Annotated in this window: 58 protein-coding genes (1 of these 58 cut by a window edge); 26 read left to right on the top strand and 32 right to left on the bottom strand. The window is 44.9% G+C overall.

Features of this window, described 5'->3' with window-relative positions:
- Positions 1-78: 78 nt before the first annotated feature.
- Positions 79-978 (bottom strand): N-acyl homoserine lactonase family protein, encoded by a 900-nt coding sequence (locus tag VPNCDNU1_RS20540; protein ID WP_104402055.1) that lies wholly within the window; start codon positions 976-978, stop codon positions 79-81.
- Between the two features lie 125 nt (positions 979-1103).
- Between VPNCDNU1_RS20540 and VPNCDNU1_RS20535 the strand changes: the two genes are divergently transcribed.
- The gene (locus VPNCDNU1_RS20535; protein ID WP_104402054.1) at positions 1104-1988 is read left to right on the top strand and encodes a LysR family transcriptional regulator; all 885 of its coding nucleotides are present in this window, start codon (positions 1104-1106) and stop codon (positions 1986-1988) included.
- Positions 1989-2019: 31 nt separating this feature from the next.
- Here VPNCDNU1_RS20535 and VPNCDNU1_RS20530 read toward each other — a convergent pair whose 3' ends face one another.
- The 3 genes from VPNCDNU1_RS20530 to VPNCDNU1_RS20520 all read right to left on the bottom strand — a co-directional run bounded on the left by VPNCDNU1_RS20530 (position 2020) and on the right by VPNCDNU1_RS20520 (position 4944).
- Entirely contained in the window at positions 2020-3153 is a 1134-nt protein-coding gene (locus tag VPNCDNU1_RS20530) for a flagellin (protein WP_104402053.1), read from the bottom strand.
- A gap of 260 nt (positions 3154-3413) precedes the next feature.
- Positions 3414-4313, bottom strand: a complete 900-nt coding sequence (locus VPNCDNU1_RS20525) for a Dyp-type peroxidase (RefSeq protein ID WP_104402052.1) — start codon at positions 4311-4313, stop codon at positions 3414-3416.
- A gap of 178 nt (positions 4314-4491) precedes the next feature.
- Positions 4492-4944, bottom strand: a complete 453-nt coding sequence (locus VPNCDNU1_RS20520; RefSeq protein ID WP_104402066.1) for a DUF2919 domain-containing protein — start codon at positions 4942-4944, stop codon at positions 4492-4494.
- A gap of 74 nt (positions 4945-5018) precedes the next feature.
- Between VPNCDNU1_RS20520 and VPNCDNU1_RS20515 the strand changes: the two genes are divergently transcribed.
- On the top strand, positions 5019-5366 hold the full coding sequence (locus VPNCDNU1_RS20515) for a DUF2956 domain-containing protein (protein WP_104402051.1): 348 nt from the start codon (positions 5019-5021) through the stop codon (positions 5364-5366).
- A complete protein-coding gene (locus tag VPNCDNU1_RS20510; protein WP_104402050.1) occupies positions 5359-5700 on the top strand; it encodes a DUF4156 domain-containing protein in 342 nt (113 codons plus the stop codon). The genes VPNCDNU1_RS20515 and VPNCDNU1_RS20510 overlap by 8 nt, the downstream gene beginning before the upstream one ends.
- Positions 5701-5912: 212 nt before the next feature.
- On the opposite strand, the gene VPNCDNU1_RS20505 is transcribed toward VPNCDNU1_RS20510, so the two are convergent.
- The gene (locus VPNCDNU1_RS20505) at positions 5913-6194 is read right to left on the bottom strand and encodes a winged helix-turn-helix domain-containing protein (protein WP_104402049.1); all 282 of its coding nucleotides are present in this window, start codon (positions 6192-6194) and stop codon (positions 5913-5915) included.
- A gap of 354 nt (positions 6195-6548) precedes the next feature.
- Here VPNCDNU1_RS20505 and VPNCDNU1_RS20500 point away from each other — a divergent pair, with 354 nt between their 5' ends.
- From VPNCDNU1_RS20500 to VPNCDNU1_RS20485, 4 genes are read left to right on the top strand one after another with little or no spacing between them, the layout of a single operon-like run.
- Positions 6549-6896, top strand: coding sequence for an ArsC family reductase (locus VPNCDNU1_RS20500; protein ID WP_104402048.1), 348 nt, complete (start codon positions 6549-6551; stop codon positions 6894-6896).
- A gap of 16 nt (positions 6897-6912) precedes the next feature.
- Complete coding sequence (gene dapE / locus VPNCDNU1_RS20495) at positions 6913-8052, top strand: succinyl-diaminopimelate desuccinylase (protein WP_104402047.1); 1140 nt, start codon at positions 6913-6915, stop codon at positions 8050-8052.
- On the top strand, positions 8049-8723 hold the full coding sequence (locus VPNCDNU1_RS20490; RefSeq protein WP_104402046.1) for a M15 family metallopeptidase: 675 nt from the start codon (positions 8049-8051) through the stop codon (positions 8721-8723). Before dapE ends, VPNCDNU1_RS20490 begins: the two co-directional genes overlap by 4 nt.
- 1 nt (position 8724) lies before the next feature.
- Complete coding sequence (locus VPNCDNU1_RS20485; protein ID WP_104402045.1) at positions 8725-8901, top strand: DUF2897 family protein; 177 nt, start codon at positions 8725-8727, stop codon at positions 8899-8901.
- Between the two features lie 67 nt (positions 8902-8968).
- On the opposite strand, the gene bamC is transcribed toward VPNCDNU1_RS20485, so the two are convergent.
- Both bamC and dapA read right to left on the bottom strand, forming a co-directional pair.
- Positions 8969-9991 carry an outer membrane protein assembly factor BamC gene (gene bamC, locus VPNCDNU1_RS20480; RefSeq protein ID WP_104402044.1) on the bottom strand — a complete coding sequence of 341 codons (1023 nt, stop codon included), beginning with the start codon at positions 9989-9991 and terminating at the stop codon, positions 8969-8971.
- Positions 9992-10060: 69 nt separating this feature from the next.
- Positions 10061-10939 (bottom strand): 4-hydroxy-tetrahydrodipicolinate synthase, encoded by an 879-nt coding sequence (dapA, locus tag VPNCDNU1_RS20475; protein WP_104402043.1) that lies wholly within the window; start codon positions 10937-10939, stop codon positions 10061-10063.
- 302 nt (positions 10940-11241) lie between these two features.
- Here dapA and VPNCDNU1_RS20470 point away from each other — a divergent pair, with 302 nt between their 5' ends.
- Both VPNCDNU1_RS20470 and bcp read left to right on the top strand, forming a co-directional pair.
- Positions 11242-11784 (top strand): glycine cleavage system protein R, encoded by a 543-nt coding sequence (locus tag VPNCDNU1_RS20470; protein WP_104402042.1) that lies wholly within the window; start codon positions 11242-11244, stop codon positions 11782-11784.
- Positions 11785-11802: 18 nt separating this feature from the next.
- Positions 11803-12273, top strand: a complete 471-nt coding sequence (bcp, locus tag VPNCDNU1_RS20465; RefSeq protein ID WP_104402041.1) for a thioredoxin-dependent thiol peroxidase — start codon at positions 11803-11805, stop codon at positions 12271-12273.
- A gap of 63 nt (positions 12274-12336) precedes the next feature.
- Here the strand turns inward: bcp and VPNCDNU1_RS20460 are convergent, their stop codons facing one another.
- The gene (locus tag VPNCDNU1_RS20460; protein WP_104402040.1) at positions 12337-13413 is read right to left on the bottom strand and encodes an AI-2E family transporter; all 1077 of its coding nucleotides are present in this window, start codon (positions 13411-13413) and stop codon (positions 12337-12339) included.
- Positions 13413-13643 carry a sulfurtransferase TusA family protein gene (locus VPNCDNU1_RS20455; protein WP_104402039.1) on the bottom strand — a complete coding sequence of 77 codons (231 nt, stop codon included), beginning with the start codon at positions 13641-13643 and terminating at the stop codon, positions 13413-13415. The genes VPNCDNU1_RS20460 and VPNCDNU1_RS20455 overlap by 1 nt, the downstream gene beginning before the upstream one ends.
- A gap of 234 nt (positions 13644-13877) precedes the next feature.
- Between VPNCDNU1_RS20455 and VPNCDNU1_RS20450 the strand changes: the two genes are divergently transcribed.
- From VPNCDNU1_RS20450 to VPNCDNU1_RS20435, 4 genes are all read left to right on the top strand, one after another.
- Entirely contained in the window at positions 13878-15335 is a 1458-nt protein-coding gene (locus VPNCDNU1_RS20450; protein ID WP_104402038.1) for a beta-barrel assembly-enhancing protease, read from the top strand.
- Positions 15336-15451: 116 nt separating this feature from the next.
- A complete protein-coding gene (gene arsC / locus VPNCDNU1_RS20445) occupies positions 15452-15802 on the top strand; it encodes an arsenate reductase (glutaredoxin) (RefSeq protein ID WP_104402037.1) in 351 nt (116 codons plus the stop codon).
- Positions 15799-16389 (top strand): NAD(P)H:quinone oxidoreductase, encoded by a 591-nt coding sequence (wrbA, locus tag VPNCDNU1_RS20440; protein ID WP_104402036.1) that lies wholly within the window; start codon positions 15799-15801, stop codon positions 16387-16389. Before arsC ends, wrbA begins: the two co-directional genes overlap by 4 nt.
- Before the next feature lie 24 nt (positions 16390-16413).
- A complete protein-coding gene (locus VPNCDNU1_RS20435) occupies positions 16414-16830 on the top strand; it encodes a DUF2069 domain-containing protein (RefSeq protein WP_104402035.1) in 417 nt (138 codons plus the stop codon).
- Between the two features lie 184 nt (positions 16831-17014).
- On the opposite strand, the gene VPNCDNU1_RS20430 is transcribed toward VPNCDNU1_RS20435, so the two are convergent.
- The gene (locus tag VPNCDNU1_RS20430) at positions 17015-18355 is read right to left on the bottom strand and encodes a DUF2066 domain-containing protein (RefSeq protein WP_167404845.1); all 1341 of its coding nucleotides are present in this window, start codon (positions 18353-18355) and stop codon (positions 17015-17017) included.
- Between the two features lie 207 nt (positions 18356-18562).
- Here VPNCDNU1_RS20430 and VPNCDNU1_RS20425 point away from each other — a divergent pair, with 207 nt between their 5' ends.
- A complete protein-coding gene (locus VPNCDNU1_RS20425) occupies positions 18563-19816 on the top strand; it encodes a uracil-xanthine permease family protein (protein WP_104402033.1) in 1254 nt (417 codons plus the stop codon).
- A 79-nt stretch (positions 19817-19895) separates the two neighbouring features.
- On the opposite strand, the gene VPNCDNU1_RS20420 is transcribed toward VPNCDNU1_RS20425, so the two are convergent.
- Entirely contained in the window at positions 19896-20522 is a 627-nt protein-coding gene (locus VPNCDNU1_RS20420) for a response regulator (RefSeq protein WP_104402032.1), read from the bottom strand.
- Positions 20519-21529 (bottom strand): sensor histidine kinase, encoded by a 1011-nt coding sequence (locus VPNCDNU1_RS20415; protein ID WP_104402031.1) that lies wholly within the window; start codon positions 21527-21529, stop codon positions 20519-20521. The genes VPNCDNU1_RS20420 and VPNCDNU1_RS20415 overlap by 4 nt, the downstream gene beginning before the upstream one ends.
- A gap of 214 nt (positions 21530-21743) precedes the next feature.
- Between VPNCDNU1_RS20415 and VPNCDNU1_RS20410 the strand changes: the two genes are divergently transcribed.
- The 3 genes from VPNCDNU1_RS20410 (at position 21744) to VPNCDNU1_RS20400 (ending at position 24738) form a co-directional block, all read left to right on the top strand.
- Entirely contained in the window at positions 21744-22748 is a 1005-nt protein-coding gene (locus VPNCDNU1_RS20410; protein WP_237322445.1) for a TRAP transporter substrate-binding protein, read from the top strand.
- Positions 22749-22859: 111 nt separating this feature from the next.
- Positions 22860-23366, top strand: coding sequence for a TRAP transporter small permease subunit (locus VPNCDNU1_RS20405; RefSeq protein ID WP_104402065.1), 507 nt, complete (start codon positions 22860-22862; stop codon positions 23364-23366).
- Positions 23353-24738, top strand: a complete 1386-nt coding sequence (locus tag VPNCDNU1_RS20400; protein WP_104402030.1) for a TRAP transporter large permease — start codon at positions 23353-23355, stop codon at positions 24736-24738. The genes VPNCDNU1_RS20405 and VPNCDNU1_RS20400 overlap by 14 nt, the downstream gene beginning before the upstream one ends.
- A gap of 183 nt (positions 24739-24921) precedes the next feature.
- Here the strand turns inward: VPNCDNU1_RS20400 and upp are convergent, their stop codons facing one another.
- Positions 24922-25548 carry a uracil phosphoribosyltransferase gene (upp, locus tag VPNCDNU1_RS20395; RefSeq protein ID WP_104402029.1) on the bottom strand — a complete coding sequence of 209 codons (627 nt, stop codon included), beginning with the start codon at positions 25546-25548 and terminating at the stop codon, positions 24922-24924.
- 248 nt (positions 25549-25796) lie between these two features.
- On the opposite strand from upp, the gene purM reads away from it, so the two are divergent.
- Entirely contained in the window at positions 25797-26837 is a 1041-nt protein-coding gene (gene purM, locus VPNCDNU1_RS20390) for a phosphoribosylformylglycinamidine cyclo-ligase (RefSeq protein WP_104402028.1), read from the top strand.
- Positions 26838-26840: 3 nt separating this feature from the next.
- The gene (purN, locus tag VPNCDNU1_RS20385) at positions 26841-27479 is read left to right on the top strand and encodes a phosphoribosylglycinamide formyltransferase (RefSeq protein WP_104402027.1); all 639 of its coding nucleotides are present in this window, start codon (positions 26841-26843) and stop codon (positions 27477-27479) included.
- A gap of 130 nt (positions 27480-27609) precedes the next feature.
- Here purN and VPNCDNU1_RS20380 read toward each other — a convergent pair whose 3' ends face one another.
- From VPNCDNU1_RS20380 to VPNCDNU1_RS20315, 14 genes are all read right to left on the bottom strand, one after another.
- Positions 27610-27882 (bottom strand): Lrp/AsnC family transcriptional regulator, encoded by a 273-nt coding sequence (locus tag VPNCDNU1_RS20380; RefSeq protein WP_104402026.1) that lies wholly within the window; start codon positions 27880-27882, stop codon positions 27610-27612.
- A gap of 64 nt (positions 27883-27946) precedes the next feature.
- Positions 27947-28690 carry a maleate cis-trans isomerase family protein gene (locus VPNCDNU1_RS20375; RefSeq protein ID WP_104402025.1) on the bottom strand — a complete coding sequence of 248 codons (744 nt, stop codon included), beginning with the start codon at positions 28688-28690 and terminating at the stop codon, positions 27947-27949.
- Positions 28687-29610 (bottom strand): fumarylacetoacetate hydrolase family protein, encoded by a 924-nt coding sequence (locus VPNCDNU1_RS20370; RefSeq protein WP_104402024.1) that lies wholly within the window; start codon positions 29608-29610, stop codon positions 28687-28689. The genes VPNCDNU1_RS20375 and VPNCDNU1_RS20370 overlap by 4 nt, the downstream gene beginning before the upstream one ends.
- A gap of 41 nt (positions 29611-29651) precedes the next feature.
- On the bottom strand, positions 29652-30794 hold the full coding sequence (locus VPNCDNU1_RS20365) for a cupin domain-containing protein (protein WP_104402023.1): 1143 nt from the start codon (positions 30792-30794) through the stop codon (positions 29652-29654).
- A 38-nt stretch (positions 30795-30832) separates the two neighbouring features.
- The gene (locus tag VPNCDNU1_RS20360) at positions 30833-31852 is read right to left on the bottom strand and encodes a carbon-nitrogen hydrolase family protein (RefSeq protein WP_201797143.1); all 1020 of its coding nucleotides are present in this window, start codon (positions 31850-31852) and stop codon (positions 30833-30835) included.
- On the bottom strand, positions 31849-32265 hold the full coding sequence (locus VPNCDNU1_RS20355) for an acyl-CoA thioesterase (RefSeq protein WP_104402022.1): 417 nt from the start codon (positions 32263-32265) through the stop codon (positions 31849-31851). Before VPNCDNU1_RS20355 ends, VPNCDNU1_RS20360 begins: the two co-directional genes overlap by 4 nt.
- Positions 32266-32267: 2 nt before the next feature.
- Entirely contained in the window at positions 32268-32957 is a 690-nt protein-coding gene (locus VPNCDNU1_RS20350) for an ABC transporter ATP-binding protein (protein ID WP_101115716.1), read from the bottom strand.
- Between the two features lies 1 nt (position 32958).
- Entirely contained in the window at positions 32959-33723 is a 765-nt protein-coding gene (locus VPNCDNU1_RS20345; RefSeq protein WP_104402021.1) for an ABC transporter ATP-binding protein, read from the bottom strand.
- Positions 33716-34732 carry a branched-chain amino acid ABC transporter permease gene (locus VPNCDNU1_RS20340; RefSeq protein ID WP_104402020.1) on the bottom strand — a complete coding sequence of 339 codons (1017 nt, stop codon included), beginning with the start codon at positions 34730-34732 and terminating at the stop codon, positions 33716-33718. Before VPNCDNU1_RS20340 ends, VPNCDNU1_RS20345 begins: the two co-directional genes overlap by 8 nt.
- Positions 34729-35646 carry a branched-chain amino acid ABC transporter permease gene (locus tag VPNCDNU1_RS20335; RefSeq protein ID WP_104402063.1) on the bottom strand — a complete coding sequence of 306 codons (918 nt, stop codon included), beginning with the start codon at positions 35644-35646 and terminating at the stop codon, positions 34729-34731. Before VPNCDNU1_RS20335 ends, VPNCDNU1_RS20340 begins: the two co-directional genes overlap by 4 nt.
- Positions 35647-35666: 20 nt before the next feature.
- Positions 35667-36806: an ABC transporter substrate-binding protein gene (locus tag VPNCDNU1_RS20330; protein ID WP_104402019.1), complete on the bottom strand. Its 1140-nt coding sequence runs from the start codon at positions 36804-36806 to the stop codon at positions 35667-35669.
- Positions 36807-36870: 64 nt separating this feature from the next.
- Positions 36871-38487, bottom strand: coding sequence for an AMP-binding protein (locus tag VPNCDNU1_RS20325; RefSeq protein WP_104402018.1), 1617 nt, complete (start codon positions 38485-38487; stop codon positions 36871-36873).
- Positions 38488-38567: 80 nt separating this feature from the next.
- Positions 38568-39044, bottom strand: coding sequence for a MarR family winged helix-turn-helix transcriptional regulator (locus tag VPNCDNU1_RS20320; RefSeq protein WP_201797142.1), 477 nt, complete (start codon positions 39042-39044; stop codon positions 38568-38570).
- Positions 39045-39048: 4 nt separating this feature from the next.
- The gene (locus VPNCDNU1_RS20315; RefSeq protein ID WP_104402017.1) at positions 39049-41358 is read right to left on the bottom strand and encodes a bifunctional salicylyl-CoA 5-hydroxylase/oxidoreductase; all 2310 of its coding nucleotides are present in this window, start codon (positions 41356-41358) and stop codon (positions 39049-39051) included.
- Between the two features lie 311 nt (positions 41359-41669).
- Here VPNCDNU1_RS20315 and VPNCDNU1_RS20310 point away from each other — a divergent pair, with 311 nt between their 5' ends.
- Positions 41670-42878, top strand: coding sequence for an alpha/beta hydrolase (locus VPNCDNU1_RS20310; protein WP_104402016.1), 1209 nt, complete (start codon positions 41670-41672; stop codon positions 42876-42878).
- A gap of 340 nt (positions 42879-43218) precedes the next feature.
- Here the strand turns inward: VPNCDNU1_RS20310 and VPNCDNU1_RS20305 are convergent, their stop codons facing one another.
- Positions 43219-44064: a class II glutamine amidotransferase gene (locus VPNCDNU1_RS20305; protein WP_104402015.1), complete on the bottom strand. Its 846-nt coding sequence runs from the start codon at positions 44062-44064 to the stop codon at positions 43219-43221.
- Positions 44065-44080: 16 nt separating this feature from the next.
- Entirely contained in the window at positions 44081-44656 is a 576-nt protein-coding gene (gene lpcA, locus VPNCDNU1_RS20300) for a D-sedoheptulose 7-phosphate isomerase (protein WP_104402061.1), read from the bottom strand.
- Between the two features lie 360 nt (positions 44657-45016).
- On the opposite strand from lpcA, the gene fadE reads away from it, so the two are divergent.
- Together fadE and VPNCDNU1_RS28870 are read left to right on the top strand one after the other, a co-directional pair.
- Positions 45017-47464: an acyl-CoA dehydrogenase FadE gene (fadE, locus tag VPNCDNU1_RS20295; RefSeq protein ID WP_104402014.1), complete on the top strand. Its 2448-nt coding sequence runs from the start codon at positions 45017-45019 to the stop codon at positions 47462-47464.
- Positions 47465-47898: 434 nt separating this feature from the next.
- Positions 47899-50463, top strand: a complete 2565-nt coding sequence (locus tag VPNCDNU1_RS28870) for a hemolysin (protein ID WP_104402013.1) — start codon at positions 47899-47901, stop codon at positions 50461-50463.
- Positions 50464-50536: 73 nt separating this feature from the next.
- On the opposite strand, the gene VPNCDNU1_RS20285 is transcribed toward VPNCDNU1_RS28870, so the two are convergent.
- Together VPNCDNU1_RS20285 and dnaQ are read right to left on the bottom strand one after the other, a co-directional pair.
- Positions 50537-51790 carry a TIGR03503 family protein gene (locus VPNCDNU1_RS20285; RefSeq protein ID WP_104402012.1) on the bottom strand — a complete coding sequence of 418 codons (1254 nt, stop codon included), beginning with the start codon at positions 51788-51790 and terminating at the stop codon, positions 50537-50539.
- Between the two features lie 8 nt (positions 51791-51798).
- A complete protein-coding gene (gene dnaQ / locus VPNCDNU1_RS20280; RefSeq protein ID WP_104402011.1) occupies positions 51799-52539 on the bottom strand; it encodes a DNA polymerase III subunit epsilon in 741 nt (246 codons plus the stop codon).
- Positions 52540-52603: 64 nt separating this feature from the next.
- On the opposite strand from dnaQ, the gene rnhA reads away from it, so the two are divergent.
- On the top strand, positions 52604-53068 hold the full coding sequence (rnhA, locus tag VPNCDNU1_RS20275) for a ribonuclease HI (protein ID WP_104402010.1): 465 nt from the start codon (positions 52604-52606) through the stop codon (positions 53066-53068).
- Between the two features lie 39 nt (positions 53069-53107).
- Here rnhA and VPNCDNU1_RS20270 read toward each other — a convergent pair whose 3' ends face one another.
- Positions 53108-53851 carry a class I SAM-dependent methyltransferase gene (locus VPNCDNU1_RS20270; protein ID WP_104402009.1) on the bottom strand — a complete coding sequence of 248 codons (744 nt, stop codon included), beginning with the start codon at positions 53849-53851 and terminating at the stop codon, positions 53108-53110.
- A gap of 39 nt (positions 53852-53890) precedes the next feature.
- Here VPNCDNU1_RS20270 and gloB point away from each other — a divergent pair, with 39 nt between their 5' ends.
- The 3 genes from gloB to VPNCDNU1_RS20255 all read left to right on the top strand — a co-directional run.
- Positions 53891-54649: a hydroxyacylglutathione hydrolase gene (gloB, locus tag VPNCDNU1_RS20265; protein ID WP_104402008.1), complete on the top strand. Its 759-nt coding sequence runs from the start codon at positions 53891-53893 to the stop codon at positions 54647-54649.
- A 71-nt stretch (positions 54650-54720) separates the two neighbouring features.
- Positions 54721-56295: a LysM peptidoglycan-binding domain-containing protein gene (locus tag VPNCDNU1_RS20260; RefSeq protein WP_104402007.1), complete on the top strand. Its 1575-nt coding sequence runs from the start codon at positions 54721-54723 to the stop codon at positions 56293-56295.
- Positions 56292-56418: the 5' portion of a YIP1 family protein gene (locus VPNCDNU1_RS20255; RefSeq protein WP_104402006.1), read on the top strand. 557 nt of this gene lie beyond the right edge of the window; the window shows 127 of its 684 coding nt (coding positions 1-127); it begins with the start codon at positions 56292-56294; the stop codon falls past the right edge of the window. Before VPNCDNU1_RS20260 ends, VPNCDNU1_RS20255 begins: the two co-directional genes overlap by 4 nt.

The raw sequence follows: 56418 nt of genomic DNA, 5'->3' as shown, positions 1-56418 counted from the left end.
ACAGCCTTATTGACTCAGTAAAAAATGCCGTTCTAGATTATAAACCCAAGTAACCTCAATTTAATTAGGTATATGCGGCTATTTGTACCAATACGGGGCGTGTTTTTTCTCGTGAAACTCCTCTGCATCATGCCCAATCCAAAGCTCTGCACCTGTGCTTTCTAAAATTTTATCTACTTTTTCAAAGGCGAGTTTGCTTTGGCTTACCTGATTAAAAATTGGAATGGCGCGTAACCTGCGATTTTCACGAGTATGGTACAGGTCACCAGATAAAATGATGGGGCCGTATTCAGGCAGATCAACATACAAAACTTGATGACCTGGCGAATGCCCGTATGCGGAGACAAGAACAACGGAGCCGTCACCAAACACTTGATGGTCACCCTCTATCACTTTTGCATTGGGTTTTAGGCTTGCGTAATCATCCTGATTGAAGCCGTAGTTTTTAAATTTTTCTTGATCGAAAGCGATGTCATATTCTGGTTTTTGGATTAACCATTGCGCATTTGAAAATTTATATGCATTACCGGAATGATCCCAATGAAGATGCGACAACGCGAGATGTTCGATGTCATTAGCATCGAGGTTTAGCAATTCCAATTGAGAAGATAGGGTTTTCTTCACTGAGAAATGAAATGCACCATCCATCACTTCAATACCTTCCTTCTGCGCGACAAATTTGTCGTTAATACCCGCATCCCAAAACAGTTTGCCTTTCGGGTGAGAGATAACATAGCAACTGTTCACCATTTTTATGGGGTTATCGTTGGTTGCTTTTGGGTTAAACATAGTGGGCTTTCGCGCCTCAATTCGACCACAGTCAATGATGCTGATAGCAACGTTCACGTTACCTTTAGTCGAAAATTGAGAAAAGTTGACAGGCTGAGGCGCTGAGTTAGGAGTAGGGTTTATCACGCTGGCTTGTACAGGCAAAACTGAAGCTGTTAATAAACCAAAAAGAATGCGGTGTAATGTCATTGTTTGAATCCTCTCATGAATTTCTCATCATGTTATAGACCCAAAAATGATAATTAAATACGATACATTGAAAGCAACATCCCATAAATGGGATTATAATTCTAGCTAATTTGAAAACACCTATAATGATTAATTTCAATGATTTACAAGTACTTAAAGCTATCGCCGATAAGGGGAGCTTTAGTGCGGCAGCACAAGTGCTCAACATGCCCACCAGCACAGTAAGTCGAAGACTTTCAGAGCTGGAAAAAGAATTGGGCGTCGCTTTGATTCAGCGTACCTCACGTACCGCGACCTTAACGGAAGCAGGCAGTATATTGAACCAACAAGCGAGCCCTCATATACAAGGGTTGATTGATAGTGTCTCTTTTTTGCAGGAACAAAGCAGTTCGATAAGTGGAAAGCTCACCGTCGTTTCACCTATTTTCATGTCCTATTTTCGCCTTTCGTCATGGATTGCCGAATTTCAGGCTCTGCACCCAAAGCTTGATATTGAATATCGCATCAGCAATAAACTTGATGACTTACTCAGTGATCAAATTGATGTGGCAATCCGACCCGGACCACTGAAAGATTCTAGTTTGGTTGCACGTAAACTTTACCAAACCAGAATGAGTATATTTGCGAGTCCTGCATGGCTTAAAAAACATAAACTGCCTAAACACCCATCCCAATTAAACCAAATTGAATCACTTACGATCCCTTACCTAGCCAAAGATTGGCGTGTTTTTAAGGGTAATCACAGTGAGGTCATCGCGACGCGATATCGTGTTTTCAGTAATGATTTTGGACCACTATCTGAAGCGTTAATTCACGGAGATCAACTAGGCGTTTTGCCGACAACGTTTGGCGAAGAGTTTGTGAAAAAAGGTCAATTGATTAAGTTGCTTCCGGACTACCAAGTGGAGACCCCGGGTCCGATTTACGGTGTGTATCCATCGAAGAAATACTTGTCTCAGAAAACACAAGTATTACTGCACTTTCTTGAGGTGAAGTTTTCTCAGCTTTAGATCTGAGTGCATTTATCGTTTGGTACAGGGATTAGCCCAATAGAGTCAAAGCAATATTTGGTGCTTGTTTGGCTTGAGCTAGAATGGTGGTACTGACTTGTTGCAGCATTTGCTGCTTTATCATTTCGACAGACTCTTTAGCAAAATCGGTGTCTTTGATTCGACTGTTGGAAGATGCGAGGTTCTCATTAATGTTATCTAAGTTACTGATAGCATGATCGAATCGATTTTGAAAAGCCCCCAATTGCGCACGGTGGCTATCCACATATTCCAACGCCGTGTCAATCACTGAAACCGCGCGTTGAGCACCACCAACGTTAGTAATATCGAGGTCATCAACCGTTTCTAGAGCTGGCCCAGACATCGCTAATTGAGAAGCCAAGCTGCCACTGAACGTAATCGGGCTGGCAACGACATCTGCCGAGGCAAAAATTTGTAATTGCCCATCTTCGTTAACAGACGCCGAAACGTGATCGGTTTGCCCGTTAATGTAAGTTGCCAGCTCTTCAATATCATCGCCAACTTTTGCCTGAACATTGACATTAACGAGGTCCCCTACCTTGTCGGTAAAACTGAGGCTAAACTCGTTTTGCCCTGCACTAACCGTCCAGCTTGAGTCCGCTTTTCCTGCCGCCATGTAACTTGCTCCCCCCATGGCAAGGGTATCCGAACGCATATTACTAAGTGATACATTGACAGCTTCACCAGCACTGGCTCCGATTTGAAAAGCGGAAGTGCCATACGTTCCATTAAGGAGTTTTTTGCCACCAAACGATGTGGTTTCTGCAATCCGATTGAGCTCGTCGTTGAGCGCACTCATTTCTTCTTGAAGAGCGATTCGTTCTGCTCGGCTGTTTGAACCATTTGAAGACTGCAACGACAAATCACGCATTCGTTGCAGAATATTCGTGGTTTCTTTCATCGCTCCTTCTGCGGTTTGCATAATGGAGATGCCATCGTTAGCATTGCGCACCGCGACATCCAAACCCCGCATTTGTGTTTCCAATCGATTGGAAATTTGCAAACCCGCAGCATCGTCTTTTGCGCTGTTAATACGACTCCCTGAAGCAAGCCGCTCCAAAGATTGATTCAACGCCTGAGTCGCCACCCCGAGATTTCTCTGGGCGACCATCGCTGAAACATTTGTATTAACCGTAACGGCCATAAACCTTCACACTCAAAATAAGGGTATTCAGCTCTATAGCGGCAGTGGAAAAGAAACCTTTAGCAAAAATTTGAATATTTTTTATCCAGAGGGAAATTTCAGTACACGGACTGGGATTGTCATGCCCAAGCTGACGCTAAAGACGCTCTGTAGCCAACATCGCTTGGGCATATTTCGACATAACAAAGCTTTGTTATCAAAAGGCTTTGTTAAGATAAAATGGCAGCCTTAAACCAAACCAACATTAAGGCTGAATAACATTACGAAAATTCTAGAGAAGACAACATGGATTGCGAAGGTGCAAAGAAATACGCCCCTGTCACTGCTGTTGTGAAACGCAGGAGTTGGTCTGTTTTTCCATCTGTTTCACCGTACATACTCTCAAGCATGGCTTTAAAGTTATGAAGCGTATGGCAGTAAGCAATAAACAACAAACCGTGATCACCAGACACACTGCCATAAGGCAAACTATGGCGAACAATCTTAAGCCCTTTCCCTTCTTCTTTTATATCAACACGTCCAACGTGAGATGCCGCCGGAACGTCATCCAATTCAATTGAATCAGGCTTAGTTCTTCCTACCACTTTTTCTTGCGCTGACACGTTGAGTCGATTCCAAGCAGGCAAGTTATGCACGAAGCGCTGAAGCATCACGTAGCTGCCACCAGAAAACTCCCCTTCAGGGATAATGGCAACCTCATGGCGCTGCTCACCTTCTGGGTTTTCTGTCCCATCAACAAAATCCGTCATATCACGCGAGTCGAGATAGCGATAACCATAAGTTTCATCGACGAGATCTACGTATTCAGCAATTGGTGTTAAGAACTTACGTAGAGCAAAAAAGTGCAAGTCGTGACGATCGGAATGGCAGTGAATCAGAAAATCGACATCTGTCGACGGTGCAATCACCTTGTCTTTTCCCAGTTCGCGAAAGGGTTCTAACTCGCTAGGCATAGGTTGATTCAGCTTCGACCAGAATTGATGCGTGAAAGACACGGTCAGTTTTACATTAGCACCTTGCTGCTGATTGATCTCGTCCACTAAGGCTGGCAGCGTTTGAAGCGAAGACAATACCGTTTGAGGTTCGCTCGTGATTTTAAATAAAGAGTAAAGCGCGAAAGGGCTTCCTTCCGGTACAATCGCAGTTTGCGGATTCGACATATTTATTCTCACATTTAGTTAGCTTTATTGTTCCGTTTCTTGATGAACGGATGTACCCAAGTAATATCAAGAGGCTCTGAATCCAGCATCTTGAGGTCACTTGGGTATAGGTATATAAAAATATAGTGCCATAAACGTGAGTCACAAAAGTGCAAGCAATATCAAAGAAGTGTGATCTTTATTTCATTATTTTCAAACATTCTTTCAATCGGCGGCTTTTCCAAACAAACAAAAAAAACCACACGAGCAAAACTGCCGTTATAGAATGCGACCAGCTAAACACCCCGTTGTCGAGTGTGATTTGATAGATGACCAAACCAAAATGCCCGCCAATCAGTAGTAAGGTGAGCCCTCTCCCCCAACTAATGAAGCGATTTATCCATGTTCTATCTGGGTTTCGAAAGCCAATTAGCCACATCAGTAAAATGGAAGGAAGACCAATGGCTAACCCAAGATATAATGTGTCTTTTACTGGATAAATGATTTCAAGAAGCTTACTGCCAGACTCTCGGCTGACCCCTGCTACAACAAATACTACCCATGCCTTAGCTAGAAATATCCAACCGAGCCAAAGCCAAATCGGCGCTTTTAGATAACCATGTTTGTCGTAGTCTTCAATTGGATAGCGCACTATCACCTCTGCATTTCATAATGGTAGACTAGGGTTTCACCCTATAGGCCAAACATATCAATCCCCGGTTAGCAATGAAACAGAAAAAAAACACTCCATCTGCAGAAACACAATCTGATGCGCAAAAAATTGCTAAAGCTACGCAAAAGCCTGGTCAAACAAAGGAACAGACCAAGCTAATTGCGCAAGGTATCGAAAAAGGCATTGCGCTGTACAAAAAACAACAGAAAGAAAGGCAGCGTGAAGCCGATAAAGCGAAGAAAAAAGCACAAAGAAGCAAACAGCAAACAGATTCGGTTGAAGAGCATCAACCGACCGAGCCAATGACAACAGAAAAGTCATCCAATCTATTGCCTTGGATTCTTCTTATCGTGAGTTGGGTAGGCTTTATTGCGTATGTAATGGGCAACCAATATGTATAAGCTAGGTTGGCGCTGTCTTGCTTTTGCCATCATTCCTTTAATAACGGCGTGCTCTACACCATCGGAGAAATTGATTTCAGATGCTCAGAAGGTATCTGTGTATGCCGATTCAGCCATTGTCGCTTCGGGCTGTGTATGGAAAGGTGAAGTCACTGGCAGCGAGGGCCATTGGTACTCATTTTTGTTCTACAACAATGACGCCATGATTCAGGGTGCGGTAAATGACATAAAAAATCAGGCAGTAAGCCTAGGTGCGAACCGGGTTTACCTGAACAGCCCAATTCACTTTAAAACATCCGTTACTTTTCTAGGCAACGCTTACCTTTGCCAGTAACTCATTATTGATTGATTCGCGAATACCAAAAAACCAGCCTACAACGTCGTGGGCTGGCTTACGGATTTTTTAGCGATCAAACGCTATCTACCTTAAACTCTGTTCTATCTTACAGATCTGTTGTCCCGAGTAATCTTGTTTTTTATCTAGGTTTCTAGTCACCTTACATGCTCCTAGTCCCCTTATTTTCCCGCTAATAACCCGCTTTCCCCCTAATACCCTAGGGTCGATGCAATCTCTTTTTGTCTATCTAAAACCCATTGGCTATCAAATGGTCCCCAATCAGATAATTGATAATACCCGTCGTTATGGCGACGTCCATCCTGCACAAACATTAGCTCGATACCCAAGCCTGGTAAGGCTTTCAATACATCTTGGATTGTTCGTCTAGGCCAACCTGTAATTTCTATCAGCTTAGGAACATTGGGTCTTTCTAGGCTTTCAACCAACAAAGCCAAATATAGTCGTCTTGCAAATACAGGATTCAATTCCATTGATGCCTCCTACCACTGTATTTTTTGCTAGAGCTAATCGCCCTAGAGACCTGCTACTGAGGTCTTGATTATTTCCCCACGCCAACTGGGTCTATTCACATTATTGGTTTTCTGGCACGCGGAATGTTGCGCGTGATCAAATTTGATGAGATTGGAGGTGATTAACTTCTCGTTTATCGTACGTGAACCGATTTGTTTCTATTGGGAATAGCCGATTTCACTGATAAACACCAATTACTTACTAAAAGCTCAATATGGAACGTCAATTTTGCTCCTACACACGGTTTCCTCTTGCCCCACTTTTTCAACCTGATAGGATTTGGGCTTCGAAAGAAAAAAGGACAAGAAAACGCTATGGCAAACACTATGTATGGCATTCCTAACTGCGACACAATTAAGAAAGCAAAAAAGTGGTTAGAAGCTGAAAGCATCGCATACGACTTTCACGATTACCGTAAACAAGGTATCGATAAATCCATGGTTGAGACTTTCTGCGAGAAATTGGGGTGGGAGCAAGTTTTAAACAAGCGCGGAACAACATTCCGTCAGCTATCTCAAGAGCAAAAAGATTCACTCAATGAACAAACCGCGGTTGAATTGCTGGTAGAACATCCAGCCATGATCAAGCGCCCTATTTTAGTGGTAGAAAACACATACCACATTGGTTTCAAAGCCGAACAGTACCAAACTATTTTTAAGTAAGTAAGGATTTTCAAGGATGACAGACAGCCCTGTATTGGCGCTTGCCAAAGATCTCATTAGCCGCCCATCGGTCACTCCGTTGGATGAAGGCTGCCAAGAACTCATGATCAACCGCTTAAAAGCGCTAGGGTTTGAAATTGAAATCATGGTGTTTGAAGACACCACTAACTTCTGGGCTCGCCGTGGCACGGAGTCACCACTGTTTGCCTTTGCTGGTCACACAGATGTTGTGCCAGCCGGTCCACTAGAGCAATGGCACACTCCACCATTTGAACCAACCGTCATTGATGGGCATTTGCATGGTCGTGGTGCCGCTGATATGAAAGGCTCACTGGCCTGTATGGTAGTGGCGGTTGAACGTTTCATTGCTGAAAACCCTGACCACAAAGGCTCTATTGCATTTTTGATTACATCGGATGAAGAAGGCCCATTCATCAATGGTACAACTCGAGTTGTAGATACCCTTGTTGAGAGAAACGAAATCATCGACATGTGTATCGTCGGTGAACCTTCAAGTACGCTGCACGTTGGTGATGTCGTTAAAAATGGTCGTCGTGGTTCAATTACTGGCGATCTTGTTGTTAAAGGCACACAAGGTCATGTCGCTTACCCTCACTTGGCGAATAACCCAGTGCACCATGCATTGCCTGCATTAGCGGAATTGGCTTCCACAAAATGGGATGAGGGTAATGAATACTTCCCACCAACCAGTTTCCAAATTCCAAATTTGCATTCTGGTACAGGTGCCTCGAACGTTATTCCTGGCGAATTCAATGTTCAATTCAACTTCCGCTTCAGCACTGAATTAACCGATGAAGAAATCAAACGCCGCGTACATTCCACGCTAGACTCTTACGGGTTAGATTACGACCTTAACTGGACTTTAAGTGGTCACCCATTCCTAACCGATACAGGTGAGCTTAAAGAAGCCATTGTGCGTGCTGTCGAAAGAGTGAATCACAAGAAACCGGAATTGCTAACAACGGGTGGCACTTCAGACGGTCGCTTCATTGCGACCATGGGCGCGCAAGTTATCGAACTTGGTCCAGTTAACGCAACCATTCATAAAGTGAACGAATGTGTGAGCGTAGCAGATTTAGAGCTTCTGACTGACATGTACGAAGCAACATTAGAAGAGCTATTGGCAAACAAATGACTCCAGCCCAACTGACCGGACAAACCCAATCCCACCTTATTGAGCACATCGTTGGTGCTCAAAAGGTACAAGCTTGCCCAGAAGCAGGAAAGGCATTAACTGCCCTGCACAAGGAAGCTAAGAATAAAGGGTTTGAACTGGCAGTCGCCAGTGGATTTCGAGACTATGAACGTCAAAAATCCATTTGGAATGCTAAGTATTCCGGTCAGAGGGCTATCTTAAATAGTCAATCCAACCCTATTGATCCCTCTACGTTGTCTGACGAAGAGAAAGCTGTCGCCATTTTGCGTTGGTCTGCATTACCGGGCGCAAGCCGTCATCACTGGGGGACGGATTTCGATGTGTATGCTAAGAACTGCTTGCCTGAAAATACACAGCTGCAACTTGAACCTTGGGAATACCAAACGGGTCATCAGCAAGATTTTTCAGAATGGTTACAAGAAGCGATGCCAGAATTCGGTTTTTTTCTTCCTTATCGTGAAGATTTGGGTGGTGTCGCAATTGAGCCTTGGCACATAAGCTACCGTAGTGTTGCGAGTAAAAATCTCGCTTCATTAACGACTGAAATAATTCGTGAGGCATTGCACCTCTCCCCTATTGAAGGACAAACAGTGGTGCTGCCTTTACTGGATACCCTATACAATCGCTTCATAATAAATGTGAGGGACTAAGATGGAATTTCTAACTAACCCTTGGGTCATTATCACCATTGTTTTGGCTGTCGTTATCGGTAACATTGCGGCATTAAAATACACCGCAAAAATGAAGTTTACGCCACCCGGAAAAGGGAAAAAAGACTTAGATAGGCTTAACGAGCTAGACAAAAAAGCCCACACCAAAGATAAATAAAAAGAGCCAGTCAATTGACTGGCTCTTCTGATTTTTTCATACCGATAGATTTATGATATCGACAAACTTAAAGCGATTTCTCTGCAATCTTAGCCAAGATTGGCGCTAAATCAGTAAGCAACTGTTCACTGATAGGCTTATCAGAACTGTCCGTTACGTTGATAGATGTTCTGTTGTCCAAGTCACCCATCAAGAACGTAAATGAACTACCACTCAAGTCTAACGGCTTAACACCAATTTCTTGCCAGAATTCATCATCTGGTTTGGCGTACTTCACCTTAATAATACCTTGGGACTGGTTGCGTTCTTCAATATTAAAACCAATTTGCGGCAAAATAGTTGGCATGTGTTGCCACAGTGTCGAGTATGGCGCTCGAGCGATAATAACAGGTAATCCACTGCGGTCTTTACCAAGACTGATAGGAATACGTTTCACTAACTCCTGAGCCTTTAACGCCGCTTCAGCACGCAAATTCTGATCATACGTTGAGGTTACTAAGTTAGTCATCAGAATGTTGTAGCGCTCTTTATCAGTCGCTTTAACAGGCTTAACTTGATTGCCTTCACGCCAATCAATAAGTGAAATTTTGAAGCCGTAGCGACGATTCGATTCCAACTTTTCTATTGAATAACGGCTGCCAATCTCAGAGTCTTCATCTTCCGACTTCCACGTTACCCATTCCGTTTCGATACGAGTATTTGTGTTTTCTCTCAACCTAATGCCTTGGTTTGAGAGCATCTGTAAAGCAGTTCGCCATACTTTCTCTTGTTCCGTTTCTCGAACCAACCACAAAGTTGCTTCACCGTCTTTCACTTCTGAACGTGCACCAGGAATTAAGTCCAAAATTTGTTGAGGTGGACGAATATCAACGTTTTTACCAATCCCACCTGTGTACTCACCCGCTGGAATATCGTAGTTAGGATAGAACTGCGGTGTGGCACCTTGTGGAAGCGACCACTCTTTTAGCGGCGTTGAATCAAGGTATGAAAAATCATCTTTAGCCTGGCGGCGAGATGAAGGATCACTTGAACAAGCAGCGAGAACAAAAACAGCCAGTGAACCGATCACTAGCTGACGTGAAAACTTCATTAAAACTCCTAAATACAACCCGAAGCTCTTGGCTTCGGGGTTAACTTTATTGGGTTCGTTGGTTTGACCCTAGCTGATCCCAGCTTCTGCTAGAGACTTTTCAATGACTGGCTGAGCCTCTTCAGAAAGCTCCGTCATTGGAAGTCTTAGGCTACCATTTGCAATCAAACCAAGTTTATGCGCAGCCCACTTAACTGGAATAGGGCTAGCTTCAATAAACAGGTTTTTGTGCAACGTCATCAAGCGTGCATTGATGGATTCCGCTTCTTCGAACTCTCCATCTTGAGCTAAGTGCATGATTTTCGCCATATCTGCTGCTGCGATATTGTTCGTTACAGAGATTACGCCATGACCACCTAACTTACAGAATTCGAGCCCTGTCGAGTCATCACCACTTAGTAAGATAAAATCTTCGCCACAAAGTTCACGGTGAATTGCAACTCTTTCTAAATCACCTGTCGCATCTTTCAAAGCAACGATGTTTTCAATTTTGGCTAAACGAGCCACGGTGGCTGGTTGAAGATCAACCGCTGTGCGACCTGGTACGTTATAAAGAATAATAGGCACATCACTGGCTTCAGAAATGGCTTTGTAGTGCTGGTATAAACCTTCTTGGGTCGGTTTGTTATAGTAAGGCGTAACACTTAGCACACCTACGATACCAGAGCCTTGAAGCAAGCGGCTGAACGTCACTGATTCGTGAGTTGCGTTTGCCCCCGTTCCCGCAACAACAGGAATACGACCATCGGCGTACTCTACTGCTTTGCTCACCACCTTGACATGCTCTTCGATTGTTAGAGTGGCCGACTCACCCGTAGTGCCAACAGCGACGATTCCATCGGTGCCCGCTTCTACGTGGTATTCAACAAGTTGCTTCAGGCTTTCGAAATCCACTTCACCTTCATTATTAAACGGTGTCAAAAGCGCAACCCAGCTTCCAGAAAACATGTCCATCTCCTTAATAAATTCTTATACCAAATGGCGTCACTTCAACGACCCCCAGCAGGTCTACCTCAGCTCAAATGGGCTTCTTGCATGGTACTGTAACATCCTTGAATAAAACAAGGGTTCAGAGCGCCTTAGATGACAATCTCACGTTAATAATTGGAGGTGAAGCATGGATTGGTCGAAAATTTATCGAATTGGGTAAGTTTTCAGGTTTGCACACTGAAATTCTCAGTCGGTATCCGGGCGAATAGTAGGAACTGTGCTAACATGCAAATTAACAGTTATTGAAAAATTGCCTCCTCATGTTACAACATTTAGTGATTACCGCTGTTGGTACGGATCGCCCGGGTATCAGTAATCAAATTACCCATTTGGTTACTGAATCGGGATGCAATATTATCGACAGCCGCATTGCACTCTTTGGCAGCGAATTTACGTTGATTATGTTGTTGTCTGGAAACAGCAACAGCTTAGCCCGAGTAGAAACTCGCCTCCCTCTTTTAGGTCAAGAACATGATCTGATTACGATCATGAAACGTACCTCTCCCCATCAGCACCCTGATCATGTCTATCGGATAGAAGTCTTTGTCGAATCCGAAGACAAACTAGGGTTGACTGAGAAATTCACTCAGTTTTTTGCTGACCGACAGATCGGTATGTCTTCACTTAGTGCGCAAACTATCGATAAATCCAAGGTCGAAAAAGAACAGAATCAATTTCATATTGCGTTGACAGCCCACGTCGATGGCGAATGTAACTTGATGCAATTGGAAGAGGATTTCCAATTACTGTGTTCGCAGCTATCGGTTCAAGGCTCACTAAATTTCATAAAAAACAGCCAATAAAAAATAAAGGATCGCTCAATGGAAACTTTGACTGCTGGCGCGCCTGCTCCAGCCTTTTCACTATTAGATCAAGACGGTAACACCGTGAAATTATCTGACTTTGAAGGCAAAAAGGTATTGTTCTACTTTTACCCTAAAGCCATGACTCCGGGTTGCACCGTGCAAGCTAAAGGTCTGAGAGATGTCAAAGCCGAACTGGATGCACACAATGTTGTGGTTCTTGGTGTTAGCATCGACCCAGTAAAACGCTTAGGTAAATTCATCGAACGAGATGAACTCAACTTCACCCTACTTTCTGATGAAGATCATGCCGTTGCTGAACAGTTCGGTGTTTGGGGCGAGAAAAAATTCATGGGAAAAGTGTACGACGGCCTGCACCGCATCAGCTTTCTTATTAATGAAGAAGGTGTAATTGAACATGTGTTCAACAAGTTCAAAACTAAGACGCACCATGAAGTTGTGTTGGATTATTTCAACCAATCTGCGTAAGAATTGACTGAAAAACCAAAAAGACCTCTGATATCAGAGGTCTTTTCTATATTTGTGCTCAAGCTAATCGGAATTAGGTATTGGAACTTTTGATTCCGTATTGGGCAGCGCGTTAATGACGGCTTTCACCAACGTTGCTAAAGGAATGGCGAAGAATACTCCCCAAAAACCCCACAGCCCACCAAACACCAGCACCGAAACAATAATCGCCACTGGGTGCAGGTTCACCGCTTCAGAAAACAGCACTGGAACCAGTACGTTACCATCAAGCGCTTGAATGATGCCATACGCAACAAGAAGCCAGTAAAACTGTGGTGTTAACCCCCACTGGAATAACCCGACAATGGCCACTGGTACAGTAACTGCCGCTGCACCGATATAAGGAATCAGCACAGACAAGCCCACCGCAACCGCTAGCAAAACGGAATATCTCAAATCTAGAATGGCAAATGTTACATAGCTGACACCACCAACAATTAAGATTTCCATCACCTTTCCGCGAATGTAATTCGAAATTTGTTGGTTCATCTCGCGCCAAACTTTGGTCGCTAAACGTCGATTTTCAGGCAGAAAGCCACTCAACATCGACATCATTTCTGCTTTGTCTTTCAACAAAAAGAACACCAATAAGGGCACTAAGATAAGATAAACCGCAAGTGTTGCAATGCTTACAAGTGAAGCCAGTGAACCTTTCACCACGCTTTCACCTAAGCCAAGAACTTTGTTCTTCGCATTCGAAACAATGGATTCGACAATTTGAAGGTTAGCTAGTTCTGGGTACTTTTCAGGAATTGAAGCAATAAACCCTTGAAGACCGTTATACATATTAGGGATATCGTTAATCAAGTTACCTACTTGGCTCCATATGGTTGGCATTAAACCAAAAACAGCCATTAGCATAAGACCTAGAAAAGCCAACACCACAATAGGCACTGCCGCCGCACGAGGCAGCCCCAAACGGATCATTTGCATTACCGGCCATTCAAGCAAGTAAGCAATCACTATTGCGACTAAAAGCGGCGCAATTAAATGTCCGAAAAAGTAGATGGTGGCAAAGCCAAACAGAAGGATGGCAACCAAGCTTACTGCGTGAGGGTCGGAAAAACGTCGCTTGTACCAGCGGCTGACCATATCGAACATTAGGAATCGCTCTCTCTTACTACGGTTAAAGTGGACACACACTCATTCTCTTCCAAATGGACCGAAAAGAGGGATGAAGAAAAGTATCGTAACATATCTTGTATTGAGCTTTTATCATGTACTTGAATGACCAAGGTTTCTTTCTCTTTTAAGCTTGCTGCGTGACGCTTCGCTAGAAGCAACGCCATTGGGCAGCGTTCTTCACATAAATCAAGCGTGTAGCTGTTCATTCTTAGCACCAATACTTACTATTGTGCCTGTATTGTAATAGCATTTGGACCTATGGTCTCCCACTTCATTCGCAGAAGTGGAGATGATCATACCGAAATGTTTGAGCTCTTTATGTTTTAAACTGCGCCCATTGATGAAATAAATAGCAATCAAAAATTGATAGGCGAACCATATCTGTGTTCAACAGTCCAATTACACGATACGACATAAAAATGACAATGTAATGGAGCAGAATGTTTAAATTTACTCGTTCAACCCTTTGCCTCAGCATGGCCGCTCTTCTGAGTCAGCCAACTCTGGCGCAGAATTCGGGGTATGAATTACCAGATATAGGAACGGCTGCTGCCTCGACACTGACGATCGATCAGGAATCGTTGTATGGCGATGCTTACATGCGCATGTTGCGCAGAAGCCAACCCATCGTACATGATCCAGTGTTAAACGAGTACATTAGTACCATTGGTCATCAACTCGTTGCTAATGCTAATGATGTAAAAACGCCGTTTAATTTCTTCCTTATCCAAGATAGAGACATCAACGCCTTTGCCTTTTTTGGTGGATACGTTGCGCTCCATTCTGGGCTGTTCCTACATGCGCAAACAGAAAGCGAATTGGCTTCTGTACTTGCTCATGAAATCGCACATATTACTCAGCGCCACCTAGCGAGAGCAATGGAAGACCAAGCTCGTCGTTCTCCGGCTACCATCGCTGCGTTAGTGGGTTCTTTGTTACTTGCCGTTGCCGCACCTCAAGCGGGTATAGCCGCGATTGCAGCCACTCAAGCAGGGATGATTCAAAGTCAAATTAACTACACTCGCTCTAATGAAAAAGAAGCTGATCGCTTTGGTATTGTCACCATGTCTAAAGCCGGTTTCGACCCTCAAGCCATGCCACAATTTTTTGGTCGATTGGCGGATGAGTTTCGTTATGTGAGCAAGCCACCTCCAATGCTGCTGACGCACCCATTGCCTGAAGACCGAATTACAGATTCGCGCGCAAGAGCACAGAGCATGCCTCCAAATCGATTGGGACCATCCATTGAATACAACCTAGCCAGAGCACGTATCATCGCACGGCACGCTGGCATCGATAGTGAAGCAGCTATTGATTGGATGGACAGAAGGCTCAAAAAAGCACATCGAGATATCGTACCGACATTGAAATACGGTAAAGCCCTCGCATTGCTCGATATGAAAAAACTGGATGAAGCAGAAACGCTGTTAGTGCAGTTAGACAAACAAGATCCAAACAACAATTTTTACCTAGACGCGCTTTCAGACTTGTATTTATATAAAAAAGAATACGATAAAGGGCTCGCTATGCTAAAAAAAGCATTAGATAAAAAGCCGAATAACCCCGTACTTGAAATCAACTACGCTAACTTGTTAGTTGAAAGCGAAAGATACGATGAAGCGACTCGGCTTTTACAACGTTACACCCATACTCACCCAGAAGACGTGAACGGCTGGGCAATGCTTGCGGATTCTACCGGTCAGCAAGGCAAACGAGACGAAGAGGCAGCGGCGCGAGGCGAGATTTTTGCTTTAAAAGCGGATTGGAAGCAAGCCATCAGTTTCTATGCCGAAGCCAGTAAACTGGTAGAGCTTGGAAGCCTAAAACAGGCGCGATATGATGCGAGAATTGACCAACTAGGGCTGCAACGCGATCGCTTTTACGCCCTTCAAAATTAGAAAAGATAGGCACTTAGAAAACATAGGCACTTAGAAAAGATAAGCACCACAGCCTGAGAACTCACCGTCTGTTAGCTCAAACCGTGTGCAAAATAAAAAGTTAATAAGGAATCCCCATGTCAGTATCGATTTATCATAACCCTCGCTGCTCAAAAAGCCGACAAACACTAGCTTTGCTTGAAGAAAAAGGCATTGCACCAGAAGTCATCAAGTATCTGGACACCCCTTTAAGTGTTGATCAACTGAAAACCGTTTACGCACAGCTGGGTTTGAGTTCCGTACGAGATATGATGCGAACCAAAGAGGCGATATACAAAGAATTGAGTTTAAGTGATGAATCCCTCACTGATGAACAGCTCTTTGAAGCTATGGTCGCCAACCCTAAATTGATTGAGCGCCCTATTGTCATTAAAGGCGGCGCTGCTCGTCTTGGCCGACCACCAGAACAGGTTCTGGAAATTTTATGAGCATAAAGGTTGTTGTCCTTTATTACAGCCGCCACGGAAGCACCAAAAAGCTGGCTCGCCAGATTGCCCGTGGCATTGCCTCTGTTGAACAGTGTGAAGCGCTGATCCGAACGGTCAATGAAATTTCAGACAGTTCCGTCAATTCAGGTAAGCTCGCAGCAGCACCAGACGATCCTATTCTCACGCTTGACGAGTTAAAAACATGTGATGGGCTTGCGATGGGCAGCCCAGTTTGGTTTGGAAACATGGCGGCACCACTCAAACATTTCTGGGACACCTCAACCCCTCTTTGGGTAGGTGGCGACCTTATAGATAAGCCAGCTTGCGTATTTACGTCTTCCTCTTCCATGCACGGCGGTCAAGAAACCACACTTCAAAGCATGATGCTTCCGTTGTTTCATCACGGCATGATGCTATTGGGTATTCCTTATTCTGAGCCCGCTTTGCACACGACATCACAAGGTGGTACTCCTTATGGTGCATCCACTATTGGTAGTCAGATACAATCAAATCAGTCAGATGAAGGGCAGTTAGCTTTTGCTCTTGGAAAGCGTCTGGCAGAGTGTGCAAAAAAACTGAAAAGCTAGGGTTAACCGCCCTAAGGACTCTGTATGACGGAATCTCAATCTATTAAGTATCGATACTTAGCGTTAGCTGGAAACATTGGTCTTTTAGGCTGGGTTGCTTTATGGCAAATCAGCCTATCTCCTCACCCTCATATCAATAGCCTTACATTAGCGCTTGCATGGTGTGTCCCATTACTGCTGCCCTTACCGGGTATTTTAGCAGGTAAACCCTACACGCACGCGTGGGCTAATTTTGTGTTGATGTTGTATTTTCTGCATGCGCTTACCATTTTGTATGTCAATGAAGGCGAGCGATGGCTTGCGGTAGTGGAGCTTTTATTAACCACTATTGCCTTTGTTGGAAACACCCTTTATGCGCGGCAAAGAGGGAAAGAATTAGGTCTAAAACTCACGAAGCTTTCTGAAGTAGAGAAACAAGAAAAAGCACGTTTTGAGCAGTAGAGATTTGAAGAGTTAATACTTGAATAATCAATAATTCAATTATCGGAAAAAAGAAGAAGAGCTGCCAATCGGCAGCTCTTCTTCTATATACGTGTACTTCTTGTGTGTGCGTACTTCTCTTAAGAACTATTTATCCATTTAGGGGCTAATAATTTTTAAGTATCAAAATTCACTAACCTACCGCTTAAAGACCAAGCCACTCATACACCAAGTCCGCTTTTTCTTCAGGAGCCGCTTCTTCGATTACTTCAGCTTTGATGTTTGAAACGCCATCAACTGTTGCCGACTCTTCAACCGCTGTATCGCCCGTTTGTACAGGGATTTCTGAAATATCCCCTTCAACTGAAGGCTCAGCACTGACTAACTGCTCTACGGTTTCACCTGTAGTAACGTCTGTTTCCACCATGTCTTCAGCAGCGAATTCGGATGCGATAAGCTCAGGCTCAGCTGTTTGTGGGTCGGTAGATTCTACAGGCGTACTTTCAACAATTTGCTCTTCTTGATTTTCAACGTAAGCATCCAATGTGAACGCTCTCACTTGTTTAAAGTTTTCTAATTCACGCTGAAAATCCACAACTGGAGCAAGCAAATTGACTTTAAAAGTGACATCGTTACCTTTGATTTTTAAGATCTCTGTCGACGCAACCGAGTTCAAACCTTCAAACAAAGACTCCAGTTGGAAGAAATCACGTGAACCTTTAACGTCTAAAAATTGAACTGTCACGCTTTCTGTCGACACATCCGAAACCTGAACCGCACTTTTACTCGCAAAGTAATCGCTGATGCTATCTACTACCGATTGAAGCGTAGAATTAAATTCACCACGCTCCTGCCCCGACATAGGAGACTGTTGAGAACCAAGCATCTGCTCTGGTGATTGGTCGAATAGAGTCCAACGCACAGATGCTCTACCAGAGCTTAAGTGTTGCACTCTTAGAACCAAAACCGCATCCGCAGGGTAACGTGAGCTGGCTTTACTGATTGGTTCAACAAAGCCCCCCCAAATTTCTGGTGCGGAGATCCCTGTAACATCATCAAAGTCACCAACTGGGACAGTAATGGGTAAGCCTCGAGAATCGGCATACTGGTTCAACAGTTTAGTAACGTTAGATCCACTCTGCTCCCACACTATTTGGCGTTCATAGCGATCTTCTTCAATAATCCACATTAAAATGGAAGCGCGATTTTCAGACCAATATGGTAAGCCCGCCTGAGTCAATAACCCCTGAACTTGTCTTGGACTAAAAGCTACTTTTAACGTTTCTTGCCCATCTAATTGCCCGAAGCTAATTTGAGAAAGATAAGGACCCGTGCTCTTTTTCGCTTTTTCGATAACCGGATTACTGGCAACGGCTTTTTGTCCAGATGCCTTAATAAGAACCTGCTCTAATCCTTGGGCTTTCGCAAGATCCTCTGCATTTTCTTCTTCCGTCAATACAATTTCAGATTGGAATACGTCCACTTTAGTTAAAGCAAAGCCAGGAAAAGCCAGCAAACTCAACAACAAACAAGCTATCCGATTCATAAATTCTCTGTCACAACGTGAATGAACCTCAAATGATAAGCAACTCTCAATGTTGGGGCAAGGAAACATCGCGAATACAGTGACATCCCCCTTCACTGGAATAATTATCTCTGCATACGAGATCTATAGACATTTTTTGACCTATTTATCAAAGCAATCGTTTTCTTAGTGATAAAATCCTGCAAATTTTAAAAATGGAAGAGAATCATGACTCAAATACTCCAAGGTACCCAAATGCTCTTTGTTGCATTTGGCGCACTCGTGCTCGTCCCCTTACTCACTGGGCTCGACCCTAGTGTGGCTCTATTCGGCGCTGGCGTAGGCACCCTTTTATTCCAATTTATAACTCGTCGCACCGTTCCGATTTTCCTTGCATCCTCTTTCGCGTTTATCGCTCCTATCATGTATGGCGTACAAACGTGGGGGATTGCTTCCACCATGGGTGGGCTTATGTGTGCAGGCTTGGTTTACGTTGCATTAGGAGCGGTGATCAAACTGCGGGGCGTTGGAATCGTCCATAAGCTGTTACCCCCCGTCGTTGTTGGCCCGGTCATAATGGTGATTGGGCTGGGGCTTGCGCCAGTCGCGGTCAACATGGCTTTAGGAAAAACGGGCGATGGGGCGGTTCAGCTTATCGATGGCAATACCGCCCTTATTATCGCTTCTGCGTCTCTAGCCACCACCATTGCTATCAGTGTTTTTGCCAAGGGCTTCTTAAAGTTGCTGCCTATTTTTGGAGGCATCGCTGTCGGGTATTCGCTCAGCTTACTGTACGGAATTGTCGACTTTACGCCCGTTGCTCAAGCAAGCTGGCTTTCCCTTCCCAATTTCACGACGCCAGAATTCAACATTAACGCGATTCTTTTTATGATCCCTGTCGCCATTGCTCCAGCAGTTGAACACGTTGGTGACATGCTCGCGATTTCCAATGTGACTGGGAAAGACTACCTCAAGAAGCCAGGGCTTCACCGCACCATTGCTGGGGACGGCGTCGCAACAATGGCCGCATCGATGGTGGGCGCTCCACCCAACACGACATACAGCGAAGTCACTGGCGCGGTTATGCTGACCAAATCTTACAACCCTGTCATCATGACATGGGCGGCAGTAACAGCTATTATTCTCGCACTCGTAGGGAAGCTTGGTGCGCTGCTACAAACCATCCCTGTCCCTGTAATGGGTGGCATTATGATTTTATTGTTCGGCTCCATCGCCACTGTAGGCTTAAATACACTGATTAAAAATCATGTTGATCTCCACAAATCCCGAAACCTCGTGATTGTCGCGGTGACGCTAGTCTTTGGTATTGGCGGAATGGCTTTCGGGATTGGTGAGTTCAGCTTACAAGGCGTGAGCTTATGCGGTATCGTGGCCATTGCGTTAAATCTAATTTTACCTAAAGACATGGGTGAATCTCATGTCGTAGATAACGCTCAGATGGAAGAAGAAACAAGTAAATAGCCAAGCATCTGATAACAAATGGAGGCAGTAATAAATGACTGCCTCTATTTACTTCAGAGTTTTACCAAAGGTAGAGACTCTATAACCACCCCTGACTTAAACAGTATTTCACTAATCCCGCCGTTGTTTTTATGTTCAGTTTCTTTTTCACTCGCAATCGGTGTGTTTCAACCGTTCGGACGCTAATGCACAGGGTATTAGCGACAGATTTGTTACACTCCCCTTCCGCAATCAACAGCAAAACGTCCTTTTCTCGCGGGGTTAGTTGCGTATTTACCTGGTCGTCATGTTGACTGAATGCTTGAAAGAGTTGCTCTGAAATGCCTTTGCTAAAGAACGTCCCACCACTCGCAATCACTTCTAGCGCTTTAATCAGTTCATTCGAAGAAATGTCTTTGCATATGTAGCCACTCGCTCCACATTTAATAGCCGACATGACGTATTCTTCTTCTTTGTGCATGCTCAGAATGACCACTTTTGAATTGACACCTTGCTTATTGAGGGTTTCGAGCACTTCGATGCCCGTCATTTTTTCCATTGAAATGTCGGTAATCAAAATATCTGGTTCTTTTTCCAACGTCACTTCAACCGCTTCCACCCCATTCTCAGCGGTGCCGACAATTGAAAATTGTTCCTCACGACGTAAACGCTCAACTAATGCGTCTTGGAGCAACGTATGATCATCCGCTAATACAATCGTAGTCATACTTCGCTCCTTTCATCGTCCATCGAAATCGCAAAGGTCACCCGAATTTCCGTTCCGTCATCCGGGTCGCTGTTCACTTCTAGTTGCCCACCAATTAATTCTATTCGTTTACGGATGTTGGTCAGCCCCATACCTGATTCAATGGTTTTATTTCGATTTTCTACATCCGATAGGTCAAACCCTTTACCGTCATCCGCTACTGTGAAAATAATTTGAGATTTCTCTTCTTGGAGGACGATATCGATCGCATTCGATTTTGCGTACTTCTCTGCATTGTGAATGGCTTCTTGAGCCACTCGATAGAGCGCGTGTTCGACATTACGAGAACAAAGGCTTTCATCTATCTGGTGTTCGAAAACCACATCAATGCCTGAACGGGTTCGGCATTCCTTAGCCAAATTTTCAATAGCAACCACCAACCCAAAATCGTCTAGTACAGCGGGGCGAAGCGCTTTTGCAATGCGGCGAATTTCGTCCATCGCTAAATCGACACTTTTTCGACCTAAGTCCGTTTGCATTAAGATTTGATCATTTGGATTGGCGTTTTCGATATTTTCAAACCGCATTTTGGTGGACACTAAAATCTGATTGATTCCATCGTGTAACTCGCGAGAAACTCGTGCTCGCTCCTCTTCCTGCATATCGATGAGTTGTTTGTTGAGTAACACAAGCTGTTTATTCGCGAGCTCACTTCGGTTGATGTGTACCACACTGACCCACCCAGCAACCAATACGCACGTCAAGAAGATGAAAATGGAAAGCTCCAATAGGAAGGAATCCAATTCGTGTTTTTGAACTGGTGAAATGGATTTGAATTCACTGTTTACATAGATGTCTTCAGCCATTTCCTCTTGAACGGCTCTGGCAACTTTATCCGAATACTCTTGCGTGAACAGCGGATCGGTTTCGGTGTAGATGTGCGCCAAAATGTAAATCAACATCAGCAATATCGGTATCTGAGAAAGAACAATCGTTCTCTGCTTAAATCGATTTTCTTCTTCTGTCATTTTTCACGTCCTGTACGTAGTACTGCGTACATTTCATCCATGAATGTACGTCTACAAATTACGCTGTCTTACGAATTTAATAAATATTTACATATTCGTAACATAAAAACCAAGACATGGCATGCAAGGCGAAAAAATCGCCTAATTCAAGGAGTGAAGAATGAAAAAGCACATCGGAAAATCGGCCATTGCATTGGCAGTGACAGCCACGTTTATGGCATTACCTGCCCACGCAGATAAAGTTCTACTGAAAACCCCACTGGCTATTGGCACTCACTTACCAGCACTCGGCACCCCCATGAAATGGGTATCCAAGCAATTGCCCATTGCCTCAGGTGGCACCGTAAAAATGAAGATTTATGAACCGGGAAAATTAGTCGCAGCCAATGAAATCTTAGATGCGGTTTCTTCCGGTAAAGTAAATGCAGGCTATACCACCGCGGGTTACTGGAAAGGGAAGATTCCAGCTGCTCCGTTGTTTTCTGCCGTACCTTTTGGTCCTGAAGCCCCTGAATACATGGCGTGGCTGTATTTCGGTAACGGTAACAAGCTTTATCAAGAAATGTACGACCAAGCCGGATACAACGTCAAAGTACTCCCCTGTGCGATCAACTCACCAGAAACCTCTGGCTGGTTCGCGAAACCCATAAACAAACCGGAAGATCTGAAAGGTCTCAATATGCGCTTCTTTGGGTTGGGCGCACAAATCATGGAGAAGCTAGGTGTCAGCACCGTTCAACTGCCAGGTGGTGAGATTTTCGGGGCACTTGAGAAGGGTGCCATTGATGCCACCGAGTTTTCACAGCCTGCCATCGACCACCGATTGGGCTTCCATAAAATCGTGAAATACAACTACTTCCCTGGTTGGCACCAACAGTCGACAGTATGGGAACTCCTGATCAACAAAGACACATGGAACAAAATGGACAGCGATCAACAATCGTCTGTTGAAACCGTTTGTATGGCATCCATGACCTACTCCATGGCTGAAGGTGAGTCACTGCAATATGACGCAATGATTAAAGCTCAGGAAAACGGCGTGAAACAACTTTATTGGAACGACGACATGTTGAACCTGTTCGAAAGCACATGGCTCGAAGTCGTTGAAGAACAGAAGAAAGATGCCTTCTTCAACAAAGTGTGGACGGATCTGACTCAGTTCCGTGCGAATTACAAAGTCTGGTCTGACAAAGCGTTTTTGCCGAGAACGGGAGAGTAATCCCCATCGAAAAGTACACTCAAGCCGCACTTGTGTGGCTTGAGTGATTTCTTCCGTTTTTCAGAAAGGTTCGTCGTTTTGAATCGTACTCACATTAACGCACCTGCTCCAATGGCCGACAGAATGGATGCGTTTATAAGAAAAGTAAGCCATGGCATTGCTTGGGTTTACGTAGGTTTAGTCTTGGTCATTTTAACTCAGGTTATTCTTCGAAAAGGGTTTTCCCATGGCTTGATCGCGCTAGAGGAATTTCAGTGGCATTTGTACGCCATTGGCGTGTTGTTTGGTCTCGCATACGCCGAAATAACCAATTCACATGTCCGCGTTGACATTTTTTATCATCGCTTCAGCGCCAAGGCTAAAGCTTGGATAGAGATTGTTAGTGTCGTCTTGTTTCTTATGCCATTTATTCTGGTTGTGTTCCTTCATTCTATCGATTTTGTTTATGAGTCATGGAGGGTCAGCGAACGCTCTAACGCCCCATCTGGGCTGCCTTTTCGTTGGCTCATTAAATTGACCATCCCGCTAGCCTTCTCATTACTCGCACTTGCGGGGCTTTCTAAGGTGATTCGCTCGTTTGCCACAATCCGAAAAGGGGCCAACCGTGGAAATCAATGAAATTCTCATCATAAGCATGTTTGGCAGCTTTATCCTTTTGCTTTTTTTAGGTATCCCAGTGGCGTGGGTGCTAGGTGGAATTGGCATTATATTTGGCGGTCTGGCGTATTTCTCAGATCTGTACCTAGACACCATCACGGGACTCGACTTTCAAACGCTCGGACTTTTAGTTAACCGCCTATATAAGATCATGGATAACTGGATCCTAGTCGCCTTGCCCATGTTCATCTTCATGGGGAATATGCTGGACAAGTCTGGGGTAGCTGATCGGCTGATGTTCTCTATGCAAGCGATGTTTGGAAAAGTACATGGTGGCTTAGCGATTACCGTCGTTTCTATTGGCATTATCTTAGCCGCATCAACCGGAATCATTGGGGCTTCGGTGGTGCTGCTCGCAATGATGGCCCTGCCTTCCATGCTCAAACAAGGCTACAGTAAGCCTTTGGCGCTCGGAACCATCGCTTCTTCTGGTTGCCTTGGAATATTACTTCCTCCATCTATCATGTTGGTCATCATGGCGGATCAATTGGGGTTATCGGTTGGTGATTTGTTCATGGCGGCGGTTTTTCCGGGGCTTGCTCTTGGGGCAATGTATATATTCTATCTCCTCATTTCGGGGGTGCTAAAACCCAATGCACTGCCGTTACCGGATACCGCTGAAAAAGTATCCTTAAAAATTATTTGGCAAGTCGTCAAAGCAATCATACCCACGTTGCTGCTCATTCTTGCGGTGTTAGGGTCCATATTTGCAGGTATTGCGACGCCGACAGAAGCATCCGGAGTTGGTGCGGCTGGAGCAACCTTACTGGCTATATACTACAAACGGTTTTCCCTCAAAATACTGAAAGAAGTCACCATTGAAAGCTATAAAACCACGGCTTACATCTTTGCCATTTTCATTGGGGCGACCTGCTTTTCACTGGTCTTGCGAGAATTAGGAGGGGATGAATTTATTGAAAGTATTTTTCAACAGCTCCCCTTTGGTCCCTATGGCATTATCGCTTTCATCCTCTTGATGGTGTTTCTACTGGGCTTTTTTCTTGATTGGATTGAAATCACGCTGATCATTTTGCCGTTGTTGGCGCCGGTTGTTGCGGGATTGGATCTGAACATTGGTCAATTTGCTGGCATCGATGACCCAACAACGGTTTGGTTTGTCATGCTTGTCGCCATGACGTTGCAAACCAGTTTCCTAACGCCACCGGTTGGATTCGCACTGTTTTACTTGAAAGGAGTGTGTCCACCAGAGATACAACTGTCGGATATATATAAAGGGGTAATACCATTTATTCTGTTGCAACTTTTAGCGTTGTTGCTGATTTTATTCTGGCCGAGTATCGCGCTGTGGTTGCCGTCTATCGCCTATAACTAAACGGATTATTGCTTGTAGCCGAATGATAATAAATAGAAAGAAGGGGGGACTTCTTCGACTCATATCTCCAATTTGCACTGCGTTGATTAGTGCGCTTTGTAGGAAACCCAGGCTAACCATTTAGCCTGGGTATTTTTTCTCTAGAAAAGAGTTAATAAACGGTACGGTTACTTAGTTACTTAGTTACTTAGTGCCAAAAATCTTATCGCCTGCATCACCAAGCCCAGGAACGATGTAGCCTTTGTCGTTAAGTTTTTCATCAATCGCGGCTGTGTATAGCTCCACATCTGGATGTGCTTTTTTCAATGCTTCTACACCTTCAGGTGCAGCAACCAGCACAAGTACCTTAATCGACTTACAGCCTTTTTCTTTCAAAAGATCAATAGTCGCAATCATCGAGCCGCCAGTCGCCAGCATTGGGTCAACCACTAAAGCAATACGCTCATCAATATTTGACGCCAGTTTGTTGAAGTACGGTACCGGTTCGAGTGTTTCTTCATCACGGTAGATACCAACAACGCTGATACGTGCACTTGGCATGTGCTCCAAAACACCATCCATCATGCCTAGACCAGCACGAAGGATTGGCACAACCGTTACTTTTTTGCCTTTGATTTGATCCACTTCAACAGGACCGTTCCAACCTTCAATTGTCACACGTTCCATTTCGAAATCCGCGGTGGCTTCATAAGTAAGTAGGCTACCTACTTCAGTCGCAAGCTCACGAAAACGTTTAGTGCTGATGTCACCTTCTCGCATTAAGCCCAGTTTGTGTTTAACTAATGGGTGCTTTACTTCAACAACTTTCATTTCCAACTCCAGCAAATTTTAATAAACTTTCAGATTATACCTAACTGGTCGGAATAGTTACAGAGTTGCAGACCTTTTACTTGCCTAGCTAACTGACTGTAAAAACAATAAGTACCCAGCCTTTACGTGGCTTGATTTGAGAGACAAAAACGCGAAGAAAAAAAACTGCGCAAACGTTTTCCTTTTCTTTTCAACCCCTGTTAGAATAGCGCCGTTTTTCACATCCAACCTATGACGAGGACATCCCCGTGAGTGGTAACAACTCTTCTCTAAGTTATAAAGACGCTGGTGTAGATATTGATGCTGGTAATGCTCTGGTAGACCGAATTAAAGGTGTGGTAAAGCGCACTCGTCGTCCTGAAGTAATGGGCGGTATTGGTGGCTTTGGCGCACTATGCGAATTACCAACTAAATACAATGAACCACTGCTAGTGTCTGGAACAGACGGCGTAGGCACGAAACTTCGCCTAGCATTGGATATGAAAAAACACGACACCATTGGTATCGACTTGGTTGCAATGTGTGTGAACGATCTTATCGTTCAGGGTGCAGAACCTCTTTTCTTCCTTGATTACTACGCAACAGGCAAGCTAGATGTTGATACTGCAGCAGACGTAGTTGCTGGTATTGGTGAAGGCTGTATTCAAGCAGGCTGTGCGCTAATCGGTGGTGAAACCGCTGAAATGCCAGGCATGTACGAAGGCGAAGACTACGACGTCGCTGGCTTCTGTGTCGGTGTTGTAGAAAAGTCTGAAGTGATCGACGGCACTAAAGTTGCCGCTGGCGATGCACTTATCGCGGTAGGCTCTAGTGGTCCTCACTCAAACGGTTACTCTCTAGTTCGTAAGATTCTTGAAGTTTCTGAAGCGGATTTAAGCGAAGAGCTAAACGGACGTACTATTGGTGAGCAACTGCTTGAACCAACGAAAATTTACATTAAATCAGCACTTAAGATGATTGCGGAGCACGATATTCACGCGATCTCGCACATCACAGGTGGTGGTTTCTGGGAAAACATCCCACGCGTTCTTCCTGAAGGCACAAAAGCGGTTGTCGATGGCAACAGCTGGGAATGGCCGGCAATTTTCTCTTGGCTACAAGAGAAAGGCAACGTTGAAACTCATGAAATGTACCGTACCTTCAACTGTGGTGTTGGTCTGATTGTTGCTCTACCAAAAGAGCAAGCAGCAGCGGCAGTTGAACTGCTTAAAGCAGAAGGCGAAAACGCTTGGGTTATCGGTGAAATTGCATCAGCAGCAGCTGGTGAAGAGCAAGTAGAGATTCGCTAAGCCATGAAAAATATCGTTGTCTTAATTTCCGGAAATGGCAGTAACTTACAGGCAGTTATTGACGCCTGTGAAAATGGAAGCATTGAAGGAAAAGTCAGCGCCGTTTTTTCTAACAAAGCTGACGCTTACGGATTGGAACGAGCAAAACGCAGCGGGATTGATGCCCGCGCTGTCAGCCACAAAGATTTTGAGTCGCGTGAGGCATTCGATTTAGCGCTAATGGGCGAAATCGACCAATACCAGCCCGACTTAATCATTCTTGCTGGCTACATGCGTATTCTGAGTGAAGGATTTGTTCGTCACTATATGGGTAAGATGATCAACATTCACCCATCTCTTCTGCCGAAGTACCCGGGTTTAAATACTCATCAACGTGCAATAGATGCTGGCGATGAGGAACATGGAACCAGTGTTCACTTCGTTACAGAAGAGCTAGATGGCGGACCGGTTATTTTGCAAGCAAAAGTCCCTGTATTCGAAAGCGATTCAGCGGAAGCTTTAGCAGAGCGTATCCAAACTCAGGAACACCGTATCTACCCATTAGTTGCTCAATGGTTTGTAACCAACAGATTAGCAATGCAAGACGGTAAAGCGGTTTTGGATGGTCATATCCTAAGCGAGAATGGCTACGCGGAAGAATAAATTGCTAACATGTTTGTTGGCAATGTTTGTTCGAAAGTGTTTATTCGAAAATACTTGATAGAAAAAAGGTGACCACTCGGTCACCTTTTTTGTTATCGGCAGATATTTTTGATAAAGCTTTAACATAAGCTCAATCAAAACTGAACATGCTTTCGAGATCGTGCCGAGAATACGCTTTGAAGGCCAACATGGTATCGGTTTTGGTGATGCCTTCTATTTTGATCATCTCTTCTGTTACAAGCCGAGACAGATCATCTGCTTTATCTACTCGAACAATCGCAATCAAATCAAAAGCACCACTTACAGAAAAGACTTCCGACATTTCTTTTAAACCCGCGAGCTGCTCCGCGACGGCGTTTATTTTATCTCGCTCAACATTGAAAAAAATAATTGACGTTAACATGGGATTTTCTCCTATCTGTTATCCGTAGTAGCGACATCTTGATGTTGTATACACCCAAGTAAACTCAAGACAGTAGCTTTCCACAGTTGGGCACCTTAGCCTCCAACCCTAGAGTAGTCAGAATCTGATGCGTGGTTGCAACCGCGGCAGAGATGACAGGTATCCCACATTCATCTTCCACGGCTTGTATTGCTGCCAATGAAGGCATTTGAACGCAAGCAGACAAAACCAATACATCAATGCCCGTCAGATCTAACCGCTTATATATCTCGACCAGATTCATAGGGTCTTGGGCTGCAACTTCTAAATTGCTGGGGATTTCGAGCGACACAGAATCGTGCACTTCAATGCCTTCGTACTCGATGTAATCACAAACCAATTGAGTGAGCGGTTTCATATATGGGGTAATCAACGAAATCCGTTTGGCATTCATTAATTTCAAACAATCCACCAGCGCACCTGCTGAACTCACCACTGGTGTCGGGTAGCCGTTAGATTGAGTCACTTCATGCAACCTTTTCTGGCTTTCCCTATGGTAACCATTGCCTTGCGCCATAATGGCAACAAGGCAGGCGTAACCCATAACATCCACATCCGCGTCCGACAACTCTAATGCACATCGGTCGCTGTCGCTGTCCATGGATTTAAGTTCTTCTGGCGTGACATGCTTCATTCTCATTCGGCTAGAATGAAACGAAAACCTCTCAGGAAACACCTCTTCCCTTGCTCGCAACATAGCTGGAATTTCACGCTCCATCGTGAGGTTAGAACTGGGCACAATTTGCCCAATTTTGAATGTTCGACTCATGACTGCGCCCCAATGTTGACTACAGGGTTTCTAATCACCCCGATTCCATCGACACCACACTCAATTACGTCACCAGGCCACATCCACTCTTGAGGTTCACGACCAGCCCCTACTCCTGAAGGTGTTCCCGTTGCGATGATATCCCCAGGTTCTAGGGTGATACCCGTTGAGATATCGGCAATGAGCGTGGGGATATCAAACAGCAAATGCTGGGTGTTCGAACGCTGCTTTTCCTCGCCGTTTTTGGTTAGCCATAAGTCGAGATTATGCGGATCTTCGATTGAATCCGCCGTCACAATACACGGTCCCATCGGCGCATAAGAATCCTGACCTTTGGAGAAGATCCATTGACCAGCTCTGCGATTATCACGAGCAGAAACATCATTGATTACGGTGTAACCAAATACGTGAGCCATGGCATCTTCTTTTTTAATTCGCGTGGCGCGCTTACCGATAATGACCGCTAATTCCACTTCCCAATCCAATTGCTGAGTCATTGCTGCGTTATGTTGAATAGATTCACCAGTGGCGATCACGCTGGTCGGTGGCTTAGAAAACACAACTGGCTTGTCAGGTAGATCTTTTGACGTGTCCAACGACTTTGCCGATTCAGCAACATGCTCCACGTAATTTAAGCCGATACCAAAAATGTTTTTTCTTGGTTTCGGAATAGGAGCCAATACCGTGACATTTTCTTCTGCGGTGGCTATTCCATTAGGGCGGTTTGCCTGTGTTTCTTCTAACGCTCGAGTTATCGCCGCTAAGCCATCTAGGCCTTGGTCGATCAATTCAAGCATAGAGTTGGGGAAGGTTTGACCGACTGCGCTTCCCAACTTTTCGACATCCACCACCATGTTATCTAGAACCACACCCAATCGGGCTTCACCTTGGTGCCCATTTCTGTACGTTATAAGTTTCATTTACTCATCCTTTAGTTATTTGAACTGACAAAAAACGGAAATTAGGCCACCACAACCTGATGCCCATTGTTGTCGACCAAGCCTTGCTCGACATAAAACCCTAGTTTCCTGATCGTCGGTAAATCATTGAAAGAAAAAAGACAAGCATCTTCAGAAGACGATGTATTGACGTGCTCATGCCACATCCATGTCGGGATACAGAAAATGTCTTTCTCTTTCCAATCGAATCGTTGTCCATTGATGATGGAATACCCAGAACCCTTAGCCACTTGGTAAATAATGTTGCCTGTATGGCGATGTGCTTTGGTGTGCTCCGATGGTCGCAAAAGTTGTAGGCTTGCTCCCATAGTAAGCATCGGATCGTCTCCATTTAGAGGGTTCATATAACGCATCATGACCCCATCGTATGGTGAGCCATCGGTCACTTTTGAATAATTCAGTAACGCTTCATAGCTCTGGTCCCATGAATATTTCATGAGTGGCGAATAGGGTTTATCCCACTTGTCCAACTCGGGTCGTAAACCCGGTGCTCCATAGGTGAGTGGGCTGTCATTTTTTGGCAGATCAACTGTTTGATAGCCCTCAGGGTGAACGGCATAAAAATTGGATTCCAACACATTGGTTAGCGGGATATCTAACCCGTCTTGCCACATACTGGTTTCGCCATCTTCAGCAACACCATGCTCGTGCCATGTTCCATTCGGTGTAATGACAAAATCACGCGCCCCAAGGTCTATTTTGTGACCATCAACAATGGTATAGGCCCCTTTTCCTTCCATGATGAACCTTAAAGCTGATGCCGCGTGTTTATGTGCCCCAGCTCTTTCTCCCGGTTGCATCACTTGCAAACCAGAAAACAACCAGCCACAAGCCGCACTCACTTCGGTACGCTTGGGGTTTTTCAAGTACACCACGCGTCTTCCGGCGTCTTCTGGGCTGACCAAATCAATTGATTTCAAGACCAGTTTTCGCAGTTCTTCATTTTTCCAAACCACAGGCTCAGATAACGCTTTGGGTTCCCACGGTTCTATATTGTTGGCGACTTTCCAAAATGCACCGGTGTTCTGCCCATCTAATTCGGAATAGTAAGCCTCTAACGCATCACTATCTGTCACTCTCGACCTACCCAATTGGTCATCCGTTCGATCTTGGTTACTGTCTAAGCTTTCTTTAAAGTTATTCATATCTATCACCCTATATCTTCTGTCCTACCCCGTATCAACTAAGAACCTTGAGTGGTCAATGTTTCGGTAGGATCATCTTTGGCTAACTCTTGAATATCAGATTGAAAAATCGGCTGCTGCTTTGCTTGGTTGATCGTGAGCTGGAAAATGTCAAACCGGTTGTAATGCCCAACGATGTCGTGCATTTGCTTGGGTTGAATACAGCGCGCTAGGTCGATGTCGGCATACGCAATGCCTTCTTCATCGATCAACTCATCGCCTACCGCCCTGCCATCAGGACCAATAACACCGGAATAACAGCTGGATTTCCGTTCCATTAACTGGCGAGCATCGGGACGAACTTTCTCCATCTCATTGATGATTTCTTCTGAGATGGTTGAAGTAGAAACAACGGTAAACACCTTGCCTTCGAAGGAATGCGACATCGCTCTGAGCTTGATGGCTTCCGCCATGTCGTAATCAGGGGGGGCGACCGGAAGCGAAATGTAGCTGGCGGTATGCACCAATTCACCTTGAGCCAATAAACTGTATCGCGCTAACGTATTGGTGTTTTCACCGCACGCAAGACCACCTAAGGGACCAATATCGGTGTCGTAAACCGTTAAGCTAGAACCGTCGCCGCCCGTCCAAGTGAGTTTTTCAGCCCATGTAGGAACCAGCTTACGATGTTTCCCCATGATCTGACCTTGAGGGTCAATAAACACCAATGTGTTGTATAAGGTGCCGAGCGATGTTTTTGATCGCTCGTTGACGCCAATCACCACGTAAGCATTAGCCGCAGCGGCAGCAGCGCAAACCACATCGATTTCAGGTCCGGGAACAAAAATGGACGCTTTGATGAGCTTTTCGAACCACTCACTGCCCGAAACCGGATCAGTAATCCAATTCCAATATGGGTATCCGGGTACAAAGGACTCGGGAAACACGATCAGCTTTGCGCCATTGTCTGACGCTTCGGCGATCAGCTGAGCAGCTTTTTCTACCGTGCCCTCGGCATCGAGGAAAACGGGGCTTGTTTGCACAGCAGCGGCTCTAAATTTTGGAAACTCTTTCATCATGCCTCCTCCATTTCCGTCGACATCAGCGACACGATTTTTTCTCGTATTGCTCCACTCCATTCACAGGACTTGCCGTTTGAATCAACATTGACCAATGTGAGTGATGACGAAAATCGCTCTTCACTTTCGCAAATCGCTTTCACATCCACATCCATACTGGAGTGCCCAAGGCGCTTAGGTTCTAGAGAAATATGTAAGTATTCTCCGTGCCTGCTCGGCGAATGAAAACGAGTACAGATTTCGGCGGTAGGCAGCCCACCTGTTTTGAGCAATTCTTCGAATGGCATCAATAACGCTTCAGCGAAAAACATCTCAACGACATCATTGATCATCTCAAAGTATCGAGGATAAAAGACAATGCCAGCGGGATCGCAGTGCTTGAAAAGGACTTTCTGTTTCACAATATAAGTCATCGTTATACCCCTAAGCGTTCATTTAAGGTTTCGTCATCGAGCATGTCTAAACGACCTTCCCACACGCTCTTTCCTCGCTCTAAAATCACGGCACGATCAGTGATGGTCGATAGCTCTTTTATCGATTTATCTATGATGAGGATGGCCATGTCTGACTTGTCTTTGAGCGCTTTAATCGCTCCCCATATTTCTTGGCGAACAATGGGGGCAAGACCTTCTGTTGCCTCATCCAAAATCAACAATTTTGGGTTGGTCATTAGCGCTCGGCCTATCGCGACCATTTGCTGCTCCCCACCCGACAGTGTTTTGCAAGGCTGGTGCTCTCGCTCTAAAAGGCGTGGAAACAGCTCGCCTACTTTGTTGAAGTCCCAATACCCGGCGCGGGAAGCAACAATGAGGTTTTCATGCACCGTTAAACTGGGGAAGCAGCGTCGCCCTTCTGGCACTAATCCAATGCCTAACCGGACAGCTTCAAAAGACGCCATCGAATGCAAAGAGCGATCGAGAAAGCGTATTTCGCCTTGGGTATCCGTCAGCATTCGGCAAATGGATTTAACGGTTGTGCTTTTCCCCATACCGTTACGCCCCATCAATGCGACGACTTCTCCTTTATCAACGGTTAAATCGACACCAAACAAAGCTTTGGACGGACCATAAGAGGCTTGTAATCCAGAGACTGTGAGTAAATTCATGTCATGCTCCTTCCTCTGCAGATTCCTCGCCCAGATAAGCTCGGCGAACATCAGGGTGTGATCGAATTTCATCCACTGTGCCTTTTGCGATGACCTCGCCATACACCAGCACACTGATGGAATCTGCTAACGCGAAAACGGCGTCCATGTCGTGTTCGACAAGTAGAATTGGAGCATCAAATTTCAACTCCGACAGCAATTCCGTCATTTCCAATGCGCCCTCACTCCCTAGGCCTGCCATGGGTTCATCAAGCAGAAACACTTTGGGTTTCAGAGCGAGTGCCATTGAAAGCTCCAAACGACGGCGCTCTCCGTGTGCAAGTTCTGCAGCAGGCACTGACATGCGTTGCTGAAGCTTAGTTTTTCCAGCAAACTCCGCTGCTTGTTCATTCAAGTGAAGATCCGATTCCCAATGCTTAAAGAAATGAAAACAGGCGCGTTCACGCCCTTTCAGAGCAAGCAGGATGTTTTCCATCACCGTGAATTCCGGCACAATCGAGGAGATTTGAAAGCTTCTTCCTAACCCCATTCGTGCTCTCTCCACCACGCCTAATGCGGTGATGTCCTGCCCTAAAAAATGAATTGTCCCTTCGTCGGGTTGAAGCTCACCCGCGATTTGCTTAATCAAAGTGGACTTTCCGGCACCATTCGGACCGATCAAGGCGTGTATCTCATTTGGAGCCAAGTCTAAAGACACGTTTTGCGTCGCCTTTAGCGCTCCAAATGATTTCGATAGTCCTGTTAAAGACAAAACGGAATTACTCATGAGCCGACTCCTTCTTAGACAGAATCGACACAATACCGCCCTTAGCAAACAGGACGACAAACAGCAGAATCGCGCCCAAGTAGATGTGCCAGAAGTCGCTTAAGCCACCAAGTAGGTATTCTAAAAAGACAAATACTCCGGCTCCGGCGACGGGTCCAAATAACCGCCCAACACCACCTAAAATGACGAAAATCATAATTTCACCACTCAGCTGCCAGCTGAACATCTCAGGGCTCACGAATCGGTTTAAATCGGCATACAACGCACCAGCCAACCCCGTGATCATCCCTGAAATCACAAAAGCAATAAGTCGAACTTTAAAGGGGTGAACACCAACAGCTTCCACCCGCCCGGGGGCTTGTCGCACCGCTTTCAACACCATGCCAAATGGCGAGTACCTTAGGCGAGCGGTGAAATACAGCACGACCGAAAGCAAGACAAAAGTAATGAGGAAAAATTGCAGAGGATCCAGCGTATCCAGCCCAGGGAAGGTGTTTCTCGTATAAATAACCAGCCCATCTTCACCGCCATAGCGAGACCAACTGATGGCAAAGTGGTAAAGCATCTGGCCAAAGGCTAGGGTCACCATAATGAAGTAAACGCCCGAGGTTCTAAGAGACAACAGCCCAATCACGAACGCCGCAATCCCACTGCTTATCAGAGCAACAAGCCAGATAATCGGCATAGACTGCGTGCCTGAGACGGTTATCACCCCTTCATACAACGGCAAATAGTCTTGTGCGTGACTGGCAAGAATACCCATGGAATATCCGCCCAGCCCAAAGAAAGCCGCATGACCAAGGCTGACTAACCCGCCATACCCTAAAGCGATATTTAAACCAATGCCTGCTAACGCAAAGATAACTACTCGCGTAGACAGCGTGATAAGAAACACTTCCCCCACCCAATGCGCGACAATAGCAATGCAAATAAGGCTCAGGTAGAGCAGTGCATTCAAAGAAGTTGAAGACAATGGGCTAACCAATGTAAACGGATTAGAACGTATCATTGCGATGCTCCATAAAGACCGGTTGGTTTAAACAGCAATACCAAAGCCATTAAGATATACACCAGCATCGAAGCGATGGTGGCACCCGTTTCATGCGCTTGTGTACCAAAAAGCGAGATGAACATAATGGGCAGTAAATACCCCCCAAGGGTATCCACTAAACCGACTAAAATAGCGGCATAGAACGTCCCTTTTATTGAACCGATCCCACCAATCACTACGACCACAAAAGCGGTAATCAAAACAGGTTCACCCATGCCAACTTGCACAGACTGTATCGCCCCAACTAGCGCACCCGAAAGCCCAGCTAATGCGGCACCAATAGCAAATATCACGGTGTATAATTTGGAAATATTCACCCCTAAAGACGCGATCATTTCCCTATCACTTTCCCCAGCTCGAATCTGGATACCCAGCTTGGTTTTACTGATCAAAAGGTGCATACCAATGGCAATGCACAACCCTATAACAATCAGCACCAAACGATAGAGCGAGTAGTTAATCCCTCCAGGAAGCGTCACCGGACCCGACAGATAATCGGGTATCGATAGATACAGGGGGAATGACCCAAATATCAGCCTTGTTCCTTCAGAGAAAATGAGGATGAGGGCAAACGTGGCCAGCACTTGATCTAGGTGGTCGCGCGCATACAGTTTTCGCATGACGGTAAATTCCACCAAAACCCCAACAAGCCCAGAAACAATCACACTGGCTGCTATGCCAGCAAGAAAGGACCCAGTGATGCTTGCTACATAAGCCGCAGCGAATGCGCCCACCATATAAAGGGAACCGTGCGCCAAGTTAATGAGCCCCATCACGCCAAACACTAAGGTCAGCCCCGACGAGACAAGAAACAGCATGACACCGAGCTGTATCCCGTTTAACAATTGCTCGATAATGAGGAGTAACGACATCTTCTCACCTTTACCTTGGGCTAAAACTTGCACTCAGGAGAGTACGCATCTCCATGATCGGTCAGTACCGTGGCAACCGTTTTGTTTGTGTAGATGTCGCCTTCTTTCACGACTTCTCTCACAAAGTAGTTTTGAATCGGGTGATGGTTACGCCCAAATTTGAATGCCCCTCGGACCGAAGAAAAGTCCGCTTGTTCTAGTTCTGCTCGGAAGAGATCGGGGTTGGAAATAGACGCTTTGGCATTTACGTTGGATAGCAGGATTGCAGCGTCGAATCCTTGGCTTGCATAAAGGGATGGCAATCGACCGTGCTTTTCCTTAAACGAAGAAACAAACGCTTTGTTCGCTTCGTTATCAAGATCTTTGTTCCACTGAGAAGTATTGTTTACTCCTACCGCGGCTTTACCCACTGCCGCTAAAATGGTTTGGTCGAAACTGAACGCAGGACCAATTAAAGGAATACCAACACCGCTGTCGGCATATTGTTTAAGAAAAGAAACTCCCATTCCGCCCGGTAAAAAGAAATACACGCTATCTGCACCCGATGCGCGAATTTGAGCGATTTCAGAGGCGTAATCGGTTTGCCCTAGCTTGGTCTTTATCTCACCCGCCAATTCACCACGGTACAATCTTTTGTATCCGTTCAGTGCATCTCTGCCGGCAGGGTAGTTTGGTGCCATAATGAAGCTTTTCTTGTACTGTTTGGAATTCGCAAATGCGCCCGCTGCTTCATGCAAATTGTCATTCTGCCAAGCGACATTAAAATAGTTTTTGTGGCAGCGTTTGCCTGCCAGTAAAGAAGGTCCCGCATTGGACGAAATATAAAATTTCTTCTGAGAAAGGCTGCTTGGAATCACCGCCATCGCAATATTGGAAAAAACGATCCCAGTTAAGACATCCACTTTATGGGACTGAATCATTTTGTCTGCGACTTTGATGGCAATGTCCGGCTTGCGCTGATCATCCTCGACCACAACAGAAATATTACCCTTGCCCGCTTGTTCAATCCCTAATAGAAACCCATCGCGAATATCAATACCTAGTGCTGCGCCACCACCTGAAAGCGTAGTAATCAAGCCCACTTTGAGCTCATTCGCATAGGATGACGAGATTGAAAAAAATAACGAAACCACTATTGATAAATATATTTTTAATTTCATAGCATTGTCCTTATCCACCACACGAGATGGTATTTGCCTACTTAATTAAATTAGTTAAGCCAACTTAAACGCTCGTTAGCTTGTGTTTTTGCACTTTCCCTGTCTTTGTCTTTGGTAACTCTTCAATAAATTTTATGGATCTTGGGTATTTGAATGGGGCGATGGTATTTTTGACGTAGTCTTGTAGTTCTTTAATGGTCTGATCTGAAGGCTCTGTATTTTCTGCTAATACAATATGAGCTTGAACAATCATGCCTCGCGCATCATCTTTTGTGCCAATCACAGCGCATTCTTTTACATAGGGATGGCTAAGGAGCGCCGATTCCACTTCTGGTCCAGCGATGTTATAGCCAGAAGAAACGATCATTTCGTCGTTACGAGAAACGAAGTGAAAGAAGCCTTGTTCGTCTTTGTAGAAGGCATCTCCCGTTATATTCCAACCTGAAGAGACGTAATCATGTTGGCGAGGATCATTGAGGTATCGACATCCTGTTGGGCCGCGAACCATGAGCCTCCCCACTTCGCCCACCGCGGACTCTTCACCCTTCTCGTTCACGATTTTGGCTTCGTATCCTGAGATGGGCTTTCCTGTTGAACCTGGGGCATGATCGTCTAGGCGATTAGAAATAAATATGTGCAACATTTCTGTTGCGCCTATTCCATCGAGCAGCGGCTTTTTGGTTTTCTCAAACCATTCTTTATAAATAGGAGCCGGAAGCGTTTCACCAGCAGACACAGCCACCCTTAACGAAGACAGATCCGCGTCTTCTTCCATGCCTTTCAACATCACTCGATACGCAGTTGGTGCCGTAAAGCAAATCGTTGCTTTGTACTTATCAATGATTTCAATGATGTTAGTGGGAGACGCATTTTCTAACAGGATGCTTGATGCACCGAAACGCAACGGGAATATTGCCAATCCCCCCAATCCAAAAGTAAAAGCTAACGGTGGGGATCCCACCACAATGTCGTCGGGTGATACTTGCAACACTTCCCTTGCATAGCCATCCGCTATCAGAAGCAAATCTCTATGGAAATGCATGGTCGCTTTGGGTTTACCTGTGGTGCCAGACGTGAAAGCGAGCAAGGCAACATCGTCTCGCCCTGTTTTTACTGGGCTAAATTTCACCGATTTTTCTAATGCCATTCTGTCGAGCTGTGCATCAAAATTTGAGCTCCCATCGAATCCAACAACATGCTCCAAACATGGGCTGGATTCTTGGCACTTTTCAAGTTCATCCATTAACCGAGAGTCGCATAATGAATACTTTATTTCGGCTTTTTCAACGATTTGAGCCAGCTCGGATGCTCTTAGCATCGGCATTGTATTGACCGCAACGCCTCCCGCTTTAGTGACAGCTAACCAACATGCGACAAACGCTGGATTATTCGCTGAACGGATCAACACTCTGTTCCCAGGAACGAGCCCTAAATCCTCAACCAGAACATTCGCGATCCGGTTACTCCAATCCAATAGCTCTTTGTAGGTTCGTCTGCGCCCATTCCCGATAAGAGCGGTATGGTCGCCGAACCCGATTGCGACCATTTTGTCGGTCAGTTCTTCGGCGACATTGAGGTATTCTGGGTAGCGCGATTCCGTATACAGCAATTCTGGCCACTTCTCAGCAGGTGGCAGATTGTTCCGTGTAAACGGATCGACATGTGCGGTTGGTCCTAACATAGTTTTCCCTCACTACGCGTTATATAGACATTGCATCAATCGCTCTGTCAATAATCGACAGATAATAGGGTTCTATTGCCCTAATCTTTGACGGTATGATGAATAATATCGTCGAGTTGCTGGCACAGTGTGTCGAGCGACTCGTCATCCAATGAAATCAAAAGGTCGTTCACCCACGTTTCATGGGCTTTCGCTTGAACTTCAAATTCTTTACGACCCAACTCCGTTAACGACACACAAGAGGCTCTGCGATCGTTTGGCATTACAGCTCTTTCGACGAACTCGTCTTCTATCAGCCTATCGATAATGCCCGTCACATTGCCGCCAGAAACGCGCAACGCTTTGGATAAGTCGCTCATTTTCATCCCTTCTTCGTAACGTGCCAGCGTTGCTAGCACATCAAACCGAGGAAGTGTCGAGTTGAACTCAACTCGAAAATTCTGCCGAAGTTCCGACTGAACAGTTTGGCTGACGCCGAGGATTCTGAGCCATAACCGAAGACGCGACTTAGATTTTTGCTCATCGGTATTCATTATTGATTTTTTCAATTCACTCATGCGCTTAAGACTCTCTGTTTGGCAAATCTGTGTTTGCTAATTCTCTGTTTACTAAATGCTGGAGCTGTTCTTTACCTGATTGATATGGGCTTGGCCATGCCTGCTCTTTATCTTGTATGAGCGCGGCTTGCCTATTCGTCCAGTAAGGGTCTGATAAGTGGGGTCGACCTATTGCAACGAGATCGGCACGACCTGCGAGCAAGATGGAATTCACATGGTCAGCTTCGTAGATATTCCCGACGGCCATGGTACTGATATCCGCTTCATTGCGTATTTGATCGGCAAAAGGCGTTTGGTAAAGGCGGCCGTACCTTGGCGCGACTGAAGACGTGGTTTCACCGGATGAAACCACAATGATATCAACGCCTACTTGTTTAAGCATGGCGGAAATGTCCACGGCTTCATCAGGTGTCACCCCCTTGTCGCCAACCCAGTCACTGGCAGAAATGCGAACAGACATCGGTTTCTTCCTTGGCCACGCTTGTCTAACTGCTGTGACCACTCGAAGTGGAAATTTCATCCGATTTGCAAGTGATTGGCTACCGAATTGATCCTCTCGTACGTTGGTTAGCGGCGATATGAATGACGCTAATAAACCACCATGACCCGCGTGAATTTCCAGCATGTCGAATCCAGCACGTTCCGCCCTTCTCGCGGCAATAACAAACTGCTCACACACAATATCCATGTCGTATTCGGAAAGCGGTTCTGGCGTTTCACTGCTAGGCGACCACGGTACATTAGAAGCGGATTTCAGCGGCCAGCCTCCTGAGTTCAATGGCTGGTTCTCGGCTTCCCAAGGTAATTGAGTCGAAGCGCGAGCGCCCGCATGACCTAGCTGACAGCAGGTTGCCGCTTGAGTTTCTTTATGCACAAATCGGTTAACCCTGTTCCAACCTTCGATCTGAGAGTCGTGATAAAGCCCAGCGCAACCGAGTGTGGGGCGTCCCTCTTCAGACACCGACACCATTTCTGTGCACACCAACCCAGCGCCGCCTTTTGCTCTCTCACCGTAATGAATCAAGTGCCAATCGCTAATATGCCCTTCGATGCTTTTGTATTGAGCAATGGGAGAAACCACAACACGATTCACCAATTCCAAGTCACGCAGAGAAAACGGGGTAAACATCGGGGAGCGAACACAATCTGAATCGGTGCCACCAGCCTGTTTGCAAAACCAAGCTTCTGCATCGGCAAGCCAATTTGGATCTCTCATTCTCAGATTTTCATGCCCAATTCGCTGTGAGCGAGTCAACATGGCGTAGTTGAATTGCTCTAAATCAAATCCCAAATAACGATGAACGTGTTCAAACCATTCTAATGAATTGATTGCGGCCGACTGAATCCTAAGTACTTGTTCTCGACGTTCACTTTCATACAACTGGAACGCATCTTGGATGGAGCCTTCTTGATTCAAATAAGTTGCTAGGGCAATGGCACTTTCCATCGCCAGTTTCGTACCGGAACCAATGGAAAAATGCGCCGACGCAGAGGCATCCCCCATTAAGACAATATTGTTAAAGCTCCATTTCTCACACAGTAAACGAGGGAAGTTGATCCAAGCAGAACCTCGAATGTGGTTGGCATTGGTAATGAGAGGCTGACCGGATAGGTGGTCTTTGAAAATTTCCTGACAAACTTCGATAGATTCTTGTTGGCTCAACTCCCCAAATCCATAGTTTTGCCATGTCTCTTCATCGCACTCAACAATGAACGTCGCCATCTCATCGTCAAACTGATAGGCGTGTGCCCAAACCCAGCCTTTATCGGTTTCCACAAAAATGAATGTGAACGCATCATCAAACTTTTGTGGGGTCCCTAGCCAAACAAACTTGCATGGTCTCATTTCCACATTAGGTTTGAATTCCGCTTCGTGCGCTTGTCTTGTTTTGGAGTTCAAACCATCGGAAGCCACAACAAGATCGTATTCTTTCGCTAACTCTTCGGCAGGGCGTGATTCGGTGGCATAACGAATTTCAATACCAAGCTCTTCCGCTCGTTTTTGCAAAATGTTGAGTAGCCTTAAGCGTCCTATTCCACAAAACCCATGCCCAGTGGAAACAATTTTCTCGTCGTTTCGAACGAGCGCAATATCATCCCAATAAGCAAAATTATCCCTTATTGCTTCTGCACTTAGTGGGTCATTTTGTGCAAAGTTATCGAGTGTTTCAGCTGAAAATACGACCCCCCAACCAAATGTGTCATCAGCACGGTGTCGCTCAAAAATGACCACTTCTGATTCAGGGTTGCGCAGTTTCATTGATATTGCGAAATACAGACCTCCTGGTCCACCTCCGATACAAGCGACTCTCATTTTCGTGCTCCTTGCCTTGATGAATTGATCAAAAAGTATACAATCAAGAAAAATACTTCAAGTTTAAAATATATACACTTAAAGTAAATGTGATCTGTGTTGTTATGCTGTTTTTATAGAATTTAAAGAATTATATTTCCAATCAAGGACTTTAGAGGTATTGAGAAATTTCGAAAAAAAATCGCAGGGATCTTAGGTGCATATGGGGATTTCCAATGCATAAGAGATGCATTTCACTACAACAGTAAACTTAGGCTCTTTTTGCCTAATAGCTTGATAGTAAGCCATACTAAAATGCAAGGAGAGCAGCTATGAAAATCACATCTTTAAATAATAAAATATCGACAGAAAACATTGAAAATAATGAACTTTTCATAGAGTACGCATCAGAAGAAAATTTTAAGAATACAATCGAAACCCTTGACATTCTTGCAACTAAAATTAATGAAAAATTTCAATCCTATGGCGTGAACCGTTCATCCATCAAGACGTTAACGATTTTTGTAAAATCACTCGATGATTTCCATAACAATGCGGACGAAATAGATAAGCTGCTCAGATTCAAGCTAGCAGGAAATATTGGTGAGGTAGCAATAATTGAACACGAAATGGTTGCGTTAGAAGCCGCGATTGTACGAGAACCTCTATCTGAAGAGGTTGTGTATCAGGGGTACACAAAAACAGCCCTCTTTGATCAGTACTACACTTTTTTAACCGCCCCAGATGCACCAAAAATCATTCGCAATTGGGTCAATACCCAGCCCTCACCTGATTGTGACAAAACAGAAATGGTGTTCGGCGACTCTCCCTATCACCATTCATTGGATCTTTTTACCCCAAAGCAACGAAACAAGAAATTGCCCTTGCTAATCCATATCCACGGGGGCTATTGGCAGTACACGGACAAAGAAATCTACGTCAAAGTCGCCAACTCTTTTACTGAATCCGGTGTTGCCGTAGCAAACTTAAACTACCCCCAAGCCCCAGATGTTCCTATGAGTGAGATCATAGAATCGTGTCGGAAAGGTATTCGCGCTTTATTTCTCGCAGCAGACGAGCATGGTATCGACCCACATGCGATAACTGTTGCTGGTCACTCCGCAGGCGCGCACCTTGCTGCAATGATGGGGCTGACTAATTGGTCGATGCTCGATCCCGCGATGCCTCGCAATATTTTTCAAACCGTTATTTGCTTTTCAGGTCTCTACGATTTGGAGCCATTATCTATCGTTATGCGCGATCGGTTGAAGCTCGATCTAACACAGTTAAAAGACACAAGCCCTATTCATTGCGGCGCTGTTGAACCCGTCAATTTCCACCTTTATGTAGGAAAAAATGAAAGTGATGAATTTCAAAGACAAACCGATATTTTTCTGGAATACATACATTCAAACGGCATGGTCGGCAGCAAGGTAGTGCTACCGAATAAAAATCACTTCTCTGCCGTTGATGAGTTCTATTCCGAGTCTACTCAAACCTTCTTTGATTGTTTGGAATTGATTATGAATAGTAAAAAATAGAAGAAGAAAATAATGAAAATAAGAGAAGTGGAGAAGAGATAAAAAATCCCACTGGGTTATACCCAAGTGACCTCAAGATACAGGGTTCAGAGCCTCATAGTCTGTTCCAGTTCAAGGAGAAGAACGCAGTGGAATGACGGGTCCTTTCCAAGTTCTTTGACGATGAAATGGGGCAGAATATGGGCTCCCAAGGGCGAGTTTAACTGGCTTTCATACTGCGTTACCGATTCTTGATTTAGAATGACTAGATCTTCATATCGGTGCCTTGTCTGAAAGCCAGTTCAATCTCGCTGAACCAAGCATCTTGAGGTTACTTGGGTATAATGGGATTTAAAATCGATTACTCTAATGGTTCTGTCGGAGCCTGCGATTTTGGTTTCGCTTCTGCGAACAGGACGTGCTCAAGCTCACCGTGATTTCCGTCAATGCTTTCACCAAAATGGAAAATATTAAATTCCCCTGGCTTCATACGGTGCCAAGCCTCATTGTCGGTTAACGGCTGAGTTGCGATGACAGAAACAACATCATTTGGTGTCGTTTCTTTCTGAAAATCAATGGTGACATCTTCATCGATAAGGCTTGCTTTACCAAACGGTGCGCGTCTTGTTATCCAATACAGGTGATTCGTGCAATAGGTCATCACATACTCACCATCACTGAGTAACATGTTAAACACGCCAAGCTCTCTCAGTTCATCGCAGCACTCTGCTACAAACTTAAACATGCCAACCATGTCTTGTGGTGGTTCTGGATAACGGTCTTGCAAGCGATTGAGTAACCAACAAAATGACAATTCACTGTCTGTTTGCCCAACAGGTCGAATGAATCCTGTTTTTAATTTGTCGTATCCACTCAATTGCCCATTGTGTGCAAAGGTCCAGTAACGCCCCCAAAGCTCTCTAGTAAAAGGGTGAGTATTTTCTAAGTTCACTCCCCCTCGGTTGGCTTGCCGAATATGGCTAATGACGGCTTTACTTTTGATCGGATAATTCTGCACCAGTTCAGCAATTTTAGACTTGCAGCTCGGGTTTGGGTCCTTAAACGTCCTAAACCCTTTCCCTTCGTAAAACGTGATTCCCCACCCATCACGGTGTGGTCCCGTATTTCCGCCTCTTTGCATCAGCCCTGTAAAACTAAAACAAATGTCTGTTGGCACATTGGCGCTCATTCCGAGCAATTCGCACATAAGTACTGGTACTCCTTTATTCCATTTCTTTTTCGATAAGCTGAATAACGATATGAATAATTTTTATATGAATTTCTTGGATTCGATCAGCGTAACCAAAATGAGGTACTCTGATTTCTATATCAGCTAAACCAGCCATCTTTCCGCCATCTTTACCCGTTAAGGCGATGGTTTTCATTCCTTTTGCTTTTGCAGCATCAATGGCTTTCAAAATATTGCCCGAATTACCAGACGTTGAAAGACCAAACAACACGTCGCCTTTTGAACCTACCGCTTCTACATAACGCGAAAACACCGATTCGTAACCGAAATCGTTGCTTACACAAGAAAGGTGGCTTGGGTCTGAAATCGCGATACCCGGGTAGCCTGGGCGATTTTCACGATATCTTCCTGTTAATTCTTCAGCAAAATGCATTGCATCACAATGCGAACCCCCATTTCCACATGACAGCACTTTGCCACCTTGTTTGAAAGAGTCGGCGATTAATTTGGCTGCACTTTCTATCTGTTTGATGTTTGCATCATCACTTAAAAATGCGTTCAGTACGTCGGCAGCTTCTTGCAGTTCATTTTTTATTAGGTCTTGGTACATGGTTTTCTCTGAATAGTTGTTTGCTTTCAGCCTTCCAATGTGGAGAGCCAACCCTTTCCTATACTCAAGCAATTTGAGTACATATCCCCAAACAATTCGAGGTACGGGAGTTCCGATTACCTTTCCCCTAAATTTTACCGATTATTAAATTCGTGTCGATAGCAGAGAGCAGAATCCTCTCAATTGTAGTGAGAATTTGTCGCTTGAAATAAAACTGGTTACTCGCACATCGGATCGCGATCAAATCTTGAACAAATAACAGTTTTACAAGTCAGTAACATCTAAGTTACAATCTACATTAACTGGTATGACCTCTTACCTGAATAAGGCAGTAGACTGCCAATTAAAAGGATAATAATTATGGATATCTTGCTCTCTACAATTACGTTGGTACTAGCCGTAGGGCTAGTGCTCTATCATCGAACGTCGCTCGCTGTTTCTCTACTTATCATTGGTGCCGCACTAATCGGAACAACTGTTCTTGGCTGGACAGGCGGAACAAGTTGGATTGTATTTATCGTATTGAGTGCCATCGTTGCGATTCCGGCTGTAAGACAGCCTCTGTTCAGTGCCAAAGCGCTTAAGTTCTTCAAAAAAGTCCTTCCTGCCATGTCTCAAACAGAAAAAGAGGCATTGGATGCGGGTACCGTTTGGTGGGAAGCGGAGCTATTTAAAGGTAAGCCAGATTGGCGCCAGCTTCAATCAATTAATAAGCCCACTCTGACAAAAGAAGAGCAAGAATTCATTGATGGTCCGGTGAACGAAGTGTGTGCGATGACAAGTGATCATCAGGTCACTCATGAACTTGCCGATCTTCCTCAAGAAGTTTGGCAATACCTTAAAGACAACAAATTCTTCGCCATGATCATTAAAAAGCAATATGGCGGTTTGGAATTTTCTGCCTATGCTCAATCTTTGGTATTACAAAAGCTCACGGGCGTGTCAGGCGTGCTTTCCTCCACGGTTGGCGTACCTAACTCTTTAGGTCCTGGTGAACTACTTCAGCACTACGGAACCGAAGAACAAAAAAACCATTACTTGCCAAGACTCGCTGTCGGTAAAGAGATCCCTTGTTTTGCTTTGACGAGCCCAGAAGCTGGCTCGGATGCAGGTTCTATCCCTGACTATGGTGTGGTTTGCAAGGGTGAATGGGAAGGAAAAGAAGTGTTGGGAATGCGCCTAACATGGAATAAGCGTTATATCACTTTGGCTCCTGTCGCCACCGTTTTGGGTTTAGCATTCAAACTGCAAGACCCAGATGGGCTATTAGGTAAAAAGCAAGACCTTGGTATTACTTGTGCGTTGATCCCTACCAATATTGATGGTGTTGAGATCGGTCGTAGGCATTTCCCATTGAATGTTCCATTCCAGAACGGCCCTACCAAAGGTAACGATGTCTTTGTGCCACTCGATTTCATTATCGGCGGTCCTAAAATGGCTGGGCAAGGCTGGCGTATGCTGGTTGAGTGCTTAAGTGTTGGCCGTGGTATTACGTTACCTTCAAATTCAACCGGTGGCATCAAAACAGCAGCGTTAGCAACTGGGGCGTATGCTCGAATTCGTCGCCAGTTCAAGCAACCTATTGGTCACATGGAAGGGATAGAAGAACCTTTAGCGCGCCTTGCTGGTAATGCTTACGTTATGGATGCCGCAAGCAGCCTAACGGTAGCGGGCATCGACATGGGGCAAAAGCCATCAGTTATTTCCGCTATCGTGAAATACCATTGTACCCACCGCGGACAACAAAGCATCATCGACGCCATGGATATTGTCGGCGGCAAAGGTATCTGCCTAGGTCCATCCAACTTTTTGGCTCGTGGCTATCAAGGTTCGCCCATCGCCGTTACGGTTGAAGGCGCAAACATTCTGACACGTTCGATGATCATTTATGGTCAGGGCGCGATTCGTTGTCACCCTTACGTTTTAGAAGAGATGAATGCCGCTCATTCAGATCAATCAGACGCGTTAGCTAAGTTTGATAAAGCGCTCATGGGGCACATTGGGTTTACCATGAGCAACTTAGTACGCAGCTTCTGGCTTGGTGTTACGGATGGAAGAGGTTCAGACAGCCCTACCAGCGATAAAACTCGCCGTTACTACCAGCAGCTTAATCGCTACAGCGCGAATATGGCATTGTTGTCCGATATTTCTATGGCGGTTCTGGGTGGCTCACTAAAACGAAAAGAGCGCTTAAGCGCACGTTTAGGCGATATTCTAAGCCAGCTCTATTTGGCGAGCGCAACGTTAAAGCGTTTTGAAAACGAAGGGAAGAAAACGGAAGATTTGCCGTTGCTTGATTGGGGAATGCAAGACAGCCTGATCCAAACTGAAGTCGCAATTGATGAATTCCTAGCAAATTTCCCAAGCCCTTGGTTAGGAAAAATGCTTCGAGTCATCATCCTGCCATTTGGTCGAATTAGAAAGTCACCTTCAGACAGTTTAGATCATAAAGTGGCTGCAATCCTTCAAGTGCCAAGTGAAACACGTTCTAGAATCGGTCGTAACCAATATTTATTACCAACAGAAAATAACCCTGCGGGTAAGTTAGAGTATGCGTTAGAAATTATTTTAGAAGCAGAACCTTTATTTAATAAAGTCTGTAAAGCTATAGAGAAAAGAAAACCATTTACGCAACTGGATAAAATAGCAAACATAGGAATTGAAAATAATATTCTTTCTCAAGAAGAGGCTAATTTATTGGTATTGGCCGAACAGCTCAGATTAGAAACCATCAACGTGGATGATTTCGACTTCCACGCCCTTGCCGCTACTCCTCATTTACCATCCAAAATGGACGAAGTCGCGTAGGTCGTTTCTCTCCGGTAAGTATTAGGTTAGCGAGACCTAGCCTAATACTTACCTAAACAATTACTTAGCCTTCCCTTAAAACCCTCTCAAACTTAAGACAAACATTACCTGTCTCAAAAATAGTACAAAAAGGCAATAGAGATCTTCCTCCAAATAATCCAGAATCACTTCGACAAAAATTTACATACCAATACGAATTACAAACTATTCGCACAAGCCAATTTTTACTGGTTTGAATAAAAGTTTTACTGGTTTGAATAAATAGTCAGTTTGTTAGCACTTATATTCTCAATTCAAATTTTAAATGAGTTGGTAATATTTAAACTCGCTAATTTAACAATAATTAATATCTAAATAAGCAAGAACTTAAATTAAATCCATTTAAAAACGAAAGTTGTTTATTAATTTCATTAGCTCTCAGAGGGAAGAGAATAATGCTAAGAACTCCATTAGTGCTATCCACCATAATATTAGGTGTGGGCATTCAAGCGCCAGTCCATGCGACAGCAAGCGCATCCGCACCTGCGAAAGCGTGTATTGTTAGCCGAGATACAGGCGCAAAATACTGTTTAGAAGCTGGACAGCGTTCAGGCTACTCCTTGCCATCTTACATTCGTGGTCATGATGTTGATGTTATTGCACCTGAAGGACTAGGTGTCATGCTCAGTGACTGGGATAACCTTTCTTACAATCGTCTTGCTGTTTTCGAACGTCATACTCACAACGAAGCGATGGAACACGTTTTAGCCCGTAATGGGCGCTACCTCGACTTCTCTAATCCTCGCTCAATGAGAGTAGTTAATACAGCAACACCCGACGAAGCATGTATCGTTAGCCGCCAAACCGGCGCGGAATATTGCTTGAAGGCAGGTCAACGATCTGGCTACTCGCTACCTTACTACATTCGTGGACATCAAGTGGATGTGATCGCACCCGAGGGCTTGGCTGTCATGCTGAGTGACTGGGATAACCTGTCTTACAATCGTTTGGCGGTTTTCACTAAAGACACCAACAACGAAGACATGAAGAATGTTCGTGCGTATAACGGACGAAATCTTGATTTCTCTCACCCACGTTCAATGCGTGTTTTATCTCGTGCTACCGTTCCAGCGAATAAGCAGCTGATTCAAGACTTCAACGATTTTACCGATCAGTATGATCGTGGCTCTTGGGGACTGGTTGAGTTCGACAACAATGGTCAACCTGTTACTGAAGATGATAAGGCAACGTTTGTTGAAGGACGCGAAATCTTGTTCCAAGTGAGTTGGACTGAGCGTACTCTGCGCAAACTATTGAGTGATGAAAGTTTCGAAACATTGAAAACCAGTGTTGGCGTTGACAAAATTCGCGAACTTGTTGAAGAGTATTGTCCAGCAAGACTTGAAGTGGGTACACATCGTACGTACGGCAGGCATTTTGCCCCAGGGCATACGTCTGAACTAGACTCAGGCAACTATCACTGTCAGCGCGGTACTTCAATTTATGTTGACGGAACAAGTTACCCACTGAACTTCTCTGGTCGTCAAGCTTCAACCGTTATCATTGAAAGCTTCTTGCCGACGGTTCCTGGTGCGACCTACGAGTTGGATGTGGATTACCAAAAACGTAACTACAGCACGAGCATAAACCCAGATCAGGCATATCGTGAATTAGTCGCGACAACAGCTGGTGATATTGAAAGCGTTACGGTTTCCGGTATTTCTGAAATTGAGCACGATAGCCACACCTCATACCTGCCTATTCTTCCTACCGTGAATGGATTAGACGACGTATACACACTGACTCAGGTGTTCAATATGTCTGATACGGGTATTGGTCAAAATGGTAGCCCAACTGGTTACACCTTCACACTGCCTTCGGATTCTTTCTCGGTTTCAGTGGAAGATGACGACAACTTGCTTGAAGACAACAATGGTTCGAACAACGTTGAAGGCTCACAGTCTCTAGACCCGACTCAACAGCGTTTAGCGGTTGCATTTGGTGCTTTCAACAAAGGCGCTTACATACATTCCCGCGCTTACCAAAACGCGACTAACTTGACGACAGGTCAGCATGGTCGTGTTTATCAGATTCGCGTGTCAAACAACTATGATCCGGCTACTGGTCGAATAGCTTGGGGAACAACCCACTGGGCATTCACGAACGACTTTATCGCCAGAAAAGGGGATACCATCAAGTTAACCAGCAACTTTACTGCTGGCGGTAACGTGAGTTTTGATAAGCTGTATGCATCAAGCGAAGCTCAGAATGAAGGGTTTAAGTCTGCCAAAATCACCTTTACCGCAGATCGCTTCTTTACGCCTATTTCACTAAGAGATACTGGTCACCCAGACTCATACGGTGTCTTAGTAACCAAAGTAATATCTGATGAAACGATGGCAAACCCATTTGAAGTTGCATGTCAGATGTTCCACCCGAACGATCCTGAACTTCAAAAAGAGTGTTTAACGTCTACGGGTAAGCCAACAGTTACACCTGAATCATGTAATTTGAGTATTGATGAAAACTTAGGGAACTTTGTGGTCAACAAGCCGGGTTACCGTGCGGAAAGTGAACCATTCCGTTACGTTCCACAAAATATCTTCCACAACAAGAATTACTATTCTGTAGGTAAAGGCGGTGTTGTAACACTGAATCTTGCATACAATGGTGTTTACTCGGGCTGTGATATCCAAGACAAAACCTTGTCGATGGATGAGTTCACAGGTAACAACTGGGATTTCCAACGATTCGCAGAGCAAGGTTTGACGAAAGTACTTCTTGCGTGTGAGCAGGACAATGAAACCGTGCTTAACTGGGAAACATTGGAAACCACTTTCCCAGATAACTTGCTGATCACAAACCATAAAATCAACAAAACGTTTAACGATGACAAGTACTCAAGCTGTAAGCTTCGCGCTATACGCTTTGTAGACAGAACTCATAAGATTCCGTCTTACCAACAAGGTTATAGCTCAATCAGCGACGGCTTCGATATTCGTAATCTAAAATTGAACTAATTAAAACAGTTCAACGAAAAACGGGCTCAATCGAGCCCGTTTCTTTATTCTCAATGCCCTAACTATCTCACGGCTAACCTTTAGGTGGCATTGAAAGCTGCATCTCTGGCATTTGCGCTTTCTTCATCCGAATCTTACGAACAACAAACCAAACAACAATTCCCAGAATAATCGCAATAATGTTTCCGATCATAATGATCATCATGCCTTTGAAGCGATCATCTTCTCTCTCTTGTTCACGAATGGCTTGCTCTTCAAGCATGCGTTTCTCTTCTTGAGCTTGCTTGAACGCTTGCATGGAGGCTTCTACATCTACCTTTTCCACCACACTGAAAGACTGTTCTGCAAAACGAAAGACCAGTTCTCGCTCTGTTGCTGCCTCTGTTGCGAAAGCTATTCCCGACCAAGTGTGTTTACCAGGCATGGCGGCGTTAGGCAAACCAAAATACGCTTTCAAGCCATCTTCATCTGATTGCCCTTGGGTGATCATTTCTTTGCCTTCAGGTGTCGTTTGATCGATGCTGACAGCAATGGACCCAGGCTTGATTGCCCCTTCTTCGCCCGTCACGGTAATGGAATGGTTCATTGTTTCACTTCGCGCTTGCATAAATTCAGCCGTCAATGGAGTTGGATACACCAAAATAGTCTGTTCGATAGAGCGAAGAAATATTCCGTTCCCAGATGTGATGCGCGCTCGATATTTTCCAGGCTCAATTTGAATAGGCAATTCTACGGTGAACACACCGTCTCCGGGGTATTCGTCCAGCCCTTGTCCATCGTCTTCAAATTCCCCCATAACTTGAGGTTTTGGTCTAGCATCTGAGCTGAGTGAAGCTTCGTTTTCGATATACTTAGTAAAAGTGACTTTAAGGTTCACCCTGTCCAAGAAATCTCTTAGCACCAGAGGCTTATTGTCGTGTCTTAACTGAGCAGTAAATTTTGTGCTCTCGCCCATATAAAGGCGCTGTGGGAAACGGTCCACACTGAGCTTGAGATTTGAAAGAATTTTGATGTTATTGCGAGGATGCACTTTACCGACAGCTTGCCACGGCCCTGGCATTGGGTCATCAATTGAAATGATGTCCATACCTGATTCTTCGTACCAACGTACATTTTCTGGGTGGCTCCAAGCGTAGTATTTCTTGCCGTCAGGTCTTACAAGCACCACAGATTGGCTGTTTCGCTTGCGATAAACAATAAAAGAAGCTTGAGAAATAGACGGATCGACCCTAAAGCGGTTGTCCAAGAGTCGAATTGAGGATTCTGATTCTTCGCTGCTTACACCAGCTGCAAACACCAATAATAAGGGAATCAAAATCCGCCACATACACTCTCCTATTGACGCCAGAGGCAAGCGCCAGCTTTTTCTACAATATCAAGACGCGCACCATGCGCTTCTATTTCATCGGCTGATGCACGAATAACTTTAAGTGACTTTCTGCCTGTCGCTACTCGTTTGATCGCTTCTCCCGTGCCGTCGCTGTTCTGGTCTCCACTATTAAATTTAAGTGTGGTTTGACCGCCTGTCATTAACAGGTATACGTCCGCTAGGATTTCGGCATCGAGCAATGCCCCGTGGAGTGTACGGTGAGAGTTATCTATTCCGTATCGCTCACACAAGATATCGAGGTTATTTCGTTTGCCTGGGAAGATTTTCTTCGCCATAGCAAGGGTATCGGTTACTTTACAGTATTGCTCAGTTTTCCCGATAGATGGGTCGAGCATCTTGAATTCATGATCCATGAAGCCGACATCGAAGGGCGCGTTGTGAGCCACCAGCTCCGCACCATCAATGAATTCTAGAAATTCTTTATGGACGTCTCGATATTCAGGTTTATCAACCAAAAATTCATCTGTAATACCATGAACCAATATAGCATCCGGCTGGATTAACATGTCTGGTTTCAAGTAAACATGAAAATGTCGACCAGTGAGCTTACGATTCATGATCTCTACCGCACCGATTTCAATGATGCGATGACCCATGTAATGTGGGCCGGTTTCTCGGTTCATACCGGTTGTTTCGGTATCGAGCACCACGATTCTCTGGTGCGCAGAATTGTTGCTGGTATTCATAAGGATATGTGTCAGACTATGTTCAATGAATTCATTTCGCAATATCAAGTAATAGTATCAAATCATGGCGAAACAAGTTGAAGTTTTCACAGATGGCTCCTGCCTTGGCAATCCCGGACCAGGCGGTTATGGCATTGTACTCAGATACAAACAAACTGAAAAAAACCTTTCTAAAGGATACCACCTCACCACAAATAACCGCATGGAAATGATGGCAGCGGTTGTTGCGCTGAAGTCGCTTAAAGAACCCTGTCATGTGATTTTAACTACAGACAGCCAGTATGTCAGACAAGGTATCACTCAGTGGATTCATAATTGGAAAAAGCGAGGATGGAAAACAGCTGACAAAAAGCCCGTGAAAAACGCCGACTTATGGCAAGAACTCGACAAAGAAACCGCTCGTCATGATGTAGATTGGCGTTGGGTAAAAGGGCACGCTGGTCATAGAGAAAACGAAATATGTGATGAGCTCGCCCGCACTGCAGCTGAAGCACCCACCGAAGAAGATACCGGTTACCAACCTAGTTAACCTCTTATTCCAAGTTCTGGTTAGTTACACTTCCATGGCCTAAGACGACTTAGTTTCTCTAGAAGACACTCGATAATTCACTCCTATTGGCGATAAATTACGTTTGAATCGCCAATGGGGCTTGATGGGTTTAAGTGGATAAGTGCGCTTTCGAGCCACGATAAAATAGAGGCTTCCAAATGGGTTCGCTAAATTACCCAATGCGTTCTCTGTCCAAGTCCACAAAGGTTGATAACGCTCAAATGGCAATAGTGCGTAACTGTCTAAATGAACAACCTGATAGTTCAATAGCCCTAGCCAGTCTCGAATTCGGTTGGGGGTGAACATTCTCCCACTCCATGGCAGGTTGTTCTTTCGCCATGGCATCAAACTCGATAACCCTGTCACGCTAATAGGATTAAACCCTGTTAATATTAAGTAACCATCGTCAATCATTACTCTGTCTATTTCACGCAGTAATCGGTGGGGGTCATTACAGTAATCAAGCTGGTGCGCCATCAGCACTGCGTCAAAACTCTTTTCAAGAAAAGGCAGATCATACGCATCGGCTATAACGTTATGGAGTGGGTTTTCGACATCCAGTAGAACTTGGTGTTGTATATTACAGTTAGAGCTGCCTAGCTCACAACTTAAGCCACCAAGCTTTAGCATATGGTAGCCAAACAATTTGGGACACCATTCATCTAGCCTCATTTGGATAGTTTCTGATACCCACTGCCCATTTTTGAGCTGTTCCCAAGAATGTGGCTGTTCTAATTTGCGTGATGTGCGAGCTGGCTTCATAATAATCCGTCTAAATATCTGGGGACTGGAGTTCCAAATATGTTAACCATCAAAAGCATACCTGCATTTAGCGACAATTACATCTGGCTCATCCAAAATAACGATCAGCGTTGTGCGGTTGTCGACCCAGGTGATGCGTCTCCAGTTTTGGAGCATCTAAAAACTCATGAGCTTGAACTGGAAGCCATTCTAATTACACACCACCACGGCGATCACATTGGTGGTGTATCAGATCTCATAAGAGCTTTCCCTAATTGTAAAGTCGTCGGTCCTGCCGATGAACCCATCCCTACCCTAACTACGCCAGTTAAAGAAGGCGACCAAATCGAACTATTTGGGGAGAGGTTTCTCGTTTTAGATCTACCTGGACACACTTTAGGTCATATTGGTTACGTCGGCGATGGTAAATTGTTCTGTGGTGACGTTTTGTTCGCCGCGGGCTGTGGTCGAATCTTTGAAGGCACCTTTGCTCAAATGTTTGAATCACTTAATAAACTGTCTGCTCTGGCTCAAGAAACCAAAGTGTATTGTGCCCATGAATATACTTCATCCAATGTTTCTTTTGCACTCGCTGTCGAACCTGATAGCCCTGAACTTCATATCTATCGCGATGAAGTTAATCGTCTAAGAGCGCAAAATTTGCCAACTATCCCTACCTCGATAAGCCAAGAAATGCGGACAAACCCGTTTCTTCGCTTTCAAGAGGAAAGTGTGATCAAGGCAGTGTCTCATCGCACTCAAGATACGTCACCACTTGCAGTATTTTCGGCTCTTCGTGAGTGGAAGAACGAATTTTAACGATTTGATGCTTGTCACCTAGATAGGGAGACAAGTATTATCAGCAGCCATTTAATTAAAAGGCTGCATCAATGAGAGTACAGTACAGTTGGGTGTTGGCGTTATTTTTGACAGGTTGTCAGCTAACGTCGTCTGAAACACCCAATCAAACATCACCGGAAAGTAACCCAAAAGAGACTAAGGTTACTTCTACTTCTTCACCGTCGGCAAGCAAACCTGTGAGCAACACCTCGGTCAAAGAAACTCCGGTAGTCACTCCTCAAAACCAGCTAGATGTTTGGCAAAGAATCGCCATGCAGCTTGAAATGCCTATCCCAGACCATAAAACCGTGGACTACTATCGTACATGGTACTTAAAACACCCTCGACATTTACAAACGGTCGCACAAAGAGCAGAGCCCTTTCTATTTTTAATTACGGAAAAGATTGAAGAACGCGGCTTACCTTTGGAGCTCGCCCTCTTACCCGTAGTAGAAAGTTCATTTGACCCATTTGCCTACTCTCATGGCAGTGCAGCGGGTCTATGGCAGTTTGTTCCTGGTACTGGGAAAATGTACGGACTTGAACAAAACTATTGGTACGATGGCAGACGTGATGTTACCGAGGCTACCGATGCCGCTCTGAACTACTTAGAAAACTTGAATCGACGCTTTGAGGGTAATTGGAATCACGCCATTGCCGCATACAATAGTGGCGGCGGCAGAGTTTCGAGTGCCATCCGAAAGAACAAGAAAGCGAATAAGCCTATCGATTTCTTTTCACTGTCTCTACCAAAAGAAACCAGTGGGTACGTACCTAAACTGCTTGCTCTAGCAGACATCGTCGCTAACCAAGAAAAATACGGCATCAATATCCCAGCTATTGCTAACCAACCCGTACTGGCGCAAGTGAACCCTAAAGAACAATTGGACCTAGCCATTGCAGCAAGTTATGCAGGATTAAGTGTCGCTGAGCTTCAAGGCTATAACCCAGCTTACAACCAGTGGGCAACGGCACCATCAGGACCGCACCACTTATTGATTCCTATTGAGAAAGTAGAGCAGTTCAACCAAAAAATATCGCAAAATCGCGGTAAAGGTATGAAATTGGTTCGTCACCAAGTGAAATCGGGTGACACTTTAAGCGTGCTTGCGAAAAAATACAGCACAACGACAAAAGTCATTCAAGCGGCGAACGAGCTTTCAAGCACAAGCATTTGGGTCGGTCAAAACCTAATGATTCCAACGTCTACAAAAAATGACACAATTTACACACTAAGTGCTGACAACCGATTAGCAAAAACACAATCCAAAGCTCGTGGAAAATACAAATTTAGCCATACAGTAGTATCAGGCGACAACCTTTGGTCGATTGCTAAAAAACACAAGGTTTCACATCAATCTCTCGCAAAATGGAATGGAATGGGACCACGCGATACATTGCGTATTGGTCAGAAACTGGTTGTTTGGAAAAACTCCAATGAAGGCGCAATCATTCGCCCAGTGTTCTATAAGGTACGTTCTGGAGACACCATCAGTGGTATTGCTTCCAAGTTCAAAGTAAAAACAGGCGATATCATGAAGTGGAACGACTTGAATAAATCCAAATACTTACAACCGGGTCAAAAATTGAAGTTGTACGTTGACGTAACGAAGGTAAGTGCATGACACCCTCTAAAAATTCATTGGTGATGTTGGTCGACATTTTCCGTTCACCAACTCAATGCTTTGCTGCTCTTTACCAAAAAGGGATATGGGGATGGCAACCTTTCATCGTTCTGCTGATTACGC

It is taken from the genome of Vibrio penaeicida, from assembly GCF_002933855.1.
In the GTDB taxonomy this organism is placed as follows: Bacteria; Pseudomonadota; Gammaproteobacteria; order Enterobacterales; family Vibrionaceae; genus Vibrio; species Vibrio penaeicida_A.
The sequence above is the reverse complement of the archived record's forward strand: the minus strand, read 5'-3'. Positions and strand labels throughout refer to the sequence as shown.

Excerpts from the sequence above, each read along its gene's own strand:
- VPNCDNU1_RS20305 (WP_104402015.1), bottom strand. The coding sequence starts at position 44,064 with ATGTGCGAATTGCTCGGAATGAGCGCCAATGTGCCAACAGACATTTGT.
- VPNCDNU1_RS20270 (WP_104402009.1), bottom strand. The coding sequence starts at position 53,851 with ATGAAGCCAGCTCGCACATCACGCAAATTAGAACAGCCACATTCTTGG.
- VPNCDNU1_RS20370 (WP_104402024.1), bottom strand. The coding sequence starts at position 29,610 with ATGAAACTTATAACGTACAGAAATGGGCACCAAGGTGAAGCCCGATTG.
- VPNCDNU1_RS20540 (WP_104402055.1), bottom strand. The coding sequence starts at position 978 with ATGACATTACACCGCATTCTTTTTGGTTTATTAACAGCTTCAGTTTTG.
- VPNCDNU1_RS20380 (WP_104402026.1), bottom strand. The coding sequence starts at position 27,882 with ATGTTAACGTCAATTATTTTTTTCAATGTTGAGCGAGATAAAATAAAC.
- VPNCDNU1_RS20525 (WP_104402052.1), bottom strand. The coding sequence starts at position 4,313 with ATGTCGAATCCGCAAACTGCGATTGTACCGGAAGGAAGCCCTTTCGCG.
- lpcA (WP_104402061.1), bottom strand. The coding sequence starts at position 44,656 with ATGTACCAAGACCTAATAAAAAATGAACTGCAAGAAGCTGCCGACGTA.
- VPNCDNU1_RS20285 (WP_104402012.1), bottom strand. The coding sequence starts at position 51,790 with ATGTGGCGGATTTTGATTCCCTTATTATTGGTGTTTGCAGCTGGTGTA.
- fadE (WP_104402014.1), top strand. The coding sequence starts at position 45,017 with ATGGATATCTTGCTCTCTACAATTACGTTGGTACTAGCCGTAGGGCTA.
- VPNCDNU1_RS20425 (WP_104402033.1), top strand. The coding sequence starts at position 18,563 with ATGACTCAAATACTCCAAGGTACCCAAATGCTCTTTGTTGCATTTGGC.
- VPNCDNU1_RS20500 (WP_104402048.1), top strand. The coding sequence starts at position 6,549 with ATGGCAAACACTATGTATGGCATTCCTAACTGCGACACAATTAAGAAA.
- VPNCDNU1_RS20510 (WP_104402050.1), top strand. The coding sequence starts at position 5,359 with ATGTATAAGCTAGGTTGGCGCTGTCTTGCTTTTGCCATCATTCCTTTA.
- VPNCDNU1_RS20340 (WP_104402020.1), bottom strand. The coding sequence starts at position 34,732 with ATGATACGTTCTAATCCGTTTACATTGGTTAGCCCATTGTCTTCAACT.
- VPNCDNU1_RS20260 (WP_104402007.1), top strand. The coding sequence starts at position 54,721 with ATGAGAGTACAGTACAGTTGGGTGTTGGCGTTATTTTTGACAGGTTGT.
- upp (WP_104402029.1), bottom strand. The coding sequence starts at position 25,548 with ATGAAAGTTGTTGAAGTAAAGCACCCATTAGTTAAACACAAACTGGGC.
- dapA (WP_104402043.1), bottom strand. The coding sequence starts at position 10,939 with ATGTTTTCTGGAAGCTGGGTTGCGCTTTTGACACCGTTTAATAATGAA.
- VPNCDNU1_RS20330 (WP_104402019.1), bottom strand. The coding sequence starts at position 36,806 with ATGAAATTAAAAATATATTTATCAATAGTGGTTTCGTTATTTTTTTCA.
- VPNCDNU1_RS20345 (WP_104402021.1), bottom strand. The coding sequence starts at position 33,723 with ATGAGTAATTCCGTTTTGTCTTTAACAGGACTATCGAAATCATTTGGA.
- VPNCDNU1_RS20350 (WP_101115716.1), bottom strand. The coding sequence starts at position 32,957 with ATGAATTTACTCACAGTCTCTGGATTACAAGCCTCTTATGGTCCGTCC.
- VPNCDNU1_RS20435 (WP_104402035.1), top strand. The coding sequence starts at position 16,414 with ATGACGGAATCTCAATCTATTAAGTATCGATACTTAGCGTTAGCTGGA.
- VPNCDNU1_RS20485 (WP_104402045.1), top strand. The coding sequence starts at position 8,725 with ATGGAATTTCTAACTAACCCTTGGGTCATTATCACCATTGTTTTGGCT.
- rnhA (WP_104402010.1), top strand. The coding sequence starts at position 52,604 with ATGGCGAAACAAGTTGAAGTTTTCACAGATGGCTCCTGCCTTGGCAAT.
- VPNCDNU1_RS20515 (WP_104402051.1), top strand. The coding sequence starts at position 5,019 with ATGAAACAGAAAAAAAACACTCCATCTGCAGAAACACAATCTGATGCG.
- VPNCDNU1_RS28870 (WP_104402013.1), top strand. The coding sequence starts at position 47,899 with ATGCTAAGAACTCCATTAGTGCTATCCACCATAATATTAGGTGTGGGC.
- VPNCDNU1_RS20315 (WP_104402017.1), bottom strand. The coding sequence starts at position 41,358 with ATGAGAGTCGCTTGTATCGGAGGTGGACCAGGAGGTCTGTATTTCGCA.
- VPNCDNU1_RS20460 (WP_104402040.1), bottom strand. The coding sequence starts at position 13,413 with ATGTTCGATATGGTCAGCCGCTGGTACAAGCGACGTTTTTCCGACCCT.
- dnaQ (WP_104402011.1), bottom strand. The coding sequence starts at position 52,539 with ATGAATACCAGCAACAATTCTGCGCACCAGAGAATCGTGGTGCTCGAT.
- VPNCDNU1_RS20410 (WP_237322445.1), top strand. The coding sequence starts at position 21,744 with ATGGCATTACCTGCCCACGCAGATAAAGTTCTACTGAAAACCCCACTG.
- VPNCDNU1_RS20365 (WP_104402023.1), bottom strand. The coding sequence starts at position 30,794 with ATGAATAACTTTAAAGAAAGCTTAGACAGTAACCAAGATCGAACGGAT.
- VPNCDNU1_RS20530 (WP_104402053.1), bottom strand. The coding sequence starts at position 3,153 with ATGGCCGTTACGGTTAATACAAATGTTTCAGCGATGGTCGCCCAGAGA.
- dapE (WP_104402047.1), top strand. The coding sequence starts at position 6,913 with ATGACAGACAGCCCTGTATTGGCGCTTGCCAAAGATCTCATTAGCCGC.
- VPNCDNU1_RS20450 (WP_104402038.1), top strand. The coding sequence starts at position 13,878 with ATGTTTAAATTTACTCGTTCAACCCTTTGCCTCAGCATGGCCGCTCTT.
- VPNCDNU1_RS20430 (WP_167404845.1), bottom strand. The coding sequence starts at position 18,355 with ATGAATCGGATAGCTTGTTTGTTGTTGAGTTTGCTGGCTTTTCCTGGC.
- VPNCDNU1_RS20490 (WP_104402046.1), top strand. The coding sequence starts at position 8,049 with ATGACTCCAGCCCAACTGACCGGACAAACCCAATCCCACCTTATTGAG.
- VPNCDNU1_RS20355 (WP_104402022.1), bottom strand. The coding sequence starts at position 32,265 with ATGACTTATATTGTGAAACAGAAAGTCCTTTTCAAGCACTGCGATCCC.
- VPNCDNU1_RS20455 (WP_104402039.1), bottom strand. The coding sequence starts at position 13,643 with ATGAACAGCTACACGCTTGATTTATGTGAAGAACGCTGCCCAATGGCG.
- VPNCDNU1_RS20375 (WP_104402025.1), bottom strand. The coding sequence starts at position 28,690 with ATGAGTCGAACATTCAAAATTGGGCAAATTGTGCCCAGTTCTAACCTC.
- VPNCDNU1_RS20505 (WP_104402049.1), bottom strand. The coding sequence starts at position 6,194 with ATGGAATTGAATCCTGTATTTGCAAGACGACTATATTTGGCTTTGTTG.
- VPNCDNU1_RS20335 (WP_104402063.1), bottom strand. The coding sequence starts at position 35,646 with ATGTCGTTACTCCTCATTATCGAGCAATTGTTAAACGGGATACAGCTC.
- VPNCDNU1_RS20320 (WP_201797142.1), bottom strand. The coding sequence starts at position 39,044 with ATGAGTGAATTGAAAAAATCAATAATGAATACCGATGAGCAAAAATCT.
- VPNCDNU1_RS20310 (WP_104402016.1), top strand. The coding sequence starts at position 41,670 with ATGAAAATCACATCTTTAAATAATAAAATATCGACAGAAAACATTGAA.
- VPNCDNU1_RS20325 (WP_104402018.1), bottom strand. The coding sequence starts at position 38,487 with ATGTTAGGACCAACCGCACATGTCGATCCGTTTACACGGAACAATCTG.
- gloB (WP_104402008.1), top strand. The coding sequence starts at position 53,891 with ATGTTAACCATCAAAAGCATACCTGCATTTAGCGACAATTACATCTGG.
- bcp (WP_104402041.1), top strand. The coding sequence starts at position 11,803 with ATGGAAACTTTGACTGCTGGCGCGCCTGCTCCAGCCTTTTCACTATTA.
- VPNCDNU1_RS20535 (WP_104402054.1), top strand. The coding sequence starts at position 1,104 with ATGATTAATTTCAATGATTTACAAGTACTTAAAGCTATCGCCGATAAG.
- arsC (WP_104402037.1), top strand. The coding sequence starts at position 15,452 with ATGTCAGTATCGATTTATCATAACCCTCGCTGCTCAAAAAGCCGACAA.
- VPNCDNU1_RS20415 (WP_104402031.1), bottom strand. The coding sequence starts at position 21,529 with ATGACAGAAGAAGAAAATCGATTTAAGCAGAGAACGATTGTTCTTTCT.
- VPNCDNU1_RS20470 (WP_104402042.1), top strand. The coding sequence starts at position 11,242 with ATGTTACAACATTTAGTGATTACCGCTGTTGGTACGGATCGCCCGGGT.
- VPNCDNU1_RS20360 (WP_201797143.1), bottom strand. The coding sequence starts at position 31,852 with ATGATGAAAGAGTTTCCAAAATTTAGAGCCGCTGCTGTGCAAACAAGC.
- bamC (WP_104402044.1), bottom strand. The coding sequence starts at position 9,991 with ATGAAGTTTTCACGTCAGCTAGTGATCGGTTCACTGGCTGTTTTTGTT.
- purN (WP_104402027.1), top strand. The coding sequence starts at position 26,841 with ATGAAAAATATCGTTGTCTTAATTTCCGGAAATGGCAGTAACTTACAG.
- wrbA (WP_104402036.1), top strand. The coding sequence starts at position 15,799 with ATGAGCATAAAGGTTGTTGTCCTTTATTACAGCCGCCACGGAAGCACC.
- VPNCDNU1_RS20405 (WP_104402065.1), top strand. The coding sequence starts at position 22,860 with ATGGCCGACAGAATGGATGCGTTTATAAGAAAAGTAAGCCATGGCATT.
- VPNCDNU1_RS20420 (WP_104402032.1), bottom strand. The coding sequence starts at position 20,522 with ATGACTACGATTGTATTAGCGGATGATCATACGTTGCTCCAAGACGCA.